The sequence below is a fragment of the Microbacterium sp. 67-17 genome (assembly GCF_001898325.1).
GTDB classification, from domain to species: Bacteria; Actinomycetota; Actinomycetes; order Actinomycetales; family Microbacteriaceae; genus Microbacterium; species Microbacterium schleiferi.
Genome location: NZ_MKTR01000025.1, coordinates 1 through 54,915 on the forward strand (window position 1 = coordinate 1; position 54,915 = coordinate 54,915).

A 54,915-nucleotide genomic window follows, 5' to 3' on the forward strand; every position below is an offset into this window, starting at 1 on the left:
CCGACCCCAGGCGCCCAAGCTGCCCGAGGCCGCCTGGATCAACCAGCCCTCACAGGAGGCCCTCATACAGACCGCCTGACGGAATCTGTCTCACCCGCCTTGACACTTTCCGCCCGCGGCGCTGCGGATTCTCGACCGCGCGACCATTGTGATCCTCGCTATCGCCGCGGTGTCGCTGGTCGTCTCGCTCGTCTGGTTCGGGCTCGTCCCCATTCGCGACTCGAGCCCCGACGGCGAGTGGGGATTTGTCTTCCCCTTCCCATTCGGGTCGGTCGATCTCTCGATCACACCGATGCAGGCATCCGTTAGCGGCTAATCACGCGCGGTCGCGGCGCGGCGTGGCGAACCACGTCGCGAGGATGAACGCGCCGACCAGGCCGAAGACCAGCCAGGTGAGCGCCGCGCCGACCCAGCCGGTGACGAAGAAGCCGAACATGAGCGCTGCGAACCACAGCAGCGCCACGAGGGCGAGCGTCATGAGCGTGAGCAGGATGCCGCGCAGCGGCGCCCGTGCGAACAAGCCGAAGCCCCAGGCGGTGCGCTGCGGAACCCCGAAGACGGCAGGCAGCAGGATGGCGGCGACCACGAGCGCGGGAATCACGAGCCACGAGGCGACCAGAGCGCTCGCTGAGACGGCGACCGTGAGCAGCAGCACCGCAAGCCATTCGCCCCAGCTCGGCCACCGCCCGCCGCCGCCGAGCGCCGACCGGAACCCCGCAGCAACCAGCGCGACGCTGGCCACGACACCGGCAAGCGAAGCGAGCGCGAGCAGCACGAAGACGACGTATGCCGCGGGCGTCACGAACGGCACCACGAGCAGCGCCTGCACCGCGGTGTTCAGCAGGGCGACCGGCGCCCATACCCGCCAGGTGCGTCCGAGCAGCATCCACGTGCTCACAGGTCACCTCGCACGGCGTCATCCAGGATGTCCCAGTACTTCCCGTTATAGATCGCCTCGTCGCCAACCGTCACCGTGACGGTGTCGGTTGCATCGGCGGGGGAGGTGACGGTGATCGACTGGCCGTCCGCGGTCTCACCCGTGCACGACACCGCCTCACCGTCCTGCTCACACACCGGCGCGACCAGCACGTCGATGTTCTTCGCGAGCAGGATGTCGATAGCGGCGTACCGGATCTCGGTCATGTGGTTGCCGCCGACGGGAGCCAGTGCCTCGACCTGCGAGCATCCCGCCACCGCCACCATGCTCGCCGCCAGCACCGATGCCGCGATCAGTCGCCGCTTCATAGCCCACGCTCCGTCTCATAGGCCAGGATCCGAGCGTTCTCGCTCAAGTGCTGCTTCTCGAGCGCAGCATCCGTGATTCGCGAGAGATCGAACGGAGCCTTCAGGAGCAGCTCGGTGTTGCGATCCAGCGGTGAGCCACGACGCATCATCGGACTCTCGGCCCAGTCGTTGGAAGCGAATTCGCGCGAGCGAGAGGCGAGGTCGGCGACGCTGCCGCTGGATCCGGGAACGGCGGGGGAGGCGTGATCGAGCACCGTCGTGAACAGCGACAGCGTGCCGTCGCGGTTGTCGACGATCTCGACCACCTGCTGCTGCTGCGGGAAGTCGATGCAGGATGCCGTCGTGATCTCCCAGAAGCCGCGCTCGCCGTCCGAGTGCGCGAGGATCTGATTCAGGTGGGTGTGGCCATTGAGCCACCCGATCACGACGGGGTACTTCAGCAGCATCGCCACGAATTCCTCGGCGCCATAGAGCTTCTGCGGGTCATCGAACCGCTGCGCCTTGTTCTCGAGCGTCAGGCTGTTGTGGTGGCTGAAGATCAGGACGAGCTTGTTCTCGGCCTGCGCCTGCTGCAGTTGCGCCTCGAGCCAGCGGAACTGCACCTCGGGAACACCGCCGTCGGGCCCCGCGACCTGGTTGCAGGTGTCCAGGCCGAAGCCGCGGACGTTGGGCGACAGGTCGGCCGACCACCAGGTCTCGCCCGAGTCCAGGTTGTGCTGGGTGAAGCCGTGCCCGACGGGTCCGGGAGTCGGCTGGGTGTTGAAGTGCTCGGCCATGAAGTCGCGCTGTTCGAACAGGTAGCGCTCGGGGCTGGCAGCGACCTCCTTGAAGCCGGGCCGACCCCACGCGAGCCCCAGCGCATCGACCGCCTGTTGCAGGATGCCGGTCGCAGCGGCCCACCCGCCGAGCGCCATCCCTGCGGTGCCCTCGAGCGCGTACGACTTCTGTGCGCCGATCGCCAGGGCGTGAAGCTGCGGGCTGAGGTTGAACGTGCCAAGCAGCAGGGTGTCGTGGTTTCCATACACGGCGTACCAGGGAGCGGGGAGCCCGACGGAATCGACGGGCTTCGCAATCGCCTGCGAGAGCAGATCCGGAAGCTGCGGGAAGCCGTAGTCGCCGAAGGCTCCGCCGCTCGGGTCGCTGGGACGGTACGCCCACGTGGCTTCGGCCCAGGCCTGCACACCCTGGTAGCTCGAGCTCGCGTAGGCGGGATCGACGCTCAGGCCGTCCATGAGATCGATGTACCACCGCAGCTCCGTGTGCGAGTGCATGTCGGCGGAGTCGCCGGTTACGATCGCGGCGCTCATCGGCGCGCCCGTGAGAGGGCTGTACCGGGCATCCGAGAATGCCTGCACCATTGCTGCTGTCGCATGCGGGCTCAGGGGGTCTTGCGGGTGGAAGGCCGAGCCCCACGCCGAGTGGTCTTGCACGATCATCGGCTCGATGCGGCCGGGGGACTGTGCGTCGATGACGTGGAGGTCAGAGAGGTGCCCGAGGTACAGCAGCGAGCGTCGTGCCGTCGTGCGCGCGCCCGCGGGCGCGGCACGCAGGATGTCGAGACGAGGGATGTACGGCTCGCCCGGCCCGGTCACGAGTCCCCGGTAGGACCCCTGGATGACGCTGCCCTGCAGGATCGTCTGCTGCAGGGTCGTCGGGATGCCGGCAGCGGTCTGTGCGGTGGTCTGCGCGCGCGCCGCAAGACCGCGTCCGAGCACGTCGACGTTCAGTCCGGTGGCGGCAGCGAGCGCTGCAACGCCGGTAAGGAAGTGGCGGCGGGACAGTCCGGGCATCGATGCCGTCCGTTCGGGTCAGGCGACAGTGCTCTGACTTTATCGGAACGGCGCGCGCCTCAACCGGAGCGAACTCACGCGTCGGGTCGTTCGATCAGCACGAGGCCTTGCTTGGTCAGTGCCACAGTCACCCATCCGTCGCCGAACAGGTAGGTCATGCCGTACCCGTCCTCATCGACCGCGACGGCGTATTGCGGGTCTGTCGTGATGTAGGTGCCTTGGGCGCCGTCCTCGCGCAGCCAGCCTTGACCGATGAGTTCGGTCTGCAGGCGCGTTGCCTCGCTGCTGGCGATCGGTGCCCACCCGAAGAGCAGCAGGTTGTCGGTCGCGGGCCCGTCGAAGTCCGCCCACGTGCACTGCAGGCCTCCCTCGACGACCGTCGCGCCGACGAGGAAGTCATCGGCGCGTGAGGTCCACCCGTAGCTGGTGAGTTCGTCGACGAGCGAGGAGGAGATGAGGGTGTCGCACGTCGGTGCTGATGCCTCCGCGGTCGCGCTGGGGGAGGCATCTGGGGTGTCGATTGGCCCTGCGGGCGGGGCGGATTCGGTGGTTGCCGACGTGGGCTCCGGAGTGGGGGTTGTCGAGCACGCAGCGAGCGCAAGTGCAGCGAGCAGGATCGGTGCCAGCAGCGCCGCCCGCGGCGCTCGGGAGGTCATGACGCCGCCTCGTCGCCACGCAGCAGGTCGATGAAGGCGTCGTGCAGGATGCCGTTCGTGGCGATCCCGGACCGATCACTCAGCGTGTGGGTCCCGTCGACAGCCGTGAACCGGCCGCCGGCCTCCTGCAGAATCGGGACGTAGGGAGCGATGTCATACTCTTTGACGCCGAACTCGGCGACCATCTCGAGCCGGCCCTCGGCCAGCAGCATGTAGGGCCAGGCGTCGCCGTATCCACGATCACGCCACACGGCGCGGGTCAGGCGGATGAGGTCGTCGACGCGGCCGACCTCGTCCCACTGCCCGATGCTCTGAAAGCTGACGCTTGCCCGGTCAAGGGCGTCGACGTCGGAAACCTGCAGCCGAGTCGCCTCGCCCGATGGCGTCGCCGTCCACGCGCCGAGTCCGGTGGCGCCCCACCAGCGGCGCCCGATCGCGGGCTGGCTCACGACGCCGACGCGGGGAACGCCGTCGATCGCGAGGGCGATGAGAGTCGCCCACATCGGGATGCCCTTGAGGTAGTTCGCCGTCCCGTCGATCGGATCGATGATCCACTGCCGCGCCGCGTCGCCCGACGACCCGAATTCCTCGCCGAAGATCCCGTCTGAGGGGCGTTCGGCCTCGAGGATGTCGCGGATGGCCCGCTCGGTGGCAAGGTCGGCCTCCGTCACGTGCGTGGCATCAGGCTTGACACGGATGTCGAGATCAGCCGCGTCGAAGCGGGCCATCGACACCGCGTCGGCGGCATCCGCGAGTCGGAGTGCGACGTCGAGCTCCGCCGAAAGATCGCCGTTGAACGGTGCGTCGAAGCTGTTCATCGCGGGGAGGGACATCACAGGATCAAGGATAGGCGGCCGCGCCTCCCGCGATTTCCCGGTGACGTAATCGTGATGCTAGAGTTGACCCTCGGTTCGCCGTGCAATCTGCCCGTCGCAAACCTCCGCACCTCTAGCTCAATCGGCAGAGCAACTGACTCTTAATCAGTGGGTTCAGGGTTCAAGTCCCTGGGGGTGCACCACATTGCCGTCACTGTCGCGTATTCCTTCCGCGATGCGAAAGACGCATCCGTCCGCCTCGCGTGAGAGTGCTCTCACATAGCGTTCGCATAGCGCGCGCCAAGGGTAGGTTCGTTACCAGAGCAACACCTTCGCGGTATTCGGGTAATCGCGAAGAGGGCGGCCCGGGTGAGAGTTTTCTCCCCGGGCCGCATTTCTGTCTGCGGGCGGACCTAACCGCAGGATGCCTCAGCCGGCGTCTCCGATGAGCACTGCCGCACCTTCCTCCTGCGCGTCGGCGACGTGACCGTCGATGCGGGTAAGGGCCCCTCGCCCGAGCAGGATGATCAGCCCCGATAGCAGCACCGCGACGGCGGCGACGTAGTACGGCACACTCGCCGAGAACGCGTGCCACAGCAGGGCGGCCAGCGGGGGAGCGGCCGCACCACCGAGGAAACGCACGGCAGAGTACGCCGACGACGCGACGGCCCGCGGGTGGTCCGTTGCTTCCATGACCGACTCCGTGAGCACCGTGTTCATGACGCCGAGTAGAAGCCCGCCGACGACGATGCAGGTGACCAGAGCCGCCGCCGACTCGACCAGCAGCCCGGCGACCAGCAGGTCGACGGCAAGCAGTGCCAGCACGGTCTGCATGATCGCTGTGCGAGGCATCCGTCGCGCGAGCGCAGGCGCGACCCAGACGCTCGTGATCGCGAGTGCAACGCCCCAGCCAAAGAAGGTCAGCCCGATCCCCATCGCTCCGAAGCCGAGCGGGAACGGCGAGAAGGCCAACAGGATGAAGAACCCGATGTTGTAGAACAGGGCGGCGGCAGCAAGCACGGCAAGGGCGGGGGTGCGTAGCGCCCGTATCGGTGCCGACAGGGGGATGGGGGTTCGCCGTTCACCGGTCCCGCGCACGAGCACGGCGACCGCGATGAAGGCGATCGCCATGAGCACCACCACCCCGAAGAACGGCCCGCGCCAGCTGACCTCGCCGAGAAGACCACCGAGGAGCGGCCCGATCGCGATTCCGAGGCCCAGCGCCGCTTCGTAGAGGACGATCGCCGCGCCGCTGCCACCTGCGGCCGCCCCGACGATCGTCGCCAAAGCAGTGGAGATGAACAGGGCATTGCCGAGCCCCCAGCCGGCGCGGAAGCCGATGATCGCGTCGACGCTGCCGGACAGTGCCGACAGCAGAGAGAAGACCACGATGAGGCCGAGCCCCGTCATGAGGGTGGCCTTGGTGCCGATCCGGCTCGAGACCCAACTGGTCACGAGCATCGCAAGCCCCGTGACCAGCAGATAGCTGGTGAACAACAGCTCGGTCTCCACGGGTGTCGCGTCGAGCGAGGCGGCGATCGCCGGGAGGATCGGGTCGACCAAGCCGATTCCCATGAACGCGACGACACAGGCGAACGCAACGGCCCACACCTGTGCCGGCTGGCGCCAGACCGACGCGGCGGATGTCGGGGCGTGGGTGGATGCGGTCACTGGTTCCGTCCTGATGTGTTGAGGGGGACCTCGATCGTGCGTTCGCGCAGCAGCTGAGCAGTGCGCTCGAGCGCGGCACGGTCGTCTTCGGTGAGATCGGCGAACAGGGGTGCGAGTGTCTCGCTCAGCTGTGCCCGCCAGCGCGCAAGGGCTCCTCGCCCATCCGCGGTGATGCGCACCACGGTCGCGCGTGAGTCGTCGGGGTCAGGGGAGCGGGTCACGAGCGCCTCATCCGCCATCTGGCCGATCAAGCGCGTCATCCCGGGCTGCGTCGTTCGCGCGGCCGAAGCCAGTTCGCCGATCCGAAGCGCGCCCTCCCGCTCCAGGGTGGCAAGAGCCCGCCACTGCGCCGCGGGGGTGTCGTTTCCGGTGCGGTGTGCCGCGATGCGACCCAGTGAGTAGGCCGCGCTGATGATCGTCTCGATGGGGCCGGGGTCTGTCACGGTCTCGACTATATACCTCAGATATATAACGCAGGTATGTAAATGCGATCGGTCGCGAATGGGTAACGGATGCCGACATCCCGCTGCCACGACTTGCCCCGCGCCACTCCGTGACCTACTGTAGGTGCCACCTGAATCAGCTTTCAGGTATGCCCCTTCCAACGGTGAAAGGCACGCACATGCGGGTTACGAAGAAGTTGCTCCTGGGCACGGTGGTCGCCACCAGCGCCCTTGTTATGGCGGCCTGTGCGCCGCAGGCCGACGGCGGCGACGCCGGTGGCAGCGAGACGGCGGGACCCTCCGAGGTCACTGTCGGCATCGTCTCGAGCGAAAGCGGTCCACTTGCCGGCTACGGCGAGCAGTACCTGTGCGGTTTCCGCGCCGGGATGTCGTACGCGACCGACGGGACGAACGAGATCAACGGCACGACGATCAACGTCGAATACCGCGACGACGCCGGCGATCCCGACAAGGCTGTGACCGCCGTGAAAGAACTCATCGGTGACGGCGTCAACATCATCGCTGGCACGGCATCATCGGGTGTGGCGCTGGCGGTTGCGGAGCAGGCCGAACAGAACAAGGTTCTCTACATTTCCGGTCCTGCGGCGGCCGACGGGATCACCGGCATCAATGACTACACGTTCCGCTCGGGTCGCCAGAGCTCGCAGGATGTTGCGACGGCAGGCACCTTCCTCGACGACATCGAAGGCAAGACGGTGACCGTCTTCGCGCAAGACACCGCGTTCGGTCAGGGCAACGTCGCCGCGGTCGAGTCGATCCTCGGTGGCCAGGGTGCGACGGTCAACTCGGTGCTCGTTGCCGAGGACGTCACGGAGTTCACACCGTTCGCGCAGCAGGTGCTCGCAGGCAACCCCGACCTCGTCTTCGTCGCATGGGCAGGTGCCACCTCGGGCGCGATGTGGCAGGCGATGAGCCAGCAGGGTGTGCTCGACGCGATTCCGGTGGTCACCGGCCTCGGCGACTCCGCGACGTTCGGCGCGTACGGTGAGGCTTCGGAAAAGATCAACTTCCTGAACTACTACTTCCCCGGCGCCCCCGACAACGCCGTCAACACCGAGATGATCAGCCTGCTCGAAGAGGACGGCTGCACGCCCGATCTCTTCAGCCCCGACGGCTTCAACGCGGCGCTCATGATCGTTCACGCGATCGACGAGGGCCAGGGTGATGTCGATGCGATGATCGCGGCCCTCGAGGGCTACTCCTTCGACGGTCCGAAGGGCACCCTGACTGTGCGCGCGGGTGACCACGCGCTGCTGCAGGAGATGTACCAGGTCAAGCTCGTCGCCGACGGTGGCAGCTTCGTTCCCGAGCTGATCGACACGGTGTCTGCCGACGCGGTAGCCCCCGCCGAAGCGCAGTAAGGCCGAGAACCAATGAGCACTCCGGTTCCGTCCGCGCCCGCGCAGCATCCGGCTCCCTCTGCCCTGCGGGTGGAGAAGCTGGGTCTGCAGATCGGCGGCGCGACAATTCTGAAGGATGTCGACCTCGATGTGGCCCCGGGTTCCCTGGTAGGCGTCATCGGGCCGAACGGTGCGGGCAAAACCACGCTGTTCAACGTCGTCTCCGGCATCATGACCCCCACAGCAGGTCGGGTTCTGATGAACGGTGAAGACATCACGAGGATGTCTGTGCCCGCCCGGGCGCGGGCGGGGCTGGGGCGCACCTTCCAAACCTCGAGCCTGTTTCCCAAGCTCAGCGTGCTCGAGAACGTGAGGCTCGCCGCCCAGGTGGCTGTCGGGCACGACTACTCGCTCTTCCACTTTCCGGCGAGCAAGGATGCCGCAACCCGGCGCGCCTTGCAGAACCTCGAGGAAGTGGGCCTGACACACAAGCTCCTGACGCCAGCGGGAGACATCTCGCACGGTGACAAGCGCAAGCTCGAGATCGCGGTGCTCCTGGCGATGGATTCGAAGATCGTGCTGCTCGATGAGCCGATGGCCGGCGTGGCATCCGGCGATGTCGCGGGCCTGGTCGACAACATCCGTGAGCTGCAGGAGAGAACCGGATGCACGGTTCTGATGGTCGAACACCACATCGACGTGCTGATGGGGCTCGTTGAGAAGGTCGCCGTGATGTACTTCGGCTCGATCATTGCGTTCGACTCACCCGCAGAGATCATGGCCAACCCGCTCGTGCAGAGCGCCTACCTCGGGAACGCCGCATGAGCGCCATCCTCGACGTCAGCGACCTGCGCTGCTCGATCGCCGGGCAACCTGTCGTCGAGAGCGTGACCTTCTCGGTTCCGGCCACCGGAATCACCGCGGTTCTCGGGCGCAACGGCGTCGGCAAGACCTCGACGCTGCGCGGCATCCTGGGACTCATTCATCGCCGCGGCGAGGTCCGTCTTGCCGGCGAACGGATCGACGCGCTCCCCACGCACCGGATCGTCCAGCGCGGCGTCGGGTACGTCCCGGAAGACCGTGAAGTGTTCGCCAAGCTCACGGTCGCCGAGAATCTTGCGTTGGCCGAACGGCAGCGCAACCCGCGCCGCGAGTTCGTCGCCGAGCTCTTCCCTGACCTCGTGAACCGTCGCGATCAGATGGCGGGCACGCTGTCTGGCGGACAGCAGCAGATGGTCTCGGTCGCCCGCGCACTGATGAACGACAACCAACTGCTGCTGGTCGACGAGCCGACCAAAGGCCTCGCCCCCAAGATCGTCACCGAGGTGGCAGACGCCCTCGAAGAGGCTGCCAAGACGGTGCCGATCCTGCTGGTCGAACAGAACCTCGAGGTCGTGAAGCGCCTCGCGCACGATGCGATCGTCATCGACAGTGGCCGCGTCGTCCACGTCGGACCCGCCCGCGAGATCCTCGACGACGAGGACCTCACCCAGCGCTTGCTCGGTGTCCACGCCGAGCGGCAGGCGGATGCCGGAACCGCACCATCCTCGGAGGCGCACTCGTGAGCACCATCATCCTGACGCTCGTGACCGGTGTCGGTCTCGGCGCCCTCTACTTCCTCGTCGCCTCGGGGCTCAGCCTCATCTATGGCCTCATGCACGTCCTCAACTTCGCGCACGGTGCGTTCCTGACCCTCAGCGCCTTCCTCGGATGGATGGTCGCGCAGGCGCTCGGGACCGAGTCCTGGTGGTCGTTCCTGGTCTCGATCCTGGTCGGCGCCGCCGTCGGTGCCGTTTTCGCGACTCTCACCGAACTCGTCCTGATCCGCCCCCTCTACGAGCGACACATCGAGCAAGTGCTCGTCACGGTAGGACTCTCGTTCGCCGCCGTCGCCCTGTTCGAAGGGGTGTGGGGCACTGACGCCATTCCGATCTCGGGGCCGCCGTGGCTCAAAGAAACGACCGAGATCCTCGGTGCACGCATCCCCAACGTGTACTGGATCCTGATGCTCGCCGCCGGACTCGTTCTGGCAGCACTGGTGCTGTTCCTCAAGAAGACGAGGTACGGCATGATCATCCGCGCCGGCGTCGAGAACCGCTCGATGGTGACGGCGCTCGGGATCGACGTCCGGCGCTCGTTCACACTCGTCTTCGCGATCGGTGGGGCAGCTGCCGGCATCGGCGGCGTGCTGGCGATGCACTACTCGACCTTCGTCTCGGCGCACCTCGGATCGACGCTGCTGATCTTCGCGTTCATCGTCACGGTCGTCGGCGGCCTCGGGTCGCTGACTGGGGCGGCGGTGGCATCCGTGCTGGTTGCCGTGCTGCAGCAGTTCGCGAACTTCTACCTCGGCGGCACCGGAGACTTCATCGTCGTCATCCTGCTGGCGGTCGTGCTGCTCGTACGACCCTCTGGACTTCTCGGGAGGAAGGCATGAGCATCCGTCGATACTGGCCGGCCCTCGTCGGCGTCGGGCTCGTGATCTTCATGGCGGTTCTGCCGCTGCTGAACATCTCGATTCCCGGCATCCTTCCGACCCCCACCTACCAGCCCGGCACCCTCGCGCTGCTCTCGCTGTGCATGGTGTTCGCCTCGCTCGCACTGTCGTACAACCTGCTGCTGGGGACCTCCGGGATGCTGTCTTTCGGGCACGCCCTCTACTTCGGCGCCGGTGCCTATGGCCTCGGCATCGCGCTCGAGCACTTCGGGGTACCCCTGTTCCCCGGCGTGTTCGTGGCCCTGATCGGAGGAATGATCATCGCCTTCGTCACGGGCGCGGTCGCCATGCGCGTCTCGGGAATCCCCTTCGCGATGGTCACGCTCGCGTTCGCGCAGGCCGGCTCCGTGCTCGTCCGCCGCAACTCCGCGATCACGGGCGGTGAGGAGGGGCTGAGCCTAAACACCGAGCAGGTTCCCGACTTCCTCGTCGGCGTGATCAACACGCGCAACCTGTATTGGTTCGCCCTAGCGGTATTGGTGATCGTGTACCTCGTGACGCTCTGGGTCGATACCTCTCGCCTCGGTCACCTCGCCCGGGCCACCCGCGAGAACGAGCAGCGCGTTCGGGTCCTGGGCCTGCGGCCCTACAGGGTGCGACTCATCGTCTTCGTGATCGCCGCGGTGCTCGCGAGCCTGGCCGGGGTCGCCTACATGCTGCTGCAGTCGGGAACAGTTCCGCGCTCCGTCTCGGCCGATCTCACCATCACGGTGCTCGTCATGGTCGTGCTCGGTGGCGTCGGATTCCGGTGGGGTGCGATCGTCGGGGGAGTGCTGTACACCCTGCTCGATCAGCGGCTCACAGTGCTCGCCGGCTCTGAAGCCATCGCGTCGCTGCCCGACTTCCTGCGCATCCCCCTATCGGAGCCGCTGTTCCTGCTCGGGGCGCTGTTCATCATCGTCGTCATGTTCCTGCCCGGCGGCATCGCCGGCACGATCGACGGCTGGTGGCGTCGTCGTCACGGCGAACGTCACGTGCGCGATAGTCTGCGGAGCATCGACGACGCGGAGGCAGATGCCGATGCGGTCGGTGCCTCGGAGGTTCGAGCGTGAGCAACGACGTACAAGACGAGTCGCACACGATCGGCCGGTGGCTGGTCGAGCGCGCCGCGCACACACCGCATCGTGTTGCGATCGACGATCGCGGGGTGACGATCACCTACGGCGAGCTGGCCGACCGGGCGCGAGAACTCGCCGGGAGCCTCGCCGGGGCAGGCTTCGGCCCGGGATCGCGCATCGCGACGCTCGCGGGTAACTCCATCGACCACGTCGTGCTCTTCTTCGGATGCGCCTTGGTCGGAGCCGCGTTCGTTCCGCTCTCGTGGCGCCAGAGCACGCGGGAACTGGTCGACACGCTCGGCCGCAGCGATCCGCAGCTGCTGGTGGTCGATGACGAGTTCGCCGTTTCCGCAGGCGAGGCCATCCGCGAACTGCCAGAGCCCCCGCTGATGACGGCTCTGGGCACCGCAGGGATCGAGCGCGTCGTTCCGCCGGCTCGCGACCCGCGGCCAGCCCGACCGGTGCGTGACGATGACCCACTGTTGATCGTGTTCACCTCGGGGAGCGAGGCCGCGCCTAAGGGCGTCATCCTCACCCACGCCAACTGCTTCTGGAACAACCTGGCCCTCGGGCGCGCGCTGCCGCTGGGGGAGGGAGATGTCGTCCTCACCGTCCTGCCGCAGTTCCACGTCGCTGCCTGGAACTGTCAGCCGCTGCTCGCGTGGTGGGGCGGGGCAACAGTCGTGCTCGAGCGCTCGTTCGACACCGAGCGGGTGCTGCAGCTCATCCGAGAGCGCAGTGTCACCGCGATGATGGGCGTGCCGACGCAGTATGCGATGCTTGCCGATTCCCGTGGCTGGGACGCGAGTGATCTGTCCTCGATTCGCCTGGCGCTCGTGGGTGGGGCCACTCTTCCCGGCGCGGTTCGGGACGCCTGGCAGGCCCGGGGGGTCGAGCTGGTGCAGGGCTATGGGCTTACCGAAGCAGGCCCCAACGTGCTGCATTGCCCGACAGGTAGTACCGGCGGCCATGAAGGTGCGGTCGGTCGGCCGTATCCTCATGTCAGCGTCCAGGTCGTCGATCCCGACACACTGCTTCCCCTCCGCGGGGACGCGACAGGGGAGCTTTGGGTCCGAGGACCGAGCGTGTTCGCGGGGTACCTCGGTGATCCGGATGCCACGGCCCGGGCCATGCACGGAGACTGGTTGCGCACCGGCGATCTCGTCCACCGCGACCGCGACGGCGTGTTCACCGTCGTCGATCGGCTCAAAGACATCTTCATCTCCGGCGGCGAGAACGTCGCCCCCGCCGAGGTCGAGCACGCGCTGTGTCTGCATCCCCTCGTCACCGGCGCGGCCGTTGTCGGCGTCGCCGACCCGGTGTGGGGCGAACGGGGCGTCGCCTTCGTTACGCTTCGAACGGGCGCGCTCGTCTCCCAGGACGAGATCTTTGCTCACGCGCGGCGCACCCTCGCCGCCTTCAAAGTTCCCATCGCTGTCGAGATCGTCGACCGGTTGCCTCGGTCGTCGATCGACAAGCTGGCCAGGTCGCGCCTCCGCGAGCGTGCCAGTGCGATCGTGGCATCGGCTCAGGAGGTGTCGCATGAGCGTTTCCGTTGAAGATGAGGATGTCACGCCGGTCTCGTCGGCCACGGGTCGGCCCCTGACCAAGCGGGGTGAGGCAACGCGGCGCCGGCTACTCGAGGCTGCCGAGACGGTATTCGCCGATCAGGGGTATCACGAGGCATCCATCGTCAAGATCACCGAGCGCGCCGGCATCGGCCTCGGAACGTTCTACCTCTACTTCGACAGCAAGCAGGCGATCTTCGAAGCGCTCGTGATCGATCTGAACCGGCGGGTTCGGCACTCGATGTCGGAAGCGATGGCTGGAGCGTCGAGCCGGCTCGAAGCCGAACGCGCGGGCTTTGCCGGGTTCTTCCGTTTCACGGCCGCGCATCCCGCGCTCTACCGCGTCGTGCGCGAGGCGGAGTTCGTCTCACCCGAAACACTGCGACTGCACTACACCCGCATCGTCGAGGGGTACGAAGCGGGGCTCCGTGCCGCCCAGGGGAGCGGGGATGTCGACCCCGCGCTCGATCCCGAGGTCACAGCATGGGCACTCATGGGCATGGGAGAGCTGATCGGCATGCGGTTCCTGCTCTGGGAGCGGGATGCCGAGGGTCGCCCGCCCGCCGAGCTTGACCCCGCCGTGATGGCGTCGATGTCAACCCTTATCGACAACGCGCTCGCGCCCCGGACGGGCGGGCCGACAAGCACGAAGGAGTCCCGATGACCGAGAAGGACCTTGCGGGGCGACGGGCCCTGGTCACCGGCGGCGCGAGTGGCATCGGCTTTGCGTGCGCGACCGAGTTCGCCTCCCGGGGCGCAACTGTCGTCGTTGCCGACCTCAACGCGGATGCCGCTCACGCAGCTGCCGAACAGATCGGCGGCGAAGCCTGGGTCGTCGACCTCTCTGACACCGAAGCGCTCGATGACCTGAGCCTCGAGGTCGACATCCTGGTCAACAATGCCGGCATCCAGCGCGTGAGCCCCATCGCCGAGTTCGACCCGGGAACGTATCGAATGATGATGCGGCTGATGCTCGAATCGCCGTTCCTGCTGGTGCGCGCCGCCCTCCCGCACATGTACGCGAACGGTTGGGGCCGGATCATCAACATCTCCAGCGCGCACGGGCTGCGCGCGAGTCCCTTCAAGGTCGCGTACGTGTCGGCCAAGCACGGCCTGGAGGGACTCTCGAAGGTGACGGCGCTCGAGGGCGGGCCGCACGGCGTCACCAGCAACTGCATCAACCCGGCTTACGTGCGAACACCGCTCGTCGAGAAGCAGATCGCCGATCAGGCCAAGGTGCACGGGATTCCCGAAGACGAGGTCGTCGAGAAGATCATGCTCACCGAGACCGCCGTGAAGCGCCTCGTGGAGTCGGACGAAGTCGCATCCCTGGCGGGATGGCTCGCCTCCGACAAAGCCGGTATGGTCACTGGCGCTTCATACACGATGGACGGCGGGTGGACCGCACGATGAGCGCGCACACCTATCGCACTGTCGACGTCGCCGTCCCCGGGGGTGACCTTCACGTCGGTGTCTGGGACCCGGTGGCTCCGCAGACCGCGCAGGTGCTCCTCGTCCACGGGGTCACCTCATCGCACCTGGCTTGGCCGTTCGTCGTCGAAGAGCTCCCCGGGATTCGTGCCATCGCCCCCGACCTTCGCGGGCGCGGACGCAGCAATGAGGTCGCGGGACCTGCGGGTCTCGCGGCCCACGCCGACGACCTGGCGGCTGTGCTCGACGATCTCGGAATCGAGAGCATCCCGGTCGTCGGGCACTCGATGGGCGCCTTCGTGTCGGTCGTTTTCGCGCACCGGCATCCGTCTCGCGTCGAGAGCCTGTTGCTCATCGACGGAGGGCTGCCCCTCGACGTTCCCGCGGGTATGGATGCCGATGCCGTCGCCGACTACGTGCTGGGACCGACCGCGGCGCGACTGTCGATGCGGTTTGGATCGATCGATGACTATCTCGAGTTCTGGCGCCCACACCCCGCCTTCGCGCACGCCTGGTCTCCCGAGCTCGAGAGCTACTTCGCCTACGACCTCGTCGAGGACGGATCGGGAATGCTGCGACCGGCGACGAGCTACGCGACGATGGTCGACGACACTGTCGACATGAACACGGGATCCGCACTCCCGGAGGCACTCGCCGACCTGCAGCATCCGGCTGCTCTCATCACGGTGCCGCGCGGACTGCAGAACGAGGAGCCCGGGCTCTACGCACCGGAGTACCTCGAGGGCGTTCTCGCGGCGTATCCGAGCATCAAGCACACGCGGCTCGATGACCTCAACCACTACACGATCGTGATGAGTGAGCCGGGTGCGGCTGTCGTCGGTGAAGCGGTCCGGGCGCTCGTTGCGCACGAGCATCCCGTGGGGTGACGGGGTCACCGTTCGCCCGAATCGTCTCAGCCGCGTGCCGCCGCCACCCGCGTCGTGAGCTGGTGGGCGTGGGCAAGCAGGATGCGGCCGAGCTCGGGGAGCCGGTCGGGACCGAATCGGAACTCGACTCCCGTGAGGCTCAGCGCCCACTGCGGGTGCCCCTCGCGCGTGAAGACCGCAGCTCCCACCCCGAAGCTCCCCTCCACGATCAGGCCCGGGTTGACGGCATAGCCGCGCTCGTGCGTCTCACGCAGGCGCCCTCGAAGCCGCGGTGGGGCGTGAGCTACGCCCCACCGCTCCGACAGCTCGGGATGCCGCTCGAAATAGGCGTCCACATCGTGGTCTGGGAGGAACGACAGAATCGCGAGTCCCGCCGAGGCGACGCCCAGAGGAAACCGCACCCCCTCAGCCAGCACGAACGAGCGGATGGGAAAGCTTCCCTCCTCGCGCAGCAGACATACTGTCTCGTCGCCCCGACGGACCGAGAGGAAGGCGCTCTCCTCGGTGCGCACCGCGAGCGAGCGCACGATGTCGCGAGCGAGGCTCGTGATGTCATAGCGCGATGCCGCGGCCGCGCCCATGAGATAGAGCTCGGGACCCGGCATCCAGGTGCCACGTGCCTCGTCTTGGTCGACGAGCCCTTCGTGGCGCAGCGCGGTGAGGAGCCGGTGGGTGGTCGGCCGAGTGAGGTCTGCCCGCCGCGCCAACTCCGACACGGTCAGTCCCGCGGCGCCCCCTGCCGACACCAAGCGCAGCAACGCGGCTGCGCGCGCGATCGCCTGCGCGCCCGGCACGGATCGATGGGTGTCCATGATGTGGACGGTAGTCGCGGTGGTGTCCACATCGCAAGCGGATGCTGGCGTCAGCGCGTGCCGCGCGGCAACGATGGCCATGCGGGTGCGGCGCAATGCGGCGACCCGGAACGAACCGGCAGACCAAAGGAGTTCATCCGTGATCGACAAGACCTGGGAGTCGCCGGCCGCGGCCGTCGCCGACATCCCCGACGGCGCAACCCTCGCCGTCGGTGGGTTCGGCCTATCGGGCAACCCGATGGCACTGATCGAAGCCCTGCACGCCCGCGGCGTCGGCGACCTGTCGATCGTGTCCAACAACTGCGGCGTGGATGACTGGGGCCTCGGCATCCTGCTCGCCGACAAGCGCATCCGCAAGATGACCTCGTCGTACGTGGGTGAAAACAAGGAGTTCGAGCGGCAGTTCCTCTCGGGTGAACTCGAGCTCGAGCTGACCCCTCAGGGGACCCTCGCCGAGAAGCTGCGCGCTGGCGGCGCCGGGATCGCCGCGTTCTACACGCAGACCGGTGTGGGAACGCAGGTCGCCGAAGGCGGATTGCCGCGTCGCTATGACGGGTCCGGTGGCGTCGCCGTCGCCTCACCGGTGAAGGACGTGCGCACGTTCGAGGTGTCGGGTCGCGAGCGCGAGTATGTGCTCGAGGAAGCGATCGTCACCGACTACGCCCTGGTCCATGCGCTCCGGGGCGACCGCCACGGCAACCTCGTCTTCAACAAGGCAGCTCGAAACTTCAACCCGCTCGCCGCGATGGCCGGCCGGATCTGCATCGTGCAGGTCGAGGAACTGGTCGAGCCGGGTCGGATCGATCCGGATGCCGTGCACCTGCCCGGCGTCTACGTCCACCGCATCGTCGAAGTGGGTCCCGACATTGAAAAGCGCATCGAGCGACGCACTGTCTCGGTGACCCCGGAAGGAGCCTGAAATGGCACTCACCCGCACCGAGATGGCCGCCCGCGCCGCGCAGGAACTCGCCGACGGCGCCTACGTCAATCTGGGGATCGGCCTGCCGACCCTCGTGCCCAACTACGTTCCAGCCGGCGTCACCGTCGTGCTGCAGTCCGAGAACGGCATCCTGGGCGTGGGGCCCTACCCGCAGGAAGCGGACGTCGATCCCGACCTCATCAACGCCGGGAAGGAGACCGTGACGACCCTGCCGGGCGCCGCGTTCTTCGATTCCGCGACGAGCTTTGGGATGATCCGCGGCGGCAAAATCGACGCCGCCATCCTCGGGGCGATGCAGGTTTCGGCATCCGGCGACCTTGCCAACTGGATGATCCCCGGAAGGATGGTCAAGGGTCCCGGCGGGGCGATGGATCTCGTGCACGGCGCCGCGAAGGTGATCGTTCTGATGGAGCACGTCGCCAAAGACGGGACGCCGAAGATCGTCAGCAACTGCTCGCTGCCGCTGACCGGCAAGGGTGTGGTCGACCGCATCATCACCGACCTGGCGGTCCTCGACGTGACGCCCCAGGGACTCGTGCTCGTCGAGCTTGCGCCCGGCGTCAGCGTCGAGGATGTCGTTGCTGCGACCGAGCCCGAGATCACCGTGTCGAGCAACCTTAAGGTGGAGGCATGAACCACGAGGATGTCGTCATTGTCGGCGCCGCACGCACCCCGCAAGGCCGCCTGAAGGGGCAGCTGTCATCGCTGCCATCCACCGCCCTCGGCAGCATCGCGATCCGCGGTGCGCTCGAGAAGGCCGGGATCGGCCCCGAGGTCGTCGACGCCGTTCTGGTCGGCCAGGTGCTTCCCGCGGGTGCGGGACAGAACCCTGCCCGCCAGGCCGCGATCGGCGCCGGGATCGGCTGGGATGTTCACGCATCGTCGATCAACAAAGTGTGCCTGTCGGGTCTCACTGCCGTCATCGACGCCGCCCGCATGGTGCGCCTCGGAGATGCCCGGGTCGTCGTCGCGGCGGGCATGGAGTCGATGTCGCAGGCGCCGCATCTGCTCATGGGATCGCGCGAGGGCTGGTCGTACGGATCCATCGAGGTGCTCGACCACATGGCCCACGATGGTCTGACTGACGCGTTCGACCGCGAGAGCATGGGCGGCTCGACAGAGCGACACAACGCCCGCTACGAGGTCACGCGCGAAGATCAGGATGCCGTCGCCGCCCGCTCCCACCAGCGCGCAGCTGCCGCGTGGGAAGCCGAGGTGTTCGCCGACGAGATCGTTCCCGTAGAGATTCCGCAGCGCAAGGGCGACCCGAAGCTGGTGACGCGAGACGAGGGCATCCGTGCCGAGACGACAGTCGATACCCTCGCCGGCCTCCGTCCTGCCTTCTCGAAAGACGGCACCATCACGGCGGGCAATTCCTCGCAGATCTCCGACGGCGCCTCGGCCGTGATCGTCACGAGCCGCGCGCACGCCGATGAGAACGGCTGGCCCGTGCTCGCCGTCATCGGGTCAGCGGGTCAGGTCGCAGGCCCCGACAACACTCTCCACGCCCAACCTGCCCGGGCGATCCTGGCCGCATGCGAGCGAGAGGGAATCGCCGCTTCCGATCTGGATTTCGTCGAGATCAACGAGGCGTTCGGTGCGGTGGTTGCACGCTCTCAAGCAGAGCTCGGCCTGCCCGACGAGGTCGTCAACATCCACGGCGGCGGCATTGCGATCGGTCACCCGATCGGCGCATCGGGCAACCGGCTCGTCGTGCACACCGTGTATGAACTGCTGCACCGCGGTGGTGGGACCGCCGCAGTCGCGCTTTGCGGGGGCGGCGGTCAGGGCGACGCGCTGATCCTCAAGCGCTGAGTGGGGATCAGCGCTGCCTAGTCCTTGAGGCGCCGCGCGGCGGGGGAGTCGGCGGGGACCGGCTTGCCCTGGTCGATGCGACGCATGTCGATGATCGCCCCGACAGCCAGTGCGACAGTGATGGCCCAGCTGATCCATGCCAGCGCGGTTCGCCACGTGAACGTTTCCTCCCGGAGCGCGCGAAGGAGCGAGAAGCCCGAGATGACTGCTCCGATGATGCCGGTTCCGAAGAGGTACTTGCCCATGCGAACCACGGTACACATCAGCTCGCCGCTGTCCACCCCCGGCCTGCAACCCGGTGAAGCAGCTAGCCTGGGAGCGCCCGCGTCCGCCACTGTGAAGGAGCTCGCGTGTCGCAAGCTGATTTCGTCGTCGTTGCCAACCGCCTCCCTGTGGACCGTGATGACGACGGCGGATGGCGGCGCTCTCCGGGTGGTCTGGTCACAGCACTCGAGCCCGTGATGCGCAAGGCCGAAGGTGCCTGGGTGGGGTGGGCCGGCAAGCCGGGCCTCGACCTGGAGCCGTTCGACTTCGAGGGCACGCATCTGGTGCCGATCACCCTCAGTGCCGAGGAGATCCAGAACTACTACGAGGGGTTCTCGAACGACACGATCTGGCCCCTGTACCACGATGTGATCGCCGCTCCCCGGTATCGCCGCGTGTGGTGGGATGCCTACGTCGATGTGAACCGGCGCTTCGCCGAAGCGTCGGCCGACGCCGCCGCCGAGGGTGCGACGGTCTGGGTTCAGGACTACCAGCTGCAACTCGTGCCGGCGATGCTGCGCTCGATGCGGCCCGACCTCACGATCGGCTATTTCCACCACATCCCTTTCCCGGCATATGGCCTGTTCTCACAGTTGCCGTGGCGTCGTCAGGTACTCGAGGGACTCCTCGGGGCCGACGTCGTCGGCTTCCAGCGGGTGGCGGATGCCGGCAACTTCGCCCGCGCTGTGCGTCGCCAGTTCCACTACACGACCAAGGCCTCGGGCATCACCGTGCCTCTTGAGGACGGCAGCACGCGAAACGTCCTCGCCAAGGCGTTCCCGATCTCGATCGACGCCGAGTCGTACATCGAACTCGCGCAGCGTCCCGAGATCCAGGCCCGGGCCAAGGAGATCCGCGAGAGCCTCGGCAACCCCAAGACGGTGATGCTCGGGGTCGACCGGCTGGACTACACGAAGGGTATCCGCCATCGCCTCAAGGCTTTCGGCGAGCTTCTGCAAGACGGCAAGCTCAGCGTCGAAGACGCGACCCTCGTGCAGGTGGCAAGCCCCAGTCGCGAACGTGTGGAGGCCTACATCCAACTGCGCGACGAGATCGAGCTGACGGTTGGCCGCATCAACGGTGACTTCGACACGATGGATCACACCGCCATCCGCTACCTGCACCAGGCGTTCCCGCGCGAAGAGATGGTTGCGCTATACCTCGCCGCCGATGTCATGCTCGTCACGGCGCTGCGCGACGGCATGAATCTCGTCGCCAAGGAGTATGTCGCGAGCCGCATCGACAACCGCGGGGTGCTGCTGCTGAGCGAGTTCGCCGGCGCTGCCGACGAGCTCGGGTCGGCGATCCGCATCAACCCGCACGACATCGGTGGCATGAAGGACGCAATCATGCGCGCCATCGAGATGCCGGGCGCTGAGCAGGGGCGACGGATGCGATCATTGCGACGGCGCGTGCTCGAACACGACGTCAGCGACTGGTCCAAGTCTTTCCTGGAAGCGCTCGCCACCGCGAAGCGCTGAGACATCCGAACGTCCGAACCCGAAAGCCCGAGATGACGACTCCCGACGCCCATCCCGATTCCGACGCTGTTGCCCTCGAGGTGCGAGAAGCTCTCGCCACTGTCGCGGGTGTCCCGACCCTGCTGGTCGCCCTCGACTTCGACGGCACGCTTTCGCCCCACGTGGAAGACCCCATGACCGCCCGGATGCTCCCCGCCGCGCGTGACGCGGTCAATGCCCTGGCCGCGCTGCCGAACACGGTCGTGGCCCTGGTGTCGGGACGGAGCCTTGTTGACCTGCGGATCATCGCCGAGCACACCGATGACTCGCCGATCACCCTGGCCGCCTCGCACGGCGCGGAGTACTGGTTCCCGAGTGAGGGCGCCGTCGAGCCGGCTGAGGATGACGCGGAGCGGGGCCTCCGTGACCTGCTGCGCGCTCGTGCCGAAGAGATCGCCTCGGACTACGAGGGCGTCTGGATCGAGCCGAAGACCTTCGGGTTCGGCGTCCACACCCGCAATGCCACCGAGGAGGCCGGCGAGAAGGCAGCCGCCGCCGTCGACGAGATGGTCGCCGGCGCAGCTCCCGACTGGCGGCGCCGAACCGGCAAGAAGATCGTGGAGTATGCGTTCCGTCACGAGGGCAAAGACAGCGCCATCGCGAACCTTCGGGAGCGCGTTCGCGCCGATGCCGTGCTGTTCGCCGGTGACGACACGACTGATGAGGATGCCTTGCGCAGCCTGCAGCCACAGGATCTCGGCATCCACGTGGGCGCCGGCGAGACCGCGGCGCGCGTGAGTGTGCCCAACATCCCTGCGATGGCTGCAACGTTGGTCGAGCTCGCGGATCAGCGGCGCCACGCGCAGGAATAGACTTCGAGCATGGCCCCGCACGACAGCACCATTGACATCAAACCTCGGAGCCGGGTCGTCACCGACGGCATCGAAGCCACCACCTCCCGCGGAATGCTCCGCGCCGTGGGGATGGGTGACGAGGACTGGGACAAGCCCCAGATCGGCATCGCCTCGAGCTGGAACGAGATCACCCCCTGCAACCTGAGCCTGGACCGCCTCGCTCAGGGCGCGAAAGAGGGCGTGCACTCCGGTGGCGGCTACCCGCTCCAGTTCGGCACCATCTCCGTCTCGGACGGAATCTCGATGGGCCACGAGGGAATGCACTTCTCCCTCGTCAGCCGCGAGGTCATCGCCGACTCGGTCGAGACCGTCGTCATGGCAGAGCGCCTCGATGGGACCGTCCTGCTGGCAGGCTGCGACAAGTCCATCCCCGGGATGCTGATGGCAAGTGCCCGCCTCGACCTCTCGAGCGTCTTCCTCTACGCCGGTTCGATCGCACCCGGTTGGGTCAAGCTCAGCGATGGCACCGAGAAGGACATCACGATCATCGACTCCTTCGAAGGCGTCGGGGCGTGCCTGTCGGGCCGCATGAGCGAAGCAGACCTCAAGCGCATCGAGTGCGCCTTCGCCCCCGGTGAGGGAGCGTGCGGCGGCATGTACACCGCCAACACGATGGCCTCGGTCGCCGAGGCCCTCGGGCTGAGCCTTCCGGGTTCTGCGGCACCGCCGTCGGCTGACCGCCGCCGCGACGCGTACGCGCATCGCTCGGGCGAGGCTGTCGTCAACCTGCTGAAGCTCGGGATCACGACCCGCGACATCCTGACGAAGGAAGCATTCGAGAATGCGATCGCCCTCGCGATGGCGCTCGGTGGCTCGACGAATGTCGTGCTGCACCTCCTCGCGATTGCTCGCGAGGCTGACGTCGACCTCGATCTACACGACTTCAACCGCATCGGCGACAAGGTTCCTCACGTCGCCGACATGAAGCCGTTCGGCCAGTACGTCATGAACGACGTCGACCGCCACGGTGGCATCCCGGTCATCATGAAGGCGATGCTCGATGAGGGGCTGCTGCACGGTGACGCGCTCACCGTGACCGGCAAGACCCTCGCTGAGAACCTCGCTGACTTGAACCCCGACCCGGTGGACGGCACCGTCATCCACGCGTTTGACAACCCCATCCACGAGACAGGCGGCATCACGGTCCTGCACGGCACGATGGCCCCCGAGGGAGCCGTCGTGAAGTCTGCGGGCTTCGACAGCGACGTCTTCGAAGGGCCCGCACGCGTGTTCGAGCGCGAGCGTGCCGCCATGGATGCCCTCGAGGCCGGGGAGATCTCGGCGGGCGATGTCGTCATCATCCGCTACGAGGGCCCGAAGGGTGGCCCCGGAATGCGGGAAATGCTCGCGATCACGGCTGCCATCAAGGGCGCTGGGCTCGGAAAAGATGTACTACTCTTGACAGACGGCAGATTCTCGGGCGGCACAACCGGCCTGTGCATCGGCCACATAGCACCCGAAGCGGTCGACGCAGGTCCGATCGCCTTCGTGCGCGATGGTGATCTGATACGGGTCGATATCGCAGCTCGCTCCCTCGACCTACTCGTCGACGAGGCTGAGCTGAGTTCCCGCCGGCAGGGCTGGGAGCCGCTTCCTCCGCGCTATACCCGTGGCGTTCTTGCCAAGTACACGCGACTCGTGCGTTCGGCATCCGAAGGCGCGACGACGAACTAGGCGTTCTCTCTCGCAACTCTCGACATCCATCGCAAGGAATCATCATGTCTTCCGACATCGCCACGGCCGTGCCCCGGCCCCCCGCTCGCGGCGCTTCGGCGCCTGTGATGACCGGGGCTGAGGCGGTCGTCCGTTCCCTCGATCTGCTGGGTGTGTCCGATGTGTTCGGGCTGCCCGGCGGCGCGATCATGCCTGTCTACGACCCGCTCATGGACGACGAGGCGGTCCGCCACATCCTCGTTCGCCACGAGCAGGGTGCCGGACACGCCGCCGAAGGGTATGCCTCGGCATCCGGCAAGGTGGGTGTTGCCATCGCCACGTCGGGACCCGGAGCGACCAACCTCGTCACGGCGATCGCGGATGCCTACATGGACTCCGTTCCGCTGCTGTGCATCACGGGCCAGGTCTTCTCGAACCTCATGGGAACCGACGCTTTCCAGGAAGCCGACATCGTCGGGATCACGATGCCGATCACGAAGCACTCGTTCCTCGTGAAGCGCGCCGAAGACATCCCTGGCGCGCTCGCCGCAGCCTACGAGATCGCTTCGACGGGTCGTCCCGGTCCCGTCCTGGTGGACATCACGAAGGACGCCCAGCAGGCCGAGGCGCCGTTCGTCTGGCCGCCGCAGATCGACCTGCCGGGGTACCGCCCGGTCACCAAGGCTCACGGCAAGCAGATCCAAGCGGCTGCGCAGTTGATCGCCGAAGCCGAGAAGCCGGTTCTGTACGTCGGCGGCGGCATCATCCGCTCCCGCGCCTCGGAGCAGCTGCTCGCGCTGGCCGAGGCGACCGGTGCGCCGGTTGTCACGACGCTCATGGCGCGGGGTGCGTTCCCCGACTCGCACGAGCAGAACCTCGGCATGCCCGGCATGCACGGCACGGTTCCTGCTGTGCTCGCGCTGCAGGAGTCCGACCTCATCGTGGCTCTCGGTGCCCGATTCGATGACCGTGTGACCGGCAAGGCGTCACACTTCGCGCCGCACGCGAAGGTCATCCACGTCGACATCGACCCCGCCGAGATCTCGAAAATCCGCGCTGCAGACGTTCCGATCGTGGGTGACCTGCGTGAGGTGCTGGTTGATCTCGAGGCCGCGTTCCGCGCCAACACCGACGCCGGCCGCGCCGACATCACCCAGTGGTGGGCCTACCTCAAGGGCCTCCGCAACGAGTTCCCCCTCGGCTACGCCCCCACAACCGACGGCCTCCTGGCGCCGCAGCAGGTCATCCAGCGGATCGGTGAGCTCACCGGCCCCGAGGCCGTATACGCCGCAGGCGTCGGTCAGCACCAGATGTGGGCTGCCCAGTTCATCAAGTACGAGCGCCCCAACGCCTGGCTGAACTCGGGCGGCGCCGGCACCATGGGCTACGCGGTTCCCGCCGCGATGGGCGCGAAGGTCGCCGAGCCGGATCGTGTCGTGTGGGCGATCGACGGTGACGGATGCTTCCAGATGACCAATCAGGAGCTCGCCACCTGCGTGCTCAACGACATCCCGATCAAGGTCGCGATCATCAACAACTCGTCACTCGGGATGGTGCGTCAGTGGCAGACGCTGTTCTTCAACGGCCGCCACTCCAACACCGACCTGAACACAGGTCACGGCACCGCGCGGGTACCGGACTTCGTCAAGTTGGCTGAGGCGTACGGATGCCTCGCGCTGCGCGTCGAGAAGGAAGACGAGATCGACGACGCGATTCGCACTGCCCTGGAGACCAACGATCGCCCCGTCGTCATCGACTTCGTCGTGTCGGCCGACGCCATGGTGTGGCCGATGGTGCCGCAGGGTGTCGGAAACAGTGAGATCCAGTACGCGCGTGAGCACGCCCCGAGCTTCGATCAGGAGGACTGAGCCATGACAAGCCACGTGCTGAGCCTTCTCGTTGAAGACAAGCCCGGCCTGCTGACCCGCGTCGCGGGCCTGTTCGCTCGCCGCGGTTTCAACATCGAATCCCTTGCCGTGGGAGTCACCGAGGTGCCGGGGCTGTCCCGCATCACGGTGGTCGTCGACGTCGAAGGGCTCCCGCTCGAGCAGGTGACCAAGCAGCTGAACAAGCTCGTGAACGTCATCAAGATCGTGGAGCTCGACCCCGCGGCATCCGTGCAGCGCGAGCACATGCTCGTGAAGGTACGCGCCGACAACGCGAGCCGTTCCAGCGTGCTCGAGGTCATCAATCTGTTCCGAGCGTCGGTCGTGGACTACGCTCCCGAGGCGATGGTGGTCGAGATCACCGGCGACAAGGGCAAGGTTGAGGCGTTCCTGCGCGCTATCGAGCCCTTCGGCATCAAGGAGCTCGCCCAGTCGGGCATGCTCGCCATCGGCCGCGGCGGCAAGAGCATCACCGAACGGGTCCTGCGGGGCTGAAACGACCACGCCGATCCGCTCCCGGTCGTTGAGCGGGCTCGGCGAGAACAAACGACCACAATCGCATAGTCAAGGAGAGACACCCTCATGGCCGAAATGATCTACGACCAGGATGCCGACCTCGCCCTCATCCAGAGCAAGAAGGTCGCCATCGTCGGCTACGGCTCGCAGGGCCACGCACACGCGCAGAACCTGCGCGACTCGGGCGTCGAGGTCGTCATTGCCCTCAAGGACGGCTCGAAGTCGGCGCCGAAGGCACAGGAGGACGGCCTCGAGGTCAAGTCCGTCGCCGACGCCACCGCGTGGGCCGACGTCATCATGATCCTCGCGCCCGACCAGCACCAGCGCGGCATATACAACAACGAGATCAAGCCGAACCTCGCTCCCGGCAAGACCCTCGCCTTCGCGCACGGGTTCAACATCCGTTTCGGCTACATCGAGGCCCCCGAGGGTGTCGACGTCATCCTCATCGCCCCGAAGGCTCCCGGCCACACGGTTCGTCGTGAGTACGTCGCCGGCCGCGGCATCCCCGACATCATCGCTGTCGAGAAGGATGCCTCGGGCAGCGCCTGGGACCTCGCGAAGTCGTACGCGAAGGCCATCGGCGGCACGCGCGCCGGCGTCATCAAGACGACGTTCACGGAAGAGACCGAGACCGACCTCTTCGGCGAGCAGGCAGTTCTCTGCGGTGGCGTTTCGCAGCTGATCCAGTACGGCTTCGAGACCCTCACTGAGGCCGGCTACCAGCCCGAGATCGCCTACTTCGAGGTGCTGCACGAGCTCAAGCTCATCGTCGACCTCATGTGGGAGGGTGGCATCGCCAAGCAGCGCTGGAGCGTTTCGGACACCGCCGAGTACGGCGACTACGTCTCGGGCCCGCGCGTCATCGACCCGCACGTCAAGGAGAACATGGCGGCAGTCCTGGCCGACATCCGTTCTGGTGCGTTCGCCGAGCGGTTCATCACCGACCAGGACAACGGCGCCGTTGAATTCCTTGAGCTGCGCGAGAAGGCCGCGAAGCACCCGATCGAGGCCGTCGGTAAGGACCTGCGTTCGCTCTTCTCGTGGAAGCAGCAGGACAAGGACTACGTGGAGGGCTCGGCCGCGCGCTGATCTCATCCCCTTCCGCCGAACCCACACGTCCTTCCGGGGCGTGTGGGTTCGGTCGTCGGTAGGCTGAACTCGTGAGCACCGACCGCGACGACGACGCCCTCTCGTGGGGGGATGACGACCCGACGCTCGATGCGGGCCCCACGTTGCCCCCGGGCTACGTGGCCGTCGGCAAGGGGAGCGAGGCGATCGCGCCGAAGCCCGGGGCAGCTGCTGATGGTGGTGTCGCCTCGGAAGCTGATGCTCTGCCTGCGCAGAGTGACCCGGGCGGTGCGGACAGTGACACTGCGCCGGCTGCGGGACTGAGCAACGCGGCGCTCATCATCCTCGGCGTCTTCGGCGGTATCTACGCCCTCGAGAGCATCGGGTGGATCATCGGTGGCTTTCGTTTGCGCCCCTATGCCGAGTTCCTAGTCGATCCGATCGCCTACCAGGTGAGCCTCTGGCTCGCCGTGCTGACGCCGCTGATATGGTTCGTAACCGTCTTGGTCCTCACGCGGCGCGCGCGAACGTGGCTCCGGGTGCTCCTTCTACTGGCAGGAGCCCTCCTGCTGCTGCCGTGGCCATTCATCTTGGTGGGGGCGATCGGACAATGAGCGAGAACACCAACCCGGTCACCGGCACGGAGGCCCCGGTATCCGTGCCGCCGCGCCGCGCCGCACTTCCGGTCTGGCTGATCGCGACGATCGCGGGCTTCTTCGGTCTCTTCTACGCGTACGCGGTGTGGAATGCTTTAGCCTTCCTCATATCCCAGGCATCAGGCCTTAGCGGCGGCGGTTGGGCTTTGGTGCTTGCCGCAGTGGTCTTCCCCTTCGTTGTCTTCGCCATGGCCTTCGCGATCGGGTGGAAGCGCCGCGCTGGGGCTTTTTCCTTGGTCATGCTGACGGGGCTCGGCTTGGTCGCGGTGTTCTGGTTCAACGTCCTTGCCTATGTGACGGTTGACTTCGTCCGCGCAGTTCTAGCTTCCTAAGCCCCGTCATGTGGTCGGGGCGACCGGTGCGCCCACGATAGGCTGGCCACGGCCCGTCGTCATGGCGTGCGGCGCGGCATCCCCGTCATCCTGTGCACGGTTCATGCGTGCGCGTCTGCTCCGAAGGATCCACCCGTGTCCAAACCGGTCGTGCTGATCGCCGAAGAACTGTCCCCCGCCACGATCGAGGCCCTCGGCCCGGACTTTGATGTCCGCAACGTCGACGGCACTGACCGGCCCGCGCTGCTCGCGGCTCTTGCCGAGGCTGACGCGGTTCTCATCCGCTCGGCGACGAAGATGGATGCCGAAGCCATCGCGTCGTCGCAGAAGCTTCGAGTGATCGCTCGCGCCGGCGTCGGACTCGACAATGTCGACATCAAGGCGGCCACTGCTGCCGGCGTCATGGTCGTGAACGCGCCGACCTCCAACGTCATCTCGGCCGCGGAGCTCACGGTCGGACACATCCTGAGTCTTGCCCGCCACATCCCCGCCGCCCACGCCTCGCTCGCGCAGGGCCAGTGGAAGCGCAGCTCGTTCACGGGTGCGGAGCTCTACGAGAAGACCGTCGGCATCCTGGGCCTCGGTCGCATCGGTGCTCTTGTTGCCGAGCGGTTGCGAGCCTTTGGTGTGCGCCTGGTCGGCTACGACCCCTACGTGACCCCTGCCCGGGCCCAGCAGCTGGGTGTCGAGCTTCTCAGCATCGACGACGTCGTTCGCGAGAGCGACTTCCTCACGGTGCACATGCCGAAGACTCCCGAGACGACCGGCATGATCAGCACCGAACAGCTCGCTGCGATGAAGCCCACGGCCTACGTCATCAACGTCGCCCGCGGCGGCCTGTTCGACGAAGAGGCGCTGTTGGAAGCTCTCACCACCGGACAGATCGCCGGAGCCGGGCTCGACGTCTTCACCGCTGAGCCGCCGAAGCCGGACTCGGCGGCGGCGAAGCTCGTTGCTCTTCCCAACGTCGTCGGAACGCCGCACCTCGGTGCCTCCACCGACGAGGCGCAGGAGAAGGCCGGCGTTTCGGTTGCGAAATCGGTCAAACTTGCGCTCGAGGGCGACCTGGTTCCGGATGCCGTCAACGTCGCCGGGGGCGTGATCGACCCATTCGTGCGGCCCGGTATAGGGCTGGTCGAAATGCTCGGACAGTACTTCACGGGCCTGACGCACAGTGCGCTCACCTCGCTGGATATCGAAGTCCGCGGGGAACTCGCCGCGTTCGATGTCAGCGTTTATCGGCTCGCGGCGCTCAAGGGCATCTTCACGAACATCGTCAGCGAGAACGTGTCGTACGTGAATGCGCCCCTGTTCGCTGAGCAGCGCGGCATCGAGACCCGCATGATCGTCGAGGCCGACAGCCCCCAGTACCGGAACCTCACGGTGCTGCGCGGCACCATGTCAGACGGCACGACGCTGAGCGTTGCGGGAACGCTCGCCGGCACGCGCATGGTCCCGAAGATCGTCGCTATCAACGGCTACGACATCGAGGTGCCGATCGCCGGCCACCACGTCGTGATGCGCTATCAGGACCGCCCGGGCATCGTCGCGATCTATGCGAAGACGCTCGGTGACGCGGGAATCAACATCGAAGGGCTGCAGGTTGCGCACCCGGATGCCTCCGGCCACGCACTCTCGGTGCTGACGGTGGACGCCGCGGTGCCGGACGAGCTGCTCGACCAGATGCGTCAGGCCGTCGGTGCTGACCTGTTCTGCCAGATCGAGATCGTCGAACCCTAGCGCGGAGCGGTTGCCTGCGTGATGAGCTGAACCAAGGCATCCATCTCGGCATCGCGGGGGACTGGCGTTGCCAGGCCATCGTGCTGGAGTGCGTTGTTGTAGTAGACGCCGTCGCTGATGAGCATGACGAGGTCGAGCGCGGTCTTGTCTGCCACGTGCGGGCGAAGCGTGTCGGCCCAGCGCTCCCGAACCGAGCGCAGTGCGTCGCTCGCTGTGCTGCGCCCGGCCTGGGCGAGGCGTGAGACCGCGAGGATCGCGCGGTCGAGGGCTGTGCCGTCCATCGCCGAGGTGCGCACGTAATACGCAACCGGTCCTTCCTCGGCCGAGGTCATGCGGGCGAGATCTTCGTCGACGCGCTGCTCCAGCCGAGTGAGCAGCGCGGCTTCGAGCGCCTCTTTCGAGGCGAAGTGGTAGAGCAGGCCGCCCTTTGATACTCCGGCGGCCCGGGCGATGGCATCCATCGTGGCGGCCCGCTCACCCTCGGCGATCAGGAGCGACTCGAACGCGTCGAGCACCTTCTCTCGGGCGTGCGGGGGACGACTCATGCGCTCAAGGCTAGCCAGGCCGACTCCACGACTGTTACTATACCAGCCAGACGGTATAGAAATTCTGACGGTGACATCATGACTACCCTGACCGAGGACATCCGCATCGCCGAGAGCGAGGGTCGACCGGTGACGTGGCGCGGCTGGGCTGCGCTCGTGGTGCTGATGCTGCCCGTGCTGTTGATCTCAGTCGACAACACGGTGCTGAGCTTCGCGCTGCCCGAGATCGCCCTCGCTCTCGAGCCGACAGCGGCGCAGCAGCTGTGGATCATCGACGCCTACCCGCTCGTCCTCGCTGGTCTGCTGGTCACGATGGGAACCCTCGGCGACCGGTTCGGACGGCGACGGATGCTGCTGATCGGAGCCACCGGATTCGCTACCGTGTCGGCGCTGTCGGCCTTCGCGCCCTCGGCGGAGTGGCTGATCGCGGGGCGTGCCGCCATGGGACTGTTCGGTGCCATGATCATGCCCTCGACTCTTGCGCTGCTGCGCAGTATCTTCACCCTCCGCAGTCAGCGACGCCTTGCGATCGCCATCTGGGCCTCGATGTTCTCGGCAGGTGCAGCACTCGGCCCGATCGTCGGGGGAGTGCTGCTGGAGCACTTCTCATGGGGATCCGTGTTCCTCATGGCGGTTCCCGTGCTCGTCCCGCTGCTGGTGTTCGCGCCGCTGCTCGTGCCCGAAAGCCGCAACCCGGATGCCGGACGCGTCGACGCCCTCAGCATCGTGCTGTCGATGGCCATGATGGTGCCGATCGTGTGGGCCATCAAGGAGTTCGCGGTCCACGGGTTCTCGGCGACGGTCAGCGTTGCGTCAATCGCAGGAGTGGGGTTCGGCATCCTGTTCGTGCGGCGTCAGCTGCGCGCGCGCTCACCGATGCTGGACATGCGGCTGTTCACGCGAGGCACCTTCAGCGGCGCACTGCTCGTGAACCTGTTGAGCGTCATCTCGCTCGTTGGCTTTATGTTCTTCATCGCCCAGCATCTGCAACTGATCGTCGGGCTCTCCCCGGTTCAGGCGGGCTTCGCGCTAGTGCCGTCGCTGGCCTCGGTCATTCTCGCGGGACTTCTCGTCGTGCCCATCGCGTCTCGGATTCCACCCCGCATCGTGGTGCCCGCGGCGCTCATGTTCTCGATGAGCGGCTACCTTCTCGTGGCCGTGACGGCCGGTGGCGGGGACCTCGGCTGGCTCCTGCTCGCAAGTGTGCTGCTGGGTATCGGAATCGGTGCAGCCGAGACCGTCTCGAACGAGCTCGTCCTGGCAAGCGCTCCGCCCAGCAAGGCGGGCGCGGCAAGCGCCGTCTCCGAAACGGCGTACGAGCTCGGTGCCGTGCTCGGAACCGCTGTGCTGGGCAGCATCCTCACCGCCTCGTACCGGTCGGGCATCGCGATCCCCGCGGGAGTGCCCACCGACCTCGCGGCGCAGGCCCGGGAAACGCTCGCCGGTGCCTACGTCGCGGCGGGCGAGCTCGCTGCCCCCATCGCCGACGCGTTGCGTGCTGCCGCTGCAACAGCCTTCGACTCGGGTGTTGCGGTCACCGCCGCGGTCGGGGCGGGTCTCATGGTCCTGGCTGCCGTTATCGCGGCCACTACGCTGGGATCGGCGCCGTCATCTGTGAATCAGGCGGCACGATCCGAGAACGAGGAGAGCAATGTCGCGCGAGGTGAAGCTAGCCGTCATCCCCGGTGATGGCATCGGTGTCGAGGTTGTCGCCGAGGCCATGAAGGTTCTCGATGCGGTGACCGCGGGCAGCGACATCCGTTTCACGAAGACTCCCTTCTCGCTGGGAGCTGCGCGCTACCTCGAGACCGGCGACACGCTCACGGATGCTGACCTCGAGGCCATAAAGCAGCACGATGCGATCGTGCTCGGCGCGGTGGGCGGCGTTCCGGGAGACGTTCGCCTGAAGGATGCGAACATCGAGCGCGGGCTGCTGCTGAAGCTTCGTTTCGAGCTCGACCACTACGTCAACCTGCGGCCCTCGAAGCTCTACCCCGGCGCCCCGGGCCCGCTCGCGAACCCCGGCGACGTGGACTTCGTCGTCGTGCGCGAGGGCACGGAGGGGCCCTACGTCGGCAACGGGGGTGCGATCCGCAAGGGCACGCCGCACGAGGTTGCCAACGAGACATCCGTCAACACGGCGTTCGGTGTGGAGCGGGTCGTCCGGTACGCGTTCGCGCTTGCTGAGCGTCGCCGCAAGAAGCTGACGCTCGTACACAAGACCAACGTGCTCGTGCACGCTGGCGGAATCTGGCAGAGAATCGTGCGCGAGGTGGCAGAAGAGCACCCCGAGGTCGCCGTAGACTATCTGCACGTCGATGCGGCAACCATCTTCCTGGTCACAAACCCTGACCGCTTCGACGTGATCGTCACCGACAACCTCTTCGGCGACATCCTCACCGACTTGGCCGGCGCCGTCACCGGAGGCATCGGCCTCGCCGCTTCGGGGAACATCAACCCCGACGGCGCGTTCCCCTCGATGTTCGAGCCCGTCCACGGATCGGCGCCCGACATCGCGGGTCAGCAGAAGGCCGACCCCACTGCTGCGATTCTGTCCATCGCGATGCTGCTCGATCACCTCGGGTTGCACGACGATTCCGCCCGCGTCACCCGCGCGGTGGAGGAGGACATCGCTTCTCGGGGCGAGGCCGCGCGCACAACAGCGCAGATCGGTGACGCGATCGTCGCCCGCCTGCAGGCGTAGCCTGGAACCACTCGGCTCCTTGCCGCGCTGGACGGACCCGCCACCGCCGCGCTCGAACGACTGGATTTCGACATGACTCTTCTTGACACCGACCCCGACGCCGGCCTTGCGCCCCTGCAGTTCCAGGTGATGCGCAACTTGCAGGCCAAGACGAATGCCGAGCGCGAGGCGATCCTCGCGAACCCCGGCTTCGGTCAGCACTTCACCGACCACATGGTCGACATCTGCTGGTCGGTCGGCGGCGGGTGGCACCGCCCGCAGGTCAAGCCCTACGGTCCGCTTTCGCTCGACCCGGCGGCGGCAGTGCTGCACTACGCGCAAGAGGTCTTCGAGGGCATCAAGGCCTACCGTCACGCCGACGGTTCGGTCCACACCTTCCGTCCTGACCAGAACGGACGCAGGTTGCAGCGCTCGGCGCGGCGGCTGGCCCTTCCCGAGCTGCCGGTGTCGTACTTCATCCAGTCGCTCGAGGAGCTCGTCGCGGTCGACGGCGCCTGGGTTCCGTCGGGTGAGAACCAGAGCCTCTACCTGCGCCCGTTCATGTTCGCCAAGGAGGCCTTCCTCGGCGTGCGTCCCGCCAACAAGGTCGGCTACTACGTCATCGCCAGCCCCGCTGGCGCGTACTTCAAGGGTGGTGTCACCCCCGTGTCGATCTGGCTGAGCGAGGACTACTCGCGCGCAGGCAAGGGCGGAACCGGCGCTGCCAAGACCGGAGGCAACTACGCGTCGAGTCTGCTGCCGCAGTCAGAGGCCTACGAGAACGAGTGCGACCAAGTGGTCTTCCTCGATCAGGACGGCAACATCGAAGAGCTCGGTGGGATGAACATCGTCTTCGTCTTCAAGGACGGCACGGTCGTGACACCGCAGTCGGACTCGATCCTCGAGGGCGTCACACGCGACTCGATCCTGCAGCTGGCAACCGACCGCGGGCTTCACGTGCAGGGTCGCAACATCTCGCTGCGCGAGTGGCGTGAGGGTGTGGCATCCGGTGACATCGTCGAGGTCTTCGCCTGCGGGACTGCCGCCGTCGTGACTCCCATCGGCGTGCTCAAGGGACGCGACTTCGTCGACCAGCAGCCCGTCGGCTCGCTCGCGCTCGAGCTGCGACAGGAGCTGACCGACATCCAGTACGGCCACGCCGAAGACCGCCACGGCTGGATGCACCGCCTCGACGCCCGTTCCCAGGCATGAGAATCGCGCGGTTCCGACACGAGGATGCGATCGCCTACGGCATCCTCGACGAGGGCGAGCTCGTGGTGCTCGCGGGTGACCCGATGTTCGCCGGCTACGAGACGACGGGGGAGCGCGTGCCGGTCGGCGAGGTCACGCTGCTCGCTCCGGTCATTCCGCGCTCGAAGGTCGTGTGCGTCGGTAAGAACTACCTCGATCACGCCGCGGAGATGGGGAGCGAGGCACCGGGCGAGCCGCTGCTGTTTCTGAAGCCCAACACGGCGGTGATCGGGCCGGACGAGCCGATCGTGCGCCCGTGGCAGTCGGAGCGTACCGACTACGAGGGCGAACTCGCCGTCGTCATCGGCCGCATCGCGAAGAACGTGACCGCGGATGCCGCGCTGGACTACGTGTTCGGCTACACGATCGGCAACGACGTGACTGCGCGCGACCTGCAGCGCTCGGATGGCCAGTGGTCGCGTGCGAAGGGTTTCGACACCTTCTGCCCGCTCGGACCCGTGATCGAGACGGAGTTCGACCTTGCGGGCGGCGCAAAGCTGACAACGCGTGTCAACGGCGAGGTCCGTCAGCGCGGGGCGATCAGCGACATGATCCACTCGGTGCCGGCGATCATCGAGTACGTGTCGGCGGCGTTCACGCTGCTGCCGGGCGATGTCATCCTCACCGGCACGCCGGCCGGTGTCGGCCCGTTCGTGTCCGGAGACGTCGTCGAGGTCGAGATCGACGGGCTCGGCATCCTGCGCAACACCGCGCGGGATGCGGAGCCGCGTCGGTGACACTGTCTGACGGCTGGGTCGACGATCGCCAGGAGGCGAGCGAACTCGCAGGCATCCAGCGACGCGCCGTCTGGGTGCTGTCGGCAGGCCAAGTGCTCGGCGGGCTCGGGTTCGGCGCGACAGTCTCCCTTGGTGCTGTGCTTGCCGCAGACATCGCCGGTGACGAGTCTCTCTCGGGGCTTGCTGCGGCGGGTGTGACCCTCGGTACCGCCGCGCTGGCCGTGCCGCTGGCTGCCCTCGCGCGTCGGCGCGGACGCCGTATCTCGCTGGCGTCGGGCATGGCGATCGCGCTCGTAGGCGTTTCGCTGGTCGTGGTGGCGGCGGCCGTTCGGTCGTTCCCGCTGCTTCTGCTGGCCTTCGGGCTCGTCGGAGCGGGTCAGACCGCGAACCTGCAGTCGCGTTTCGCTGCCGCCGATCTCGCCACGGATGCCACGCGTGGCCGCGACCTCTCGATCGTCGTCTGGGCGACGACCATTGGCGCCGTGCTCGGACCGAATCTCGTGCAGCCGGGGCAGGCGATCGGCGATGCCCTGGGGATGCCGCCCCTGACGGGCCCGTACGTCTTCACGATCGCGGCACAGGCGCTGAGCATCGTCGTGTACCTGTTCGCGCTGCGACCGGATCCGCTCCTGGTGGCCCAGACCGTCGCCCAGCGGCGGCGGGACCGGGTCGTGGCTCAGATCGTCAAGCCCGATCGCCCGGTGCCTGCTCGCTACGCGATCTTCGCGAACGCCGCCGCGCACGGCGTCATGGTATCGATCATGGCGATGACACCCGTGCACATGCTGCACCACGGGGCGAGCCTGACCATCATCGGTCTGACGATCAGTCTGCACATCGCCGGGATGTACGCGCTCTCGCCGGTGTTCGGCATCCTGGCAGACCGCGTGGGCCGCATCCCCACGATCATGATCGGTCAGGCGCTGCTCGCGGCATCCCTCGTCACGGTGTTCCTCGGTGCCGAGTCAAACACTGCGGTCACGGTGGCGCTCATTCTGCTGGGCCTGGGGTGGAGCGCTGCCACCGTTGCCGGATCAGCGCTGCTGACCGAGTCGTCATCCGAAGAGCGCCGCACGACACGGCAGGGGCGCAACGACCTCTCGATGAGTCTCGTGGGCGCCGTCGGTGCGATCACGTCGGGGATCGTCCTCGGGTGGATCGGATTCACGGGGCTCGCGCTGGTTGTCGGTGTCGCGGTGATCGCAACGGTGCTTCTCGCGCCGTACGGCCGCATCCGCCAGGTGGCGTAGTCGTCCCGACCCCCGCGTTGTGGCGTCCGCGTCGCAACTAGACTCGGTATCTATGCCCGGAACGCCGCATCCCGCCACCACGACCGCCACCGGATCCGACGTTCGGGTCCGCTTCTGCCCGTCACCGACGGGTCTGCCTCACGTCGGGCTGATGCGCACCGTGCTGTTCAACTGGGCCTACGCGCGGCACAACGGCGGCAAGCTCGTCTTCCGCATCGAAGACACGGATGCCGCCCGCGACTCCGAGGAGAGCTACCACCAGCTGCTCGATGCGCTGCGGTGGCTCAAGATCGACTGGGACGAGGGTGTGGAGGTCGGCGGTCCGCACGCGCCGTACCGACAGTCGCAGCGCCACGAGATCTACCGAGGCGTGCTCGAGAAGCTCATCGATGCCGGTGTCGTGTACGAGAGCTACTCGACTGCCGAAGAGATCGATGCCCGAAACGAGGCCGCGGGGCGCGCGAAGCAGCTCGGCTACGACAACTACGACCGCGACCTTACGGATGAGCAGAAGGCAGCGTTCCGTGCCGAGGGTCGCGAGCCCGCCTGGCGCCTGCGGGTACCCGACCACGACCTCACCTACGTGGATCTGATCCGCGGCGAGGTGACCTTCCCGGCGGGATCCTTCCCCGACTTCGTCATCGTGCGCGCCGGCGGAGTTCCGCTGTACACGTTCGTGAACCCGGTCGATGACGCTCTCATGGGCATCACTCACGTCATCCGCGGTGAAGACCTCATGCCGTCCACGGCGCGCCAGCTCGCGCTCTATGACGCGCTCGTGACCGCCGGTGTCACCGAATTCGTGCCACGCTTCGGCCACATGCCGCTCGTGCTGGGGGAGGAGGGCAACAAGAAGCTCTCCAAGCGTGACCCGAAGGCCGACCTCTTCTTGCAGCGCGAGAAGGGTTTCATCCACGAGGGGCTGCTGAACTACCTCGCTCTGCTGGGCTGGTCGATCGCTCCCGACCGCGATGTCTTCTCGCTCGATGAGCTCGTGGCTGCGTTCGACATCGCCGACGTGAACCCGAACCCGGCCCGCTTCGACCAGAAGAAGGCGGAGTCGATCAACGGCGACCACATCCGGATGCTGGGGGCCGAGGATTTCGCTTCCCGTCTCGTTCCGTACCTGGTCGCCGCCGGGGTCGTGTCGGATCCGATGACTGACGCACAGGCGCAGATGCTCGCTGCATCCGCCCCGCTCGTGCAGGAGCGGATGCAGCTGCTCGGTGACGCCCCCGGCCTCCTCGGCTTCTTGTTCACGGACACCGTCGCCTACGAGGACGATGCACTGACGTCTCTGCCCGCGAACGCCGGCGAGGTCCTCGTCGCCGGTGTGGGCGCGATCGAGCTGATTCCGGAGGCGGAGTTCACCGCCGCCGCGATTCAGGAGGCTCTCGCCGCGGCGCTCATCGAGGTGCTCGGCCTCAAGCCGCGCGTCGCCTACGGGCCGCTGCGGGTAGCGCTCAGTGGCCGCCGCGTCTCACCGCCGCTGTTCGAGTCCATGGAGCTTCTGGGCAAGGATGCGTCGGTTCGCCGCTTTGGAGCGCTGGTCGATCACCTCGCCGCAAACTGAGACGCGCCGCTGTCGGGTCTGGTTTGGCGGGGCGTTTCGCGTCGTCTAGACTTGACCCTTGGCGCCCGTTCCGGCGGGAACCCTTGGGGTATGGTGTAATTGGCAACACGGCTGATTCTGGTTCAGTTGTTCTTGGTTCGAGTCCAGGTACCCCAGCCAACAGAAACCCGCGGAGTTCCGCGGGTTTCGGCGTCTACGGGAATGTGGCGGGGAGGGCAACGATGGTCCGTCGGATCCCGCTCGAGCAGCGTCGCGAGGAGCTCGTGGCAGCCGCGATCCGCGTGATCTCTCGTGACGGCGTCGGGAAGGCGACCACGCGACGAATCGTTGCTGAGGCAGAGATGCCGCTGGGCGCATTCCATTACGCCTTCGCGTCGCAGGATGAGCTCATGCGCGCCGTCGTTGACACCGTCACCGAGCAGGAGCGCTTCGCTGCCCAAGCGGGGTCATGGGACGCCCGTTCATTGGAGAGCGCCCTCCGCAGCGGCTTCGAGACCTACATCGGTCTCCTGGAGGCAAATCCCGAGCGTGAGCTCGTGCTCATGGAGCTCGCGTTGTTCTCCCGACGTCATTCCGCGGACGGGATGCGCGACCAGTGGTCAACGTACTTCGAATCTGCCGCCGAGATGCTCTCGTACGCGGCCGAGCTCACGGGGTCCGAGTGGACCTCGCCTCTGGACGAGCTTGCCCGCCTGCTCGTCGCGCTGCTCGACGGGATCACGCTGGCATGGCTGGCTGACCGCGACAGCGCCGCCGCGCGCCGCACTGCCGAGTTCGCGGCGTCAGGACTCGCCGCGCACGCGCGATCGATCTCAGACTGACCGCGCTGGGTTCTGGGCCTCGATGAGATCCCGGTACCAGTAGTACGAGTCTTTCGGAGTGCGCGCGAGCGTGTCGAGATCCACATGGACGAGCCCGAACCGCTCGCTGAAGCCGGCAGCCCACTCGAAGTTGTCGAGGATCGACCAGACGTAATAGCCCACGACGTTCGCGCCAGCGGCCATCTCGTCGGAGAGCGCCCGCAGATGCGCGTCCAGGAACCTAATGCGTCGCTCGTCGCGCACGCGCCCATCCGCACCCGGCCCATCCGAGAAGGACGCCCCGTTCTCGGTGATGATGATCGGGGGCAGCTCTGGGTAGCGCTCGCGCAGTTGCCGGAGGATGTCGCCCAGCCCAGACGGCACGATCGACCAGCCGAAGTCCGTGCGCTCCACACCCTCGATGGGCACGGCGGCAAACGGCAGCCCCTCGGGGATGTCGACCTCGAGCACGCCGGACGAGTCCCGATCGGCTTGGGGAGCCCCGATGCGGGTCGGCTCGTAGTAGTTCACCCCGTAGACGTCCAGCGGTTCGGAGATCACACGTAGGTCGGCTGCCAGCTGTTCCGGCGACACCCCGGTCAGCTGCAGGATGCCTCCCGCGATCTCGTCGCTCGGGTAGACGCCGCGCAGAATCGGGTCGGCGAAAGTCCAGTTGGTGAGGTCGGCGAAGACGTGGGCGGCAATCAGGTCGGCGTCGTCGTCGCTGGCGGGGATGACGGGGAAGTGCTGGTTGGCCACGCCGATGCGTTGTGCCCCGGCAGCCCGCAAGCGCTGCACAGCCAAGCCGTGTGCGAGCAATTGGTAGTGCGCCGCGGGCAGTGCGGCAAGTTCCAGCCCGAGACCGGGCGCGTGCTCGCTCAGACCATGGCCGTACAGCGTGTGGACGCTCATCTCGTTGAGGGTGAGCCAATCGGTGACGCGGTCGGCGAAGTGCTCGCCGAGGAGGGAGGCATAGTCAGCGAATGCCTCGGCGGTCTCTCGCGCCATCCACCCACCGGCTTCTTGTAGTGCCAGCGGAAGATCCCAGTGATAGAGCGTGGGCACGGGGTTGATGCCTGCCGTGAGCAGCGCGTCGATCAGCCGGTCGTAGAAGTCGAGCCCTCGCTTTTCGACCGTGCCGCGACCGGTCGGCAGGATGCGAGGCCAGGCGAACGAGAAGCGGTAGTCCTGCACGCCGAGCTGTGCCAGCAGCGCGACGTCTTCGGCGTAGCGGTGGTAATGGTCGATCCCCACGGCAGGGGAGTCGCCGCCAAGCACACGTCCGGGCTCCGCCGCAAAGACGTCCCAGATGCTGACGCCTCGGCCATCGGCATCCGTTGCCCCTTCGATCTGGAAGGCCGAGGTCGAGGTTCCGAAGCGGAAGCCCGGGGGGAAGACGAGTGAGCTGGGCATGGAGTCCTTTCAGGGGCGGGAGCGGAGCGCGGGAACGCAAGCCAGTGCGAGGAGGGAGGCGATCGCGGCTGCTCCGTAGAGTCCGGTGTAGCCACCCCAGAGCAGCACGATGGGAGCTGCGACGACGGGGGCGAGCACCTGGGGGAGGGATGCGGCGATGTTGGACAGGCCGAGCATCGTGGCGTACGTGCTGTCGGCGCGCAGGGTCGAGGTGATGATCGCGAGCTCGACCGCGATGTACAGTCCCCAGCCGATGCCGATGAGCGAGGCTGCGAGCAGCACGACGGGCAATGCTGGGAAGAACGCCAGCAGGAGGGAGCCCGCCGCGACGATGATCGCCGCGCTCGCGACGAAGGGCAGGCGGCGCCCCCAGCGATCAGACAGGGGACCGAAGACGCTTGCGACGGCTACGGTTACCACCACGTTCACGAGGGTGATGATGAGTACCCATTCACCGGCGTCGACGAGACCGACACCGTCGGTCAGGTAGTAGTACATGTACAGCAGCACCAGGGCGTTGGCGAGATTCATGAGGAAGCGGATGGCCCACATCCAGCTGAAGTGCGCGGTCGGGCGAAGTCCCGCCACGAAGGTGCGCATCGGCCGTCCGCTGCTGCTCGTGACGGTATCGGTGGTGGGCGGTTCGTGATGGACGATCGCGAACGAGAGCACGAGCGCCGGTACGGCGAGAGCGAGCGCCGCATAGCCGAGACTTCCTTCGCCCAGGAGCACGGCGATCGCGGTGCCCAGAACGACGCCGATCGTCTGGGCCACGCCGAACAACGCGCCGACAAGGCCGCGCTGAGCGTCGGGGACGCGATCGGCGATGACAGCGGCGAGGGCGGCGAAAGGACCGTTCAGGCCGATCTGCACAGTGACCCACCCGACAGCCATCCAGACCGGGTCGGGGGCCACGGCAAGGATGACCATGCCGAGCGAGCCCATCACCGTGCCGACGACGAGGATCGGGCGGCGCCTGCCCCACCGTGACCGAGTACGGTCCGAGATTGCGCCCCAGAGTGGGTTCGCGACCATTGAAGCTGCGGCGCCGATACCGGTGACAACCGCCAGGATCGCCTCCTTGGGCACTCCGGCCGATTCGAGCGCCGCGGCTTGCGCGGGAAGCAGGATCTGCAAGGGGCCGAACCACCCGGCAGCCACGCCGACCATGGCCAGCACGAAGGCTACGATCCACCGGGGTGTTACGCGGGTGAGGATCTCGGGAGTAGGCGCCGAGGTCGCCGGGGTGTCAGCACTCATGCTGAGCGTTGAGATCGATCGTCGGGATGGAGCCGGTGGGGTGGTGCCTAGCCGACATCGGATGCCTTTCCTGGTGCCGTCGGGTCGGGGAGGGCATGGCGGGCGTGAGAGTTGGACGCTTGACCAGGAACATAGGGGATCCGCCTCGACCCGCGCAAGCAATGGCGCGACTTTCGTCGAGGGGAAGCGAGCGACGTAGGGTGGGAGACCGAGCGCCCGCGGCGAATCGAGTTGTCGGGCTCTTGTATCGGGAATCGGCGTCGTCGTGTTCAGTTCAGTGCATCTCATCATCCTTCTGGTGGTGCTCGCCATCTATGCCCTGTCGATTTGGGCCCTGGTCGTCACTGTGCGCTCTGACCAGCTCATGACAAGCGAGAAGATCATCTGGTCGGCGATCCTGCTGCTGGTGCCAGGAATCGGGCTGATCGTGTGGGCTCTGCTGTGGTTCACGCGGAGGTGGCCGCGCCACTCGGTCTGAGGGCCTGCCCCTGCATCAAGGTGAGTCAGGCTTTCGGGTAATGCGGCCGCAGCGTGCGGGCGATCGCCCGGTCCATCATGCGGTCGGGGAGGATTCGGGCGAGGCGAGTGAGAAGGGCGGCGTCGCGCCCGATCGTGTAACGGGTCCGCGGGCGACGGTCCGTTGCGGCTCGCGCGATGACCTTGGCTGCCTCTTCTGCAGACACTCCCTCGCTTGCGAACGTCGCGGAGTGGCTGAGGAACGCTGCCATGAGCCGGTCGTACCTGTCGTGCTGTTCGACGGTCATCTGCGAGTGGAGGTCTCTGGCGACGGCGGAGCCGCGGTCTCCCATCGCCGTGCGCACGCCGCCCGGTTCCACGATGACGACCTGGACGCCCTGAGGCGCGAGCTCTTGCCGCATCGCGTCACTGATGGCTTCGATCGCGAACTTGCTGCCCGAATAGGCGCCATACGCCGGCATCGCGATACGTCCGCCCGTCGAGCTGATGTCCACGACGCGTCCGCCGCTTCGGTGCAGCGCCGGTAAGAGCGCCTGTGTAAGAGCGATCTGCCCGAACACGTTGACCTCGAACACGCGGCGCGACACCTCGAGCGGCAGGGTTTCGACGGGTGCGGTGGCCCGCCCCATGCCGGTGGATGCTCCGCTGACGACGGCATGCTGTGAGCTTTCATGTGACAGTGTCATGCGAGTGACGATAGCACCTCGGATGACATTGTCAAATAGAATCGGAGGATGATCGCTCGAGTCGAATCTGCGGCAGCGACGCGTCGCGCGCTGTTGGAGGCCACCGCCGAACTCCTGGATGAGGGTGGCGTCGACGCCGTGACCCTGCGGGCCGTGGGCGCTCGTGCCGGGGTCTCGCGCGGGGCTCCCTACGGTCACTTCGCCGACAAGGAGGAGTTGCTGGCAGCCGTCGCGATAGAGCGGTGGAATCGTCTGGCGGATGACTTGGCTCAGCTTCGGGCGCGACAGGAGCTTTCCGCACGTTCGCGCCTGGAGTCTGCCCTCGCCGCCATGCTCACTATCGCGCGTCGTCAGCCGCATCTTCACGCACTGATGTTTACGGCGCCACAGCGTGATCCCGAGTCGCTGGCACGCGCTGCTGTCGCGTCGCAAGACGAGTTCCTCGCGATCGTTGCCGCTGTCGTGGGCGAGTCGAGGGCGCGGGGGATGGGTGCCCTACTTCTGAGCGGCACGCTGGGTGTGGCAGGGATGGAGCGTGCCGGGCAACTCGATACCCAGAAGTGGGGCGTCAGTGGCGACGATCTCGTGGGTATGCTTGCCGACCTGGCCGAGGCGTCTTAACTCGGTCGGACGACCTGCGCCACGCGCTCAAGCGCGCTCGGAACGAGTCGGTAGTACGCCCAGGTGCCCCGCTTGGATCGTGTGAGAAATCCCGCGTCCGTCAGCACCTTGAGGTGGTGCGACACCGTGGGCTGAGCCAGCCCGACGGGTTCGGTCAGGTCGCACACGCATGCCTCCCGACCCTCGCTGGCGGCGACGATCGACAGCAGTTGCAGCCTGGCGGGGTCGGCAAGTGCCTTCAGTGCGGATGCGAGCTCCTCAGCATCCGTGCGCGAGAGCGGAGTCTGCGCGAGAGGCGCGCAGCACGCCGCGGGGTCCGCCGGGGGAAGGATGTCGAGCGAGGTCATATATCGATCATAGTGAATATTGACAGATATCGATATAGCGACGCATACTGGCTCTCCACACTCGCCTGAGACTGACCGGAGACTCCCGTGACACTGCTCGACCTCACCGCCCGACCCACCAGCGACGCTCGTCTCGCGACCCTGCCCGTGGCCATCATCGGCGCCGGTCCCGTTGGGCTTGCCGCTGCCGCTCACCTGCTCGAGCGCGGCATCGACGTCGTCGTCCTCGAGGCGGGGGAGACGAGCGGATCCTCGATCCGCCGGTGGGGTCACACCCGGCTCTTCTCGTCATGGCGACACCTGATCGACCCCGCGGCGCGGCGTCTGCTCGAAGACGCAGGCTGGACCGAGCCGGCTGACCTCGACCAGATGCCGACTGGCCAAGAGCTCATCGACGAGTACCTCGAGCCGCTTGCAGCGCTCGATCCACTCGCCTCGCGGATTCGACTGTCGACGCGCGTTGCTGCCGTGGGTAAGGACGGCATCGATCGCACCCGCACGGAAGGACGCGCGAACACCCCGTTCCTCCTACAAATCCAGGATGCCGAGGGGATGACGGCAGAGCTTCGGGCCCGAGCGGTGATCGATGCATCCGGAACCTACGAGACCCCTAATCCACTTGCCTCCACTGGGCTCGAGCTGCCGGGCGGCGCGGGTATCGCCGACCGGGTTTCGCATGCGCTTCCCGACGTCGCCGGCGCTGACCGTCACCTCTTCGCCGGGCGACACACCACCGTCGTCGGAGCGGGGCACTCGGCGGCGAACACGCTGCTGGCTCTCGCCGACCTTGCCGACGAGGTGCCCGGCACCCGCGTCACCTGGCTGCTCCGCACACCTTCGGCCACCCGGGTCACGGCGTCGGAGGCTGACGAGCTGCCGGGCCGTGCGAACCTGGGGGCGCGGACCGATGAGCTCGTCGAGTCCGGCCGCGTAGTGCTCGTCGATTCCTTCCGGATCGGCCGCGCCGAGCGCACGGAGAGCGGGGTTCGGCTGATCGGCACCCGAGACGGTGAGCCTGCCGAGCACGAGACTGACCGCGTCATCAGCGCGACCGGCTTCCGACCCGACCTGGCGATGCTGCGTGAGATCCGTCTTGAGCTCGACGAGGTCGTGGAGGCGCCGCGCAGGCTCGCGCCCCTCATCGACCCCAACATCCACTCGTGCGGCACCGTGCCTCCGCACGGATTCGCGGAGCTGCAGCATCCGGAGCGCGGCTTCTTCATCGTCGGCATGAAGTCCTACGGGCGGGCGCCGACGTTCCTGCTGGCCACGGGGTACGAGCAGGTACGTTCCATCGCGGCGTGGCTCGCCGGAGACATCGCGTCGGCATCCACCGTGCAGCTGACCCTCCCGGCAACGGGCGTGTGTTCGACGGATGCCGCAGGCACCGGGTCGTGCTGTTGACCGCCACGGTTCGCTCGATGACCGCCCAGGACTGGGCGCAGGTCGAGCTCATCTTCGCCGCGGGGATCGCGGGAGGCGAAGCCACGTTCGAGATCGCAACCCCGAGCTGGGCGGAGTTCGACGCCGCCAAGCTCCGCGAGCCGCGCTTGATTGCCGTCGACTCCGCGGGTGAGGTGATCGGTTGGGCAGCTGCTTCGCCCGTGTCGACCCGAGCGGCCTATCGCGGCGTCATCGAGCATTCGGTGTATGTGGCGCCCGAGCATCAGGGGCGAGGGGTCGGGAGCGCGTTGCTGAGTCGATTCGTCACGGATGCCGACGCCGCCGGCTTCTGGACGATCCAGTCGAGCATCTTCCCCGAGAACACCGCGAGCCTGCGCCTTCACGAGAAGCACGGGTTCCGAGTCGTCGGTCGTCGCGAGCGAATCGCACGCTCCCAGCTCGGACCCCATGCTGGCCAGTGGCGCGACACCGTCGTGATCGAGCGCCGCTCGACACGCAACGGACTCGCGTGACCCCGACTCAGATAAGGTCGATCAGGTCGCTCACGACCTCATCGATACTGATGTCGGTCGCGGTGCGGCCGACGATCGCGGGGCCAGTCTTGGGTGAGGGAACCGTGTGTCCGCCGTCGATGACGGTGTAGAAGGTCACGGGGGCTTTGTTCGGCTCGCTGTAGGTCGTGCGTTCGACGCGGGTGGGCCGCCGCGACGCTCCGCGGTGGGGGAGGGCGGTGACCTCGGGTGCGGCGCTGATGCCATGACGTCTGGCGAAGTACTCCGCGGTTGCCGGCGCAGAAAGACTCACTCCGTCGACCCTGAAGACCTTGCGCGCCCACCACGGCATCCGACCGCCCTGGTACGGAACGATCGGATCCGTCGTGCCATGAATAAGGGTGACCGGCACGGAGCGCTCGGCGGTCTCCGCGTATCCGCTCAGAAAGGACTCGCGGACCGGCATCGTCGCCGACACGATCACGCCGCCAGCGAGTAGATCGGATGCCTCGTGCAGCAGTCGGAAGACCATCTGGCCGCCGTTGGAGAAGCCGAGACCGATGACCCTCCTACGGTCGATGTGGTGGGTTCTCTGGAGTTCATCGACAAGCGCTCGCGCGAACGCGACGTCGTCGATCTGTTCTCTGCGTGCCGGGAAGGCGCTTTCGGCTCGCGCATCGTTCCAGTTGCCCCGGTGTCCGTCGAGATACGCGACCACTGCGCGGGCATCGTGCGCGAGGGTGTCTAGGACGCGTCCCGTGAATTCGCGGTGCGTCTCTCCGTCCTGACGTGAGCCGTGGAACACGAGGACGAGCGGTCGGCCTTCGAGACCCTCGGGGTCACCGACCACCGTGTACGAGCGGACGCGGGTACCGACCGTGATCGTTGCGTGCATTGTCTTTCCTTCACCGACTGAGCGACTCTCGCTCGCCTCGAAGGTGACGTTATAGTCTGACATCATGTCAAGGTCAAGGCGATGAAGATCGGTGAACTTAGCGCGCGCAGCGGCGTGAGCCAGAGGTCGCTCCGGTACTACGAGGAACGGGGGTTGATCTCGGCGCATCGTGAGCCCAACGGGTATCGCGACTACGACGAGTCGACAGTGGAACAGGCGCGCACCATCCACATGCTGTTCGGGATGGACTTTCCTCGAGACGTCGTGCAGTCCGTCCTCGCATGCGCCGGCCCGGCATCCGCGGCAACCCACGACGCGCTTGCCGACCAGCTCGAGGTGGTTCTCGACGAACTCACGGAGCGGATCACCAAACTCAGCGACACGCGCCAGCAGATCGAGACCTTCCTAGAGTCCCGGGGCCGGAGATCTCCAACGTCAGTGGCGCGCGCCTGAATCGGTCGCGAGGGTCCTGGCGATAATGACGGATGCCGGGATGTGACCGATCGCCAGCACGACAGCGGCGACGGCTAACCACGGGTTGCTGAGCCATGCTGCCGCGGCGAGGAACGTCACGACGGGAAGGATCGCCATCGGCACCGGAACTCGCCAGAACGGTCCGTACAACAGGCGGAGTGATCGGCCGCGATCGAGGTAGCGGCCCCAGAGCGCGTCGTAGCCGGCGAGTGCTGCGATCGCGACAATCAGCCACGGCCAGACCAGCGTGCCGGGGAGTACGACGGCGGGCACGACGACGCACAGTGCCTGGCCGACCCGTTCGAGCGCTGTGAGGATCCGCGGAACCGCGACATCCGGCCATGGCTCGGTCGGGGGAAACCACACGAGCAGGAGGCTCGGGAGGAGCACGGCGAGCGCGACGGCCAGGCCGAGGAGTGAGAAACCCACGAGTTATCGCTACCTCTCGACATCCGCGTGCGGCTTGCGCGTCCCTGCCGCGATGCCCGCTACCCACCCGGGCGCGCGGCACCCGACCGGGGGAGTGAGAGTGCAGGCATCGATCCCTGCGCGGCAGAGCGTCCACGCGATGAGCGAGTTGCTGTTCCACATGTCGGTACTCGGCGGAACTGCGCGCCCCCAGGTGTGGAGAGGAACCTCGGGCAGTACTCCGTTCGGCCAGGCGCGAACGACATAGCGGAACATCCGGAATCGTCCGAGCGGTGGCGGACCCACTGGCCCGATCGCCACGACCCCGGATGCCGTGCGCGGCTGCCCCCACTGTGGCGTCATCTCGATGACGTATCGTTCGCCGCCCGTGAAAACCTCGAGTGCCGCGTGCACGAGCTGTTGCGGCGCGCGGCAGTCGCGACGCGCCGACAGCAGCTCCCACCACCGGCTCGCGTGCGCCACAATCACTCCTCCGGCGCCGACCGGAAGCCGCCAGAAATCCGCACGATCGGTGCGCTCGGCATCCACGGCTCCATCGTCGCCGGGGCGCGACGCGACGGCACCGGCCAGAGGTCCCGTACCCGGACCGCCCCTATCGGGGGCGCCTAGGCTGAGGCTGTGACGAGTCGCGAGTCGCAGGCGTGGGAGTGCCCGACGTGCGGTGATCGGCTACGGTACGAGATCCTCGACGATGAGCGATTCCTCGTCGCCTGGTCGTGCGTCAGATGCGGGCTGGTACGCACGACCGAACCCGCGTAGGGCGATCGAACCGGACCGGAACGATCGGGTACGCGCGGCGTGGATCTCGCAGGCTGGATGTCGAAGGAGGCCCCATGATCGCGGAGCTCAATCGACTGATCGATGTCATCGACGACGACCTGTCCGAAGACCTCGACATCGGGGCGCTGGCGCGGGAGGCGGGCGTGACCGAGTATCACCTGCGGCGGATGTTCTCGTCGCTGGTCGGGATGCCGCTGTCGGAGTACATACGCCGGCGACGGATGACGGTCGCAGCCGCCGCCGTGGTCGCTGGCGACCCGCTCCTCGATATCGCGGTGCGGTTCGGATACGGCTCGACCGAAGCCTTTGGCCGAGCTTTTCGCGCGGTCCACGGTTCGTCGCCCGCCGAGGTGCGGGTAAATGGTGGTCCCCTTCGCACGCAACCGAAACTCAGGCTTCGCCTGACCGTCGAAGGGAACACCACTATGGACACGCGCATCGCCGAACGCCCCGCGTTCCGTCTCGTCGGACACGCTGCTCGCGTGCCGCTGATCCACGAAGGAATCAATCCGCACGTCCAGCAGTTCGTCGCCGCACTTCCCGCGCGCGAACACGCCCGCCTCAAGGAGCTCAGCAGCACCGAGCCGGGTGGGCTGCTGCAGGTGAGCGACGGCGTCGACCCGGATTACCGAGAAGGAACCGAGCTCACCTACCTGCACGGCGTCGCTCTGGATGCCGCGGCATCCGTGCCCGCAGATCTCGACGTGATCGAAGTCGAGGCGGGGGAGTGGGCGGTGTTCCGCACGTCAGGCCCCTACCCCGCAGCGCTCCAGGAGGCCTACGCGGCATCCGCATCGGACTGGTTCCCCTCCAACCTCTGGCAGTTGCGTCCTGGCCCCTCGATCGTCGCCGTACTCGATCGCGCCGACGACTTCAGCACGGCGACGACCGAGCTCTGGATGCCGATCGCACGCCGCTAGCGCATCGTCTGCTCGGTGCCTACCGCATCGCGGTCAGCACTCCCGCGGCATCCAACGCGAACTCAGCGTCCAGCGCGAGGCGATCCAGGAATCCTCGGTCGTGGCTGACCACGATCATCGCGCCGCGGTAGGCGCCGAGCGCCTCGATGAGTTGCTCCGTGGTCTGGAGATCGAGGTTGTTGGTTGGTTCATCGAGCACGATCAGTTGAGGTGGCGGATCGGTGAGGAGCACCTGCGCGAGGGCGACCCGGAACCGCTCGCCGCCCGAGAGAACACCGACGGGCCGATCCACCATGGCCCCGCGCACGAGGAGTCGCGCGAGCCGGTTGCGAAGCTCCGTTCGCGGAATGCGCGGCGAGACTCGGCTCACGTTCTCGATAACGGATGCCGCGTCGTCGAGGGTGTCGAGGCGTTGGGAGAGCGTGCCGATGCGATGAATGTCCGCGACGGCTACCGCCCGGCCGGGGCCGGCAGCCACGCCGGAAACCAGCCCCTCCAGCAGCGTGCTCTTGCCGACCCCGTTCGGGCCGGTGATTGCGACGCGTTCCGGTCCCTGGACGATGACCGTTCGCCCGTCGCTCCCCGTGAACTCGGCGATCCGCTTGCCCGGAGGTACGGCGGGGTCGGGGAGGTCAATGCTGACCCGGTCGTCATCACGGATGCGTGACTCGGCGTCCTGCAGTGAACGCTGCGCCGCCTGCATCCGATCATCGAGCAGTCCGCGCTGCCTTCCGTGGGTCTTCTCGGCCGAGTTTCGCCGGTCGTTGACGACGGCCCCGATGTACTTGCGATTGGCGGCATCCTTCTTGCCTTGCCGCTCGCTGTGCGCGATACGCTCGGCTGCCGCGATCCGCTGCCGCTTCTCGACGCGGACAGCGTGCTCTGCGGACCGCGCCGCGCGCTCGGCTGCTTCCTGTTCGCGTGCAACCTGCTCTCGGAACTCTGAGTACGGTCCGCCGAAGAGCATCAGCGCGCCGGCCCGTAATTCAGCCGTGTTCTGCATGCGCTCCAGCAACTCCAGATCGTGGCTGACGACGATCACGGGACCGTCCCACGCGCCGATGAGGTCGTGGACCCGTGCCCGCCCGTGGCCGTCGAGGTTGTTGGTCGGCTCGTCGAGCAGGGCGATGTCGGCTCCGCGCATCCGTATGCCGACGAGTGCCGCAACCGTCGCTTCCCCGCCCGAGATCGTCGTGACGGGGCGGTCGAGGTCGTCGATGTCGACGCCAGCCGCGCTCAGAGCGGCAATTGCCCGCTCCTCGACGTCCCAGTCTGCGCCGATCGCGTCGAAGAGGGCGAGGTCGATCTCGCCCCGCTCGACGGCGGCGATCGCGTCGACGATCGAGCGGATGCCGAGAAGATCGACCAGCGTATGGCCGGGTTCGGCATCCGTTCGCTGTGGTAGATAGTCGACGACACCCGCAGCCTGCACGGAACCCGATGTCGGCGTGAGGTCGCCGGCGATCAGACGCAGCAGCGTCGACTTGCCGACGCCGTTGAGGCCGACAAGACCCGTCGAGCCGGATGGGAACGCACCCGACACGGCGTCGAGAACACGGTGGCCGTCGGGCCAGGTGAAGGTGAGGTCGTGAAGAACGACGGAAGGAATGGGGGCAGGCATGCGGAACTCCAGAACGTGTCGGTTCCTGACGAGGTCAGGGTGGACGCTGACACGGGTCCGCAGAAAGGGCAGGGGGGCCGGTCAGCAGGGGATGCTGAAGCCCGAACCTGTCATGTCTGTTCCTTGCCGTTCACTCCCTCTCACGAGCAGCGGATGCTGCAGGAGTGCGCCCCCAGTATGCCACCGTCGGCGTGGGACGCAAGCGCACCGTGGGGCCAGCCTGGTGCTCAGCGCGTCCCGGCGGCAAGCCGGATCTGCACGATGTTCTCGGTTTCGTCGATCTCGGCGACCTTGGGGTGGGCCTTGATGAAGTCTGTGAAGCTCCGGAACCCCAAGGCTCGCTCGCTGAAGCCCGGATCGAGCCGCGTGATGAGACTCTTCACCACATTCGCGTGCTGCCACTCGGTGCCTTCGCGGTCGCCCTCGAGCCGCAGGGCGCGCTCGAGCAATTCGGCGCCGGGATCTGCGGCCTTCTTGCGGCTGCGGCGGGTCTTGGCGGCGACGGCGGTCTCGGCATCCTTGACGGGCTCCCGTTCAATCCCGGGCAGGGCATCGTAGGTGTCGAACCGGTCGCAGGCCGCGGCGAGCGACCTCGCGCTGGAGCCAGCCACCCCGACGCCCACGACGAACCGGCCGAGGCGCTTGCAGCGCTGCGCGAGCGGCACGTAATCGGAGTCGCCCGCCACGATCACGACGTGCGAGAGGTCGGGAAGGCGAAACATGTCTTCGACGGCATCTACGGCGAGTCGGATGTCGGCGCCGTTCTTCGCATAGGCAGCAGCGGGAAACAGCTGCACGAGATCGACGGCGCGCGCGACGAGCTGGGTGCGGTACTCCGCGTTCACGGGAGATGACCAGTCGGCGTAGGCCCTCGTGAGCACGAGAGTGCCGAAGGATGCCGCATAGTCGATGATCGCGCCGAGATCCACTGTTGCGGCGGCGAGGCGTTCGGCGATCTCGGGCTCGGTCGGGTCCGCCGCGATGCGTTGCCGGTCCCTGCCGTAGGCGTTGCGGCCATGCACCGTGTCATACCAAGACATCACGATGTTGTCGAAGTCCAGATACACCGCCACGCGCGGGTCGGTTCTCTCAGCCATGCTCACTCCTCGTGGGTCCACGGGCGTCCGCCTGCTTCCTCCTGAGCCTATCCTCGACATCTGTCGCCCCCGAGGGCCGCGCTGTTTCGCCGACTCCGCGTGATCCGTAAGATGCGAGCATCGGTGGTGGATCGGAGGATGCTCATGGCGCCTGTTTCCCGCGGATTCGGCGCTCGTCGGCGTGAAACGAACGACAGGCTGCCACCGGGGCAGTATCTGACGACGGACTTCCCGGTGCTCTCGGCAGGGCCGACACCGCGCCTCGACACGGTCGAGTGGCGTTTTGCGATCCGCGACGAGCGGGGCGAGTCTCGGTCCTGGACCTGGGACGAGTTCCACGCACTGCCGTTCGAAGACATCCACACCGACATCCACTGCGTGACACGGTGGTCGAAGCTCGACACCAGGTGGCGGGGCGTCTCGGTCGACACACTCATGGCGGGCATCGAGACGGATGCCGAGGCCGCGATGGCGCACTGCTACGGCGGGTACACAACCAACGTGCCGATCGCAGATCTTCTCGGCGGCAAGGCGTGGGTCGTCACGGAGTTCGACGGCGCGCCGATCGACCCCGAGCACGGCGGTCCGGCGCGGTTGCTGGTGCCGCACCTCAACTTCTGGAAGAGCGCCAAATGGGTCCGCGGACTGTCGCTCCTGCGCCGCGACGAACCGGGTTTCTGGGAGCAAAACGGCTACAACATGCACGGCGACCCCTGGCGCGAGGAACGGTATTGGTGAGCGTCGGAGCCTGGCTGGCAGCATCCGTGCTGGAGGTTCGCCCCGCCGCGTTGGGGGCCCGCGCTCTCGTCCTTGACGTTCCGGACTGGCCGGGGAACCTGCCAGGGCAGCATCTCGATCTTCGCCTGACTGCCGAGGACGGTTATCAGGCGGTGCGGTCGTACTCGATCGCATCGTTCGGTTCGGGCACAGCCGTCGAGCTCGGCGTCGATGAAGTCGAGGACGGGGAGGTTTCCCCCTACCTCGTCGAAGACGTGCGCGTCGGTGATCAGATGGAGGTGAAGGGTCCCCTCGGTCAGTACTTCGTCTGGGACGCCACCGACCCCTCGCCGGTGCAACTGATCGCCGGTGGATCAGGAATTGTGCCACTGATCGCCATGGTGCGCGCGCACGTGGCTGCAGACGCCACAGCGTCGTTGCGTCTCGTTTACTCCGTGAAGGATGCCGATCGGGCGATGTACCGAGACGAGCTGCTCGTGCTCGATGCGCCCCGGATCTCGACGACCTGGGCTTACACGCGCGAAGCTCCGCGCGACTGGGCGGGAACCGTCGGTCGCCTCAGCGCTACCGTGCTCGCCGAGGCCTTGCACCCGGCATCCGTCGACCCCGTCAGTTTCGTCTGTGGGCCGACACCGTTCGTGGAGTTCGTCGCCGAAACACTTGTCGCGCTGGGATATCGACCCGAGCGCATCCGCACCGAGAGGTTCGGGGGAGAATCATGAGCCTCGCCACACATCCGCTGCCAGAGCCGCCCGCAACGCCGCGGCCCAGCATGGTCGACGGAAACGCGCTCATCGGCATCCTCGAAGAGGCCTTCGGTGCTGCTACCGCGACGCTCGCTCTTACCTGCGGGTCGTGCGCCGATGCCTCAGCGCTTTCCGATTCAGCGGTCGAGCTGGCGCCGACGTCTGCGATCGTGCGGTGCCGGTGCTGCACGCATACGATCCTGACCCTGCGCTGGAGCGAACACGAGCTCGTGATCGACGGGGCGAGTGGGCAGATCACGGTGCAGCGCGGGTCGCGCTGACCGCGGCGCGTCCCCCCTACGGCGCACAGTCGTAGACCACGCCGGGGGCATCGGTCACCGTCTCGCACGTCGCCTCCACCCACTGTCGGATCTGCGCCGAGGTGGTCGAGGTTCCGCCGGAAGGAGTGCTTGCGCCCTGCCCTGCCATTCCGGTTCCCAGCACATACCGGAGGCTTCCGTCGGCGATGAGTGCCTGGAACTCGTCGAGCGTGGGCACAGCGTCGTTTCCATTGAAGCCACCGATCGGCAGAACCGATCCGCCATCCGTGGCGAGGATGATGCCGGCGGCGCTTTGAGCTCCGAAGGTCGCGACGAGGTAGTCGGTGTCACCCTGGTTCTCCTGCAGCCAGGCGACGAGGTCACTGGATGCCGCGCCACCTCGACCAGTCGAGCTTCCCGATGCGGCGCCCGTTGCTTGTCCGGATGTCGCTGGCCCCTGTCCCGCGCCAGGTCCTGATCCCTGTCCGGGAGGGTTGCCTCCCTGTCCTGGTGCACCGCCCTGCGCCGGTGCGCCCCCCTGACCCGGCCCGCCGCCCTGCCCGCCGGGGCCGACGCCGTTCTGTTCGCCCGGGCCGCCCTGTCCGCCCGGGCCGCCCGCGCCGCCCATATCCGAAACGCCTCCGGCAACGGGGTTGATGTCGCTGGGATTTGCGATGGTCACCACCGACCAGACCGCAGGAGTGAGTACCAGCGCGATCGCCGCGACCAGCGCCGTGATCCAGCGCGGGACCGACCATCCGCTGCCACCGGTGCGCTTGTGCTCGGCGAACAGCAACACGATTGCGAGGGCGCCGATCGCCGCTTGGACCACCGAAACCACGGTGGAATAGCCGGGGTACCAGAGCGAAATCAGCACCGCTGTCACGCCGGCCATCGCGATGAGCGAGACCTGTGGCCACAGGATGCCGCGACGCCGCGCAACCCCGAACGCGAGCCCGACGAGCAATGCAGCCGGCACCGCGAGCGCGGCGGTGTAGAACTGGTGCATTCCATCGACGGCAGAGAACATTGCCGCGAAGACGACGAGCCAGGCGCCGAGGAAGACCGTGACCGGACGCGAGAAGCGCAGCATCCAGAGCGCGACCGCAGCAAAGAGCGCTGCCGGCAGAAGCCACGCGATCTGACTGGCGAGCTGTTCGGTGAACAACCGGACCGCGCTCGGATCGCCGGAAAAGGGCGGACTGAACGAGAGGTACTCGGATGATTCGGCTGTCGCCGAGAAGCGTCCGAGCCCGTTGTAGCCGAACACCATCTCCCACGGATTGTTGCTCAGCGTGCTGCCGATGTATGGGCGGGAGTCAGCGGGAATGAGGGAGACGATGACGATCCACGTCAGGGATGTCGCGATGCTTAGCGCCCCAGCGACAGCGATGTGCCAGATGCGCCGCGCGATGGGCTGAGCGGTGACCAGATACGCCAACGCAAGTGCCGGCCACACCGCCCACGCGACGAGCATGTACATCTGAAAAGCGAGTGCAATGAACAGGCCCGTCGTGATGAGCCAGCCGAGGCTTCGCTGGGTAAGCGCGCGTGACGCGGCCCACGCGACGAGGGCGAGGCTCAGCACGAAGAACGTTTCTGGCTGATTAGAGCGTGACACGGCGATGAGGATCGGTGTCGTGGCTGCCACCGCGCCGGCGATGAGCCCCGCCGTGGGTGATACGACTCGTCGCCCGGTGAACGCCACGACGACAACCGTCGCTACGGCGGCCAGCGCATTGGGCAGGACTACCGTCCACGTCGAGTACCCGAGGGCCGCGACGAAGAGCGCCGGTACCCAGAACGAACCGGGAATCTTGTCAAGAGTGACTGTGCCGGCCGGATCGAACGCGCCGAAGAAGAAGTTTGCCGGATTCTGAGCCATCGAGACCGCGATGGCAGCGTAGTACTGCGATTCGGATGCCGAATCGATCGC

At 67.0% G+C, this 54,915-nt stretch carries 58 protein-coding genes and 2 tRNA genes (1 of these 60 only partly in view); 40 read left to right on the plus strand and 20 right to left on the minus strand.

Annotated elements, in window-relative coordinates:
• Positions 1-148: 148 nt before the first annotated feature.
• A complete protein-coding gene (locus tag BGO47_RS11785; RefSeq protein ID WP_292712175.1) occupies positions 149-316 on the plus strand; it encodes a hypothetical protein in 168 nt (55 codons plus the stop codon).
• Here the strand turns inward: BGO47_RS11785 and BGO47_RS11790 are convergent, their stop codons facing one another.
• From BGO47_RS11790 to BGO47_RS11810, 5 genes are all read right to left on the minus strand, one after another.
• A complete protein-coding gene (locus BGO47_RS11790; protein WP_292712177.1) occupies positions 317-898 on the minus strand; it encodes a hypothetical protein in 582 nt (193 codons plus the stop codon). It lies immediately after the preceding gene.
• The gene (locus tag BGO47_RS11795; protein ID WP_292712179.1) at positions 895-1,245 is read right to left on the minus strand and encodes a hypothetical protein; all 351 of its coding nucleotides are present in this window, start codon (positions 1,243-1,245) and stop codon (positions 895-897) included. The genes BGO47_RS11790 and BGO47_RS11795 overlap by 4 nt, the downstream gene beginning before the upstream one ends.
• On the minus strand, positions 1,242-3,035 hold the full coding sequence (locus tag BGO47_RS11800; protein WP_292712181.1) for a TIGR03767 family metallophosphoesterase: 1,794 nt from the start codon (positions 3,033-3,035) through the stop codon (positions 1,242-1,244). The genes BGO47_RS11795 and BGO47_RS11800 overlap by 4 nt, the downstream gene beginning before the upstream one ends.
• A gap of 74 nt (positions 3,036-3,109) precedes the next feature.
• A complete protein-coding gene (locus BGO47_RS11805; protein WP_292712183.1) occupies positions 3,110-3,691 on the minus strand; it encodes a hypothetical protein in 582 nt (193 codons plus the stop codon).
• Positions 3,688-4,524, minus strand: a complete 837-nt coding sequence (locus tag BGO47_RS11810) for an inositol monophosphatase family protein (protein ID WP_292712284.1) — start codon at positions 4,522-4,524, stop codon at positions 3,688-3,690. The genes BGO47_RS11805 and BGO47_RS11810 overlap by 4 nt, the downstream gene beginning before the upstream one ends.
• A 109-nt stretch (positions 4,525-4,633) precedes the next feature.
• Here BGO47_RS11810 and BGO47_RS11815 point away from each other — a divergent pair.
• A tRNA-Lys gene (locus BGO47_RS11815) sits at positions 4,634-4,709 on the plus strand.
• Between the two features lie 226 nt (positions 4,710-4,935).
• On the opposite strand, the gene BGO47_RS11820 is transcribed toward BGO47_RS11815, so the two are convergent.
• Together BGO47_RS11820 and BGO47_RS11825 are read right to left on the minus strand one after the other, a co-directional pair.
• Positions 4,936-6,177: an MFS transporter gene (locus BGO47_RS11820; RefSeq protein ID WP_292712185.1), complete on the minus strand. Its 1,242-nt coding sequence runs from the start codon at positions 6,175-6,177 to the stop codon at positions 4,936-4,938.
• The gene (locus tag BGO47_RS11825; protein ID WP_292712187.1) at positions 6,174-6,620 is read right to left on the minus strand and encodes a MarR family transcriptional regulator; all 447 of its coding nucleotides are present in this window, start codon (positions 6,618-6,620) and stop codon (positions 6,174-6,176) included. Before BGO47_RS11825 ends, BGO47_RS11820 begins: the two co-directional genes overlap by 4 nt.
• A gap of 179 nt (positions 6,621-6,799) precedes the next feature.
• On the opposite strand from BGO47_RS11825, the gene BGO47_RS11830 reads away from it, so the two are divergent.
• The 9 genes from BGO47_RS11830 to BGO47_RS11870 are packed head-to-tail and all read left to right on the plus strand — an operon-like array spanning position 6,800 to position 15,422.
• The gene (locus BGO47_RS11830; RefSeq protein ID WP_292712286.1) at positions 6,800-8,002 is read left to right on the plus strand and encodes a substrate-binding domain-containing protein; all 1,203 of its coding nucleotides are present in this window, start codon (positions 6,800-6,802) and stop codon (positions 8,000-8,002) included.
• Positions 8,003-8,014: 12 nt separating this feature from the next.
• Positions 8,015-8,806, plus strand: coding sequence for an ABC transporter ATP-binding protein (locus BGO47_RS11835; protein ID WP_292712189.1), 792 nt, complete (start codon positions 8,015-8,017; stop codon positions 8,804-8,806).
• Positions 8,803-9,546, plus strand: a complete 744-nt coding sequence (locus tag BGO47_RS11840; protein ID WP_292712191.1) for an ABC transporter ATP-binding protein — start codon at positions 8,803-8,805, stop codon at positions 9,544-9,546. Before BGO47_RS11835 ends, BGO47_RS11840 begins: the two co-directional genes overlap by 4 nt.
• Positions 9,543-10,418: a branched-chain amino acid ABC transporter permease gene (locus BGO47_RS11845; RefSeq protein WP_292712193.1), complete on the plus strand. Its 876-nt coding sequence runs from the start codon at positions 9,543-9,545 to the stop codon at positions 10,416-10,418. The genes BGO47_RS11840 and BGO47_RS11845 overlap by 4 nt, the downstream gene beginning before the upstream one ends.
• Entirely contained in the window at positions 10,415-11,530 is a 1,116-nt protein-coding gene (locus BGO47_RS11850; RefSeq protein ID WP_292712195.1) for a branched-chain amino acid ABC transporter permease, read from the plus strand. The genes BGO47_RS11845 and BGO47_RS11850 overlap by 4 nt, the downstream gene beginning before the upstream one ends.
• The gene (locus BGO47_RS11855) at positions 11,527-13,095 is read left to right on the plus strand and encodes an AMP-binding protein (protein ID WP_292712197.1); all 1,569 of its coding nucleotides are present in this window, start codon (positions 11,527-11,529) and stop codon (positions 13,093-13,095) included. The genes BGO47_RS11850 and BGO47_RS11855 overlap by 4 nt, the downstream gene beginning before the upstream one ends.
• Positions 13,079-13,768 (plus strand): TetR/AcrR family transcriptional regulator, encoded by a 690-nt coding sequence (locus tag BGO47_RS11860; RefSeq protein WP_292712199.1) that lies wholly within the window; start codon positions 13,079-13,081, stop codon positions 13,766-13,768. Before BGO47_RS11855 ends, BGO47_RS11860 begins: the two co-directional genes overlap by 17 nt.
• Positions 13,765-14,517 (plus strand): 3-hydroxybutyrate dehydrogenase, encoded by a 753-nt coding sequence (locus BGO47_RS11865; protein WP_292712201.1) that lies wholly within the window; start codon positions 13,765-13,767, stop codon positions 14,515-14,517. Before BGO47_RS11860 ends, BGO47_RS11865 begins: the two co-directional genes overlap by 4 nt.
• Positions 14,514-15,422, plus strand: a complete 909-nt coding sequence (locus BGO47_RS11870; RefSeq protein ID WP_292712203.1) for an alpha/beta fold hydrolase — start codon at positions 14,514-14,516, stop codon at positions 15,420-15,422. Before BGO47_RS11865 ends, BGO47_RS11870 begins: the two co-directional genes overlap by 4 nt.
• 26 nt (positions 15,423-15,448) lie before the next feature.
• Here the strand turns inward: BGO47_RS11870 and BGO47_RS11875 are convergent, their stop codons facing one another.
• A complete protein-coding gene (locus BGO47_RS11875) occupies positions 15,449-16,234 on the minus strand; it encodes an IclR family transcriptional regulator (protein ID WP_292712205.1) in 786 nt (261 codons plus the stop codon).
• A gap of 139 nt (positions 16,235-16,373) precedes the next feature.
• On the opposite strand from BGO47_RS11875, the gene BGO47_RS11880 reads away from it, so the two are divergent.
• Genes BGO47_RS11880 through BGO47_RS11890 form a run of 3 tightly spaced genes read left to right on the plus strand, consistent with a single transcriptional unit; the run spans position 16,374 to position 18,989 of the window.
• Positions 16,374-17,153, plus strand: a complete 780-nt coding sequence (locus BGO47_RS11880) for a CoA transferase subunit A (RefSeq protein ID WP_292712207.1) — start codon at positions 16,374-16,376, stop codon at positions 17,151-17,153.
• A gap of 1 nt (position 17,154) precedes the next feature.
• Positions 17,155-17,808 carry a CoA transferase subunit B gene (locus BGO47_RS11885; protein WP_292712209.1) on the plus strand — a complete coding sequence of 218 codons (654 nt, stop codon included), beginning with the start codon at positions 17,155-17,157 and terminating at the stop codon, positions 17,806-17,808.
• Positions 17,805-18,989 (plus strand): acetyl-CoA C-acetyltransferase, encoded by a 1,185-nt coding sequence (locus BGO47_RS11890; RefSeq protein ID WP_292712212.1) that lies wholly within the window; start codon positions 17,805-17,807, stop codon positions 18,987-18,989. The genes BGO47_RS11885 and BGO47_RS11890 overlap by 4 nt, the downstream gene beginning before the upstream one ends.
• 17 nt (positions 18,990-19,006) lie before the next feature.
• On the opposite strand, the gene BGO47_RS11895 is transcribed toward BGO47_RS11890, so the two are convergent.
• Positions 19,007-19,234, minus strand: coding sequence for a hypothetical protein (locus BGO47_RS11895; RefSeq protein ID WP_292712213.1), 228 nt, complete (start codon positions 19,232-19,234; stop codon positions 19,007-19,009).
• A 105-nt stretch (positions 19,235-19,339) separates the two neighbouring features.
• Here BGO47_RS11895 and BGO47_RS11900 point away from each other — a divergent pair, with 105 nt between their 5' ends.
• From BGO47_RS11900 to serA, 9 genes are all read left to right on the plus strand, one after another.
• Entirely contained in the window at positions 19,340-20,734 is a 1,395-nt protein-coding gene (locus BGO47_RS11900) for a trehalose-6-phosphate synthase (RefSeq protein ID WP_292712215.1), read from the plus strand.
• Positions 20,735-20,766: 32 nt separating this feature from the next.
• Positions 20,767-21,585 (plus strand): trehalose-phosphatase, encoded by an 819-nt coding sequence (gene otsB, locus BGO47_RS11905; protein WP_292712217.1) that lies wholly within the window; start codon positions 20,767-20,769, stop codon positions 21,583-21,585.
• Positions 21,586-21,594: 9 nt separating this feature from the next.
• A complete protein-coding gene (gene ilvD / locus BGO47_RS11910) occupies positions 21,595-23,301 on the plus strand; it encodes a dihydroxy-acid dehydratase (RefSeq protein WP_292712218.1) in 1,707 nt (568 codons plus the stop codon).
• Between the two features lie 44 nt (positions 23,302-23,345).
• On the plus strand, positions 23,346-25,148 hold the full coding sequence (locus BGO47_RS11915; RefSeq protein WP_292712220.1) for an acetolactate synthase large subunit: 1,803 nt from the start codon (positions 23,346-23,348) through the stop codon (positions 25,146-25,148).
• A gap of 3 nt (positions 25,149-25,151) precedes the next feature.
• Entirely contained in the window at positions 25,152-25,661 is a 510-nt protein-coding gene (ilvN, locus tag BGO47_RS11920) for an acetolactate synthase small subunit (RefSeq protein ID WP_228178082.1), read from the plus strand.
• 87 nt (positions 25,662-25,748) lie between these two features.
• Entirely contained in the window at positions 25,749-26,774 is a 1,026-nt protein-coding gene (gene ilvC, locus BGO47_RS11925; RefSeq protein WP_292712222.1) for a ketol-acid reductoisomerase, read from the plus strand.
• Positions 26,775-26,845: 71 nt separating this feature from the next.
• A complete protein-coding gene (locus tag BGO47_RS11930; RefSeq protein ID WP_292712224.1) occupies positions 26,846-27,367 on the plus strand; it encodes a DNA polymerase III subunit gamma/tau in 522 nt (173 codons plus the stop codon).
• Positions 27,364-27,741: a bacitracin resistance protein gene (locus BGO47_RS11935; protein WP_292712226.1), complete on the plus strand. Its 378-nt coding sequence runs from the start codon at positions 27,364-27,366 to the stop codon at positions 27,739-27,741. Before BGO47_RS11930 ends, BGO47_RS11935 begins: the two co-directional genes overlap by 4 nt.
• 135 nt (positions 27,742-27,876) lie before the next feature.
• The gene (gene serA / locus BGO47_RS11940) at positions 27,877-29,481 is read left to right on the plus strand and encodes a phosphoglycerate dehydrogenase (protein ID WP_292712228.1); all 1,605 of its coding nucleotides are present in this window, start codon (positions 27,877-27,879) and stop codon (positions 29,479-29,481) included.
• Here the strand turns inward: serA and BGO47_RS11945 are convergent.
• Positions 29,478-30,026, minus strand: a complete 549-nt coding sequence (locus tag BGO47_RS11945) for a TetR/AcrR family transcriptional regulator (protein WP_292712230.1) — start codon at positions 30,024-30,026, stop codon at positions 29,478-29,480. The genes serA and BGO47_RS11945 overlap by 4 nt on opposite strands.
• 78 nt (positions 30,027-30,104) lie before the next feature.
• Between BGO47_RS11945 and BGO47_RS11950 the strand changes: the two genes are divergently transcribed.
• From BGO47_RS11950 to BGO47_RS11985, 8 genes are all read left to right on the plus strand, one after another.
• The gene (locus BGO47_RS11950; protein WP_292712232.1) at positions 30,105-31,715 is read left to right on the plus strand and encodes an MFS transporter; all 1,611 of its coding nucleotides are present in this window, start codon (positions 30,105-30,107) and stop codon (positions 31,713-31,715) included.
• Positions 31,678-32,730, plus strand: a complete 1,053-nt coding sequence (locus BGO47_RS11955; protein WP_292712234.1) for a 3-isopropylmalate dehydrogenase — start codon at positions 31,678-31,680, stop codon at positions 32,728-32,730. The genes BGO47_RS11950 and BGO47_RS11955 overlap by 38 nt, the downstream gene beginning before the upstream one ends.
• A gap of 72 nt (positions 32,731-32,802) precedes the next feature.
• The gene (locus BGO47_RS11960) at positions 32,803-33,921 is read left to right on the plus strand and encodes a branched-chain amino acid aminotransferase (RefSeq protein ID WP_292712236.1); all 1,119 of its coding nucleotides are present in this window, start codon (positions 32,803-32,805) and stop codon (positions 33,919-33,921) included.
• The gene (locus BGO47_RS11965; RefSeq protein ID WP_292712238.1) at positions 33,918-34,697 is read left to right on the plus strand and encodes a fumarylacetoacetate hydrolase family protein; all 780 of its coding nucleotides are present in this window, start codon (positions 33,918-33,920) and stop codon (positions 34,695-34,697) included. The genes BGO47_RS11960 and BGO47_RS11965 overlap by 4 nt, the downstream gene beginning before the upstream one ends.
• On the plus strand, positions 34,694-35,947 hold the full coding sequence (locus tag BGO47_RS11970) for an MFS transporter (RefSeq protein WP_366246891.1): 1,254 nt from the start codon (positions 34,694-34,696) through the stop codon (positions 35,945-35,947). The genes BGO47_RS11965 and BGO47_RS11970 overlap by 4 nt, the downstream gene beginning before the upstream one ends.
• A 52-nt stretch (positions 35,948-35,999) precedes the next feature.
• Positions 36,000-37,520, plus strand: a complete 1,521-nt coding sequence (gltX, locus tag BGO47_RS11975; RefSeq protein ID WP_292712240.1) for a glutamate--tRNA ligase — start codon at positions 36,000-36,002, stop codon at positions 37,518-37,520.
• 84 nt (positions 37,521-37,604) lie between these two features.
• Positions 37,605-37,679: transfer RNA gene (locus BGO47_RS11980), tRNA-Gln, on the plus strand.
• 62 nt (positions 37,680-37,741) lie between these two features.
• Positions 37,742-38,341 carry a TetR family transcriptional regulator gene (locus BGO47_RS11985; RefSeq protein ID WP_292712242.1) on the plus strand — a complete coding sequence of 200 codons (600 nt, stop codon included), beginning with the start codon at positions 37,742-37,744 and terminating at the stop codon, positions 38,339-38,341.
• On the opposite strand, the gene BGO47_RS11990 is transcribed toward BGO47_RS11985, so the two are convergent.
• Both BGO47_RS11990 and BGO47_RS11995 read right to left on the minus strand, forming a co-directional pair.
• Complete coding sequence (locus tag BGO47_RS11990; protein WP_292712243.1) at positions 38,333-39,733, minus strand: GH1 family beta-glucosidase; 1,401 nt, start codon at positions 39,731-39,733, stop codon at positions 38,333-38,335. The two genes, BGO47_RS11985 and BGO47_RS11990, sit on opposite strands and share 9 nt — an antisense overlap.
• 9 nt (positions 39,734-39,742) lie before the next feature.
• Positions 39,743-40,993 (minus strand): MFS transporter, encoded by a 1,251-nt coding sequence (locus tag BGO47_RS11995; RefSeq protein ID WP_292712245.1) that lies wholly within the window; start codon positions 40,991-40,993, stop codon positions 39,743-39,745.
• Between the two features lie 277 nt (positions 40,994-41,270).
• Here BGO47_RS11995 and BGO47_RS12000 point away from each other — a divergent pair, with 277 nt between their 5' ends.
• Positions 41,271-41,471: a PLDc N-terminal domain-containing protein gene (locus BGO47_RS12000; protein WP_292712247.1), complete on the plus strand. Its 201-nt coding sequence runs from the start codon at positions 41,271-41,273 to the stop codon at positions 41,469-41,471.
• A 25-nt stretch (positions 41,472-41,496) separates the two neighbouring features.
• Here BGO47_RS12000 and BGO47_RS12005 read toward each other — a convergent pair whose 3' ends face one another.
• On the minus strand, positions 41,497-42,156 hold the full coding sequence (locus tag BGO47_RS12005; protein ID WP_292712249.1) for an SDR family NAD(P)-dependent oxidoreductase: 660 nt from the start codon (positions 42,154-42,156) through the stop codon (positions 41,497-41,499).
• 48 nt (positions 42,157-42,204) lie between these two features.
• On the opposite strand from BGO47_RS12005, the gene BGO47_RS12010 reads away from it, so the two are divergent.
• Complete coding sequence (locus BGO47_RS12010; protein WP_292712251.1) at positions 42,205-42,777, plus strand: TetR/AcrR family transcriptional regulator; 573 nt, start codon at positions 42,205-42,207, stop codon at positions 42,775-42,777.
• Here the strand turns inward: BGO47_RS12010 and BGO47_RS12015 are convergent.
• Positions 42,774-43,124 (minus strand): metalloregulator ArsR/SmtB family transcription factor, encoded by a 351-nt coding sequence (locus BGO47_RS12015; protein WP_292712253.1) that lies wholly within the window; start codon positions 43,122-43,124, stop codon positions 42,774-42,776. The two genes, BGO47_RS12010 and BGO47_RS12015, sit on opposite strands and share 4 nt — an antisense overlap.
• An 87-nt stretch (positions 43,125-43,211) precedes the next feature.
• Here BGO47_RS12015 and BGO47_RS12020 point away from each other — a divergent pair, with 87 nt between their 5' ends.
• Both BGO47_RS12020 and BGO47_RS12025 read left to right on the plus strand, forming a co-directional pair.
• Positions 43,212-44,528, plus strand: a complete 1,317-nt coding sequence (locus BGO47_RS12020; RefSeq protein ID WP_292712255.1) for an FAD-dependent oxidoreductase — start codon at positions 43,212-43,214, stop codon at positions 44,526-44,528.
• Between the two features lie 17 nt (positions 44,529-44,545).
• On the plus strand, positions 44,546-45,040 hold the full coding sequence (locus BGO47_RS12025) for a GNAT family N-acetyltransferase (RefSeq protein WP_292712257.1): 495 nt from the start codon (positions 44,546-44,548) through the stop codon (positions 45,038-45,040).
• Positions 45,041-45,047: 7 nt separating this feature from the next.
• On the opposite strand, the gene BGO47_RS12030 is transcribed toward BGO47_RS12025, so the two are convergent.
• On the minus strand, positions 45,048-45,914 hold the full coding sequence (locus BGO47_RS12030) for a PHB depolymerase family esterase (RefSeq protein ID WP_292712259.1): 867 nt from the start codon (positions 45,912-45,914) through the stop codon (positions 45,048-45,050).
• Positions 45,915-45,995: 81 nt separating this feature from the next.
• On the opposite strand from BGO47_RS12030, the gene BGO47_RS12035 reads away from it, so the two are divergent.
• Positions 45,996-46,367, plus strand: coding sequence for a MerR family transcriptional regulator (locus BGO47_RS12035; RefSeq protein ID WP_292712260.1), 372 nt, complete (start codon positions 45,996-45,998; stop codon positions 46,365-46,367).
• Here the strand turns inward: BGO47_RS12035 and BGO47_RS12040 are convergent.
• Together BGO47_RS12040 and BGO47_RS12045 are read right to left on the minus strand one after the other, a co-directional pair.
• A complete protein-coding gene (locus BGO47_RS12040) occupies positions 46,350-46,817 on the minus strand; it encodes a hypothetical protein (RefSeq protein ID WP_292712262.1) in 468 nt (155 codons plus the stop codon). The two genes, BGO47_RS12035 and BGO47_RS12040, sit on opposite strands and share 18 nt — an antisense overlap.
• Positions 46,818-46,826: 9 nt before the next feature.
• On the minus strand, positions 46,827-47,345 hold the full coding sequence (locus tag BGO47_RS12045; protein ID WP_292712264.1) for a hypothetical protein: 519 nt from the start codon (positions 47,343-47,345) through the stop codon (positions 46,827-46,829).
• 305 nt (positions 47,346-47,650) lie between these two features.
• On the opposite strand from BGO47_RS12045, the gene BGO47_RS12050 reads away from it, so the two are divergent.
• Positions 47,651-48,517, plus strand: a complete 867-nt coding sequence (locus BGO47_RS12050; protein ID WP_292712266.1) for an AraC family transcriptional regulator — start codon at positions 47,651-47,653, stop codon at positions 48,515-48,517.
• 19 nt (positions 48,518-48,536) lie between these two features.
• Here the strand turns inward: BGO47_RS12050 and BGO47_RS12055 are convergent, their stop codons facing one another.
• Positions 48,537-50,138: an ABC-F family ATP-binding cassette domain-containing protein gene (locus BGO47_RS12055; protein ID WP_292712268.1), complete on the minus strand. Its 1,602-nt coding sequence runs from the start codon at positions 50,136-50,138 to the stop codon at positions 48,537-48,539.
• A 227-nt stretch (positions 50,139-50,365) separates the two neighbouring features.
• Positions 50,366-51,235 carry an NYN domain-containing protein gene (locus BGO47_RS12060; RefSeq protein WP_292712270.1) on the minus strand — a complete coding sequence of 290 codons (870 nt, stop codon included), beginning with the start codon at positions 51,233-51,235 and terminating at the stop codon, positions 50,366-50,368.
• A gap of 144 nt (positions 51,236-51,379) precedes the next feature.
• On the opposite strand from BGO47_RS12060, the gene BGO47_RS12065 reads away from it, so the two are divergent.
• Genes BGO47_RS12065 through BGO47_RS12075 form a run of 3 tightly spaced genes read left to right on the plus strand, consistent with a single transcriptional unit; the run spans position 51,380 to position 53,000 of the window.
• Complete coding sequence (locus BGO47_RS12065; protein WP_292712271.1) at positions 51,380-51,973, plus strand: sulfite oxidase-like oxidoreductase; 594 nt, start codon at positions 51,380-51,382, stop codon at positions 51,971-51,973.
• The gene (locus BGO47_RS12070) at positions 51,970-52,695 is read left to right on the plus strand and encodes an FAD-binding oxidoreductase (RefSeq protein WP_292712273.1); all 726 of its coding nucleotides are present in this window, start codon (positions 51,970-51,972) and stop codon (positions 52,693-52,695) included. The genes BGO47_RS12065 and BGO47_RS12070 overlap by 4 nt, the downstream gene beginning before the upstream one ends.
• Positions 52,692-53,000 (plus strand): DUF6510 family protein, encoded by a 309-nt coding sequence (locus BGO47_RS12075; protein ID WP_292712275.1) that lies wholly within the window; start codon positions 52,692-52,694, stop codon positions 52,998-53,000. The genes BGO47_RS12070 and BGO47_RS12075 overlap by 4 nt, the downstream gene beginning before the upstream one ends.
• A gap of 16 nt (positions 53,001-53,016) precedes the next feature.
• Here the strand turns inward: BGO47_RS12075 and BGO47_RS12080 are convergent, their stop codons facing one another.
• On the minus strand, positions 53,017-54,915 hold the 3' portion of the coding sequence (locus BGO47_RS12080; protein ID WP_292712277.1) for a glycosyltransferase family 39 protein. It continues 141 nt past the right edge of the window; the window shows 1,899 of its 2,040 coding nt (coding positions 142-2,040); its start codon lies off the right edge, out of view; its stop codon occupies positions 53,017-53,019.

Excerpts from the sequence above, each read along its gene's own strand:
- BGO47_RS11800 (WP_292712181.1), bottom strand. The coding sequence starts at position 3,035 with ATGCCCGGACTGTCCCGCCGCCACTTCCTTACCGGCGTTGCAGCGCTC.
- BGO47_RS11990 (WP_292712243.1), bottom strand. The coding sequence starts at position 39,733 with ATGCCCAGCTCACTCGTCTTCCCCCCGGGCTTCCGCTTCGGAACCTCG.
- BGO47_RS11850 (WP_292712195.1), top strand. The coding sequence starts at position 10,415 with ATGAGCATCCGTCGATACTGGCCGGCCCTCGTCGGCGTCGGGCTCGTG.
- BGO47_RS11835 (WP_292712189.1), top strand. The coding sequence starts at position 8,015 with ATGAGCACTCCGGTTCCGTCCGCGCCCGCGCAGCATCCGGCTCCCTCT.
- otsB (WP_292712217.1), top strand. The coding sequence starts at position 20,767 with ATGACGACTCCCGACGCCCATCCCGATTCCGACGCTGTTGCCCTCGAG.
- BGO47_RS12005 (WP_292712249.1), bottom strand. The coding sequence starts at position 42,156 with ATGACACTGTCACATGAAAGCTCACAGCATGCCGTCGTCAGCGGAGCA.
- BGO47_RS11840 (WP_292712191.1), top strand. The coding sequence starts at position 8,803 with ATGAGCGCCATCCTCGACGTCAGCGACCTGCGCTGCTCGATCGCCGGG.
- BGO47_RS12065 (WP_292712271.1), top strand. The coding sequence starts at position 51,380 with ATGGCGCCTGTTTCCCGCGGATTCGGCGCTCGTCGGCGTGAAACGAAC.
- BGO47_RS11805 (WP_292712183.1), bottom strand. The coding sequence starts at position 3,691 with ATGACCTCCCGAGCGCCGCGGGCGGCGCTGCTGGCACCGATCCTGCTC.
- BGO47_RS11985 (WP_292712242.1), top strand. The coding sequence starts at position 37,742 with ATGGTCCGTCGGATCCCGCTCGAGCAGCGTCGCGAGGAGCTCGTGGCA.
- BGO47_RS11830 (WP_292712286.1), top strand. The coding sequence starts at position 6,800 with ATGCGGGTTACGAAGAAGTTGCTCCTGGGCACGGTGGTCGCCACCAGC.
- BGO47_RS11860 (WP_292712199.1), top strand. The coding sequence starts at position 13,079 with ATGAGCGTTTCCGTTGAAGATGAGGATGTCACGCCGGTCTCGTCGGCC.
- BGO47_RS12030 (WP_292712259.1), bottom strand. The coding sequence starts at position 45,914 with ATGCACGCAACGATCACGGTCGGTACCCGCGTCCGCTCGTACACGGTG.
- BGO47_RS11960 (WP_292712236.1), top strand. The coding sequence starts at position 32,803 with ATGACTCTTCTTGACACCGACCCCGACGCCGGCCTTGCGCCCCTGCAG.
- ilvD (WP_292712218.1), top strand. The coding sequence starts at position 21,595 with ATGGCCCCGCACGACAGCACCATTGACATCAAACCTCGGAGCCGGGTC.
- ilvN (WP_228178082.1), top strand. The coding sequence starts at position 25,152 with ATGACAAGCCACGTGCTGAGCCTTCTCGTTGAAGACAAGCCCGGCCTG.
- BGO47_RS12060 (WP_292712270.1), bottom strand. The coding sequence starts at position 51,235 with ATGGCTGAGAGAACCGACCCGCGCGTGGCGGTGTATCTGGACTTCGAC.
- BGO47_RS11795 (WP_292712179.1), bottom strand. The coding sequence starts at position 1,245 with ATGAAGCGGCGACTGATCGCGGCATCGGTGCTGGCGGCGAGCATGGTG.
- BGO47_RS12055 (WP_292712268.1), bottom strand. The coding sequence starts at position 50,138 with ATGCCTGCCCCCATTCCTTCCGTCGTTCTTCACGACCTCACCTTCACC.
- BGO47_RS12075 (WP_292712275.1), top strand. The coding sequence starts at position 52,692 with ATGAGCCTCGCCACACATCCGCTGCCAGAGCCGCCCGCAACGCCGCGG.
- BGO47_RS11810 (WP_292712284.1), bottom strand. The coding sequence starts at position 4,524 with ATGTCCCTCCCCGCGATGAACAGCTTCGACGCACCGTTCAACGGCGAT.
- BGO47_RS11865 (WP_292712201.1), top strand. The coding sequence starts at position 13,765 with ATGACCGAGAAGGACCTTGCGGGGCGACGGGCCCTGGTCACCGGCGGC.
- gltX (WP_292712240.1), top strand. The coding sequence starts at position 36,000 with ATGCCCGGAACGCCGCATCCCGCCACCACGACCGCCACCGGATCCGAC.
- BGO47_RS11870 (WP_292712203.1), top strand. The coding sequence starts at position 14,514 with ATGAGCGCGCACACCTATCGCACTGTCGACGTCGCCGTCCCCGGGGGT.
- BGO47_RS12035 (WP_292712260.1), top strand. The coding sequence starts at position 45,996 with ATGAAGATCGGTGAACTTAGCGCGCGCAGCGGCGTGAGCCAGAGGTCG.
- BGO47_RS11945 (WP_292712230.1), bottom strand. The coding sequence starts at position 30,026 with ATGAGTCGTCCCCCGCACGCCCGAGAGAAGGTGCTCGACGCGTTCGAG.
- BGO47_RS12050 (WP_292712266.1), top strand. The coding sequence starts at position 47,651 with ATGATCGCGGAGCTCAATCGACTGATCGATGTCATCGACGACGACCTG.
- ilvC (WP_292712222.1), top strand. The coding sequence starts at position 25,749 with ATGGCCGAAATGATCTACGACCAGGATGCCGACCTCGCCCTCATCCAG.
- BGO47_RS11885 (WP_292712209.1), top strand. The coding sequence starts at position 17,155 with ATGGCACTCACCCGCACCGAGATGGCCGCCCGCGCCGCGCAGGAACTC.
- BGO47_RS12010 (WP_292712251.1), top strand. The coding sequence starts at position 42,205 with ATGATCGCTCGAGTCGAATCTGCGGCAGCGACGCGTCGCGCGCTGTTG.
- BGO47_RS11965 (WP_292712238.1), top strand. The coding sequence starts at position 33,918 with ATGAGAATCGCGCGGTTCCGACACGAGGATGCGATCGCCTACGGCATC.
- BGO47_RS11915 (WP_292712220.1), top strand. The coding sequence starts at position 23,346 with ATGTCTTCCGACATCGCCACGGCCGTGCCCCGGCCCCCCGCTCGCGGC.
- BGO47_RS11895 (WP_292712213.1), bottom strand. The coding sequence starts at position 19,234 with ATGGGCAAGTACCTCTTCGGAACCGGCATCATCGGAGCAGTCATCTCG.
- BGO47_RS12015 (WP_292712253.1), bottom strand. The coding sequence starts at position 43,124 with ATGACCTCGCTCGACATCCTTCCCCCGGCGGACCCCGCGGCGTGCTGC.
- BGO47_RS12025 (WP_292712257.1), top strand. The coding sequence starts at position 44,546 with ATGACCGCCCAGGACTGGGCGCAGGTCGAGCTCATCTTCGCCGCGGGG.
- BGO47_RS11890 (WP_292712212.1), top strand. The coding sequence starts at position 17,805 with ATGAACCACGAGGATGTCGTCATTGTCGGCGCCGCACGCACCCCGCAA.
- BGO47_RS11955 (WP_292712234.1), top strand. The coding sequence starts at position 31,678 with ATGTCGCGCGAGGTGAAGCTAGCCGTCATCCCCGGTGATGGCATCGGT.
- BGO47_RS11875 (WP_292712205.1), bottom strand. The coding sequence starts at position 16,234 with ATGGACACCCATCGATCCGTGCCGGGCGCGCAGGCGATCGCGCGCGCA.
- BGO47_RS11950 (WP_292712232.1), top strand. The coding sequence starts at position 30,105 with ATGACTACCCTGACCGAGGACATCCGCATCGCCGAGAGCGAGGGTCGA.
- BGO47_RS11935 (WP_292712226.1), top strand. The coding sequence starts at position 27,364 with ATGAGCGAGAACACCAACCCGGTCACCGGCACGGAGGCCCCGGTATCC.
- BGO47_RS11995 (WP_292712245.1), bottom strand. The coding sequence starts at position 40,993 with ATGAGTGCTGACACCCCGGCGACCTCGGCGCCTACTCCCGAGATCCTC.